Below are 56003 nucleotides of genomic sequence, written 5' to 3'. Positions count from 1 at the left end.
GGTCGTGGCGGTGGCGGCCGGGCTCGGGCTCGTGGTCGCGCTGCTGGGCATCGGGGTGATGTGGCGGCTGCGCACCAGGTCCATCGGGGTGATGATGGCCGTGGTCGTGGTGGTCGCCGTGGCGGCCACGCTGGTCGGGGTCGTGGCGATCATCATGAAGATGATCATCGAGGGTCCCGTCAAGGACTTCGTGCTGAGCGTGGTGGCCGTGGGTGGGCTGGTGGGGCTCGGGGTGGCGTTCGTGCTGGCCAGGCGGGTGGTCGCGGAGAGCCGGCGGCTGGTGGATGCCGTACGCGACGTGCCGTTCACCGCGCCCCGGGGGCTGCCGGCCGAGCTCCAGACCATCGCGAACACCCTGGAGGAGGCGTACGCGCGGGAACGGGCCCTCGAAGGGGCGCGGCGGGAACTCGTCGCGTGGGTGAGCCACGATCTCCGTACGCCGCTGGCCGGGATGCGGGCCATGGTCGAGGCGCTGGAGGACGGGGTGGTGTCCGACCCGCTCACGGTCGCGCGCTACCACGCCCAGATCAAACTGGAGGTGGAACGGCTCTCGGGGATGGTGGACGACCTGTTCGAGCTGTCGCGGATCCACGCGGGGGCGCTGCGGCTGTCGCGTTCGCGCATCGGCCTGGCCGACCTCGTGGCCGACACCGTCGCCGGGGCCGAGCCGCTGGCCAGGGCCAAGGGGGTGGTCCTGACGGCCGAGGCGTCGGCGTCCCTGCCGGTGGAGGCCGACGCGGGGGCGTTGGGGCGGGCCCTGCGGAACCTCGTGATCAACGCCATCCGGCACACGCCATCGGACCGGACCGTGGTGCTGCGGGCCGGGGTGGATGAGGAGGGGATGGCTTGTCTGTCGGTTGCGGACTGTTGCGGGGGGATTCCTGAGGAGGACCTGCCCCGGGTGTTCGAGGTCGCCTTCCGGGGGGAGGCCGCTCGTACCCCTACGGCCGACGGCGGGGCGGGGCTGGGGCTCGCCATCGCGCAAGGGATCGTGGAGGCGCACGACGGGGTGATCGGGGTGGTCAATGACGGGCCGGGGTGCCGGTTCGAGATCCGGCTCCCCCTGGTCGCCGGCTGACCGGCCCGCTCGTTCCTGACCGGGCTCCTCGGCAGCCTCCTGCTGTACGGCGGCTCGTGCGCCCCTGCCACCGGGCCGCTGCCACCGGGCCGCTGCCACCGGGCCGCTGCCACCGGGCCGCTGCCACCATGCTCCTGACGCCATGCTCCTGACGCCAGCCTCCTGGCGTCGGGCGCTGGGGCGCGTCTGGTATCGGCCTCCTGGTGCGGCCCTCAGACGCTCTCCGGGAGCTCCGGCTCGGCCGGATCCCTCGGGGCGCCGAACGACTCCGACATCGCTCGAAATGTCGGGCAGGGCCAGCGCCACATGCAGCTCCGGCATCGCAGGATCGGATGGGCGGCGTCGCTGGTGATGCCTCCCGCGTCCCTCGGCTGGTGAAGCTCGAGCAACCTCAGCCCGAGCTCCAAGAACCTGAGCAGATCAGCCCGGGCACCGCCCAGGAAGTCAAGGTCCTCGATCGCGAGCCGGGTGCGGATGGGGACGTAGCCTTCGCGGTTGACCAGGCTGCGGAGGCGCTCTGCTTCGTCATGCCATGAGGTGGCCTTCTCCGTGCGGATGAGGATGTTCTCCAGGCGCTCTCGGAGCCCTTGACGCTGAGGGTCTTCAGGTTTTTCTGCTTTCATCGTCGCGGGACCCGTCTGTCGTGCCCCAGCCCCTCCTTCGCCGTGAAGTCGTGCCGTGTCCGGTGTCACGCTGTCAAGCTTCGCGTACTCTCCGTTTCCATGGAGCCCAAACGGAGGACAAAAACCTGTGGTTGCCCTATCGGCGTGACAACGTGACCGGAAGCCTTCGCGCCGCTAGCCTGCCCATGTGGAGCTCAAGGTCTCGACTCGATCACATGCCGGGTGCGCACTGGTTGCCATCACCGGGGAAATCGACCTCTATACGGCGCCTCACCTGCAGTCCGAGTTCACTCGGCTGCTGCAGGAAGGGCCCAGCCGAGTGGTCATCGACATGTCCGCCGTGGATTTCTGCGACTCCACGGGGATGAACGTCCTGCTGTCTGCGCTCAAGCGGATGAAGGAGCAGGGAGGGGCGCTCGACGTGGCCGCCCCACGTCCTGCGGTCCGCAAGATCCTGCAGGTCACCGGGCTCGACTCGGTGTTCACCGTGTACGACGAGGTGCCGCAGGAGTTCCTCATAACCGAGGGCTCATGACGGGATCCGTGCTCGGATCCGAGGACGTACAGGGCGGGGTCGCCTCGACCCTGGCCGCAGGGGCGGCGCGCTGGACAGCGGCGCCGCTGCTCGCGCATGCAGCACACCGGGCACCTGCGGCGCGCTCTGAGAACGTGTTGCGTAGGACTCGGGCAATGCGACCTGGGGACATGCCGCGCAGGACCTCAGCAGCGCATCCGGCGGGCGCGTCGCCGTCGCGCGGGACATTAGCACCGCGACCTGCCGGGATGTCCTGCGTGACAGCAGCGCCCCGGCCCGCACACGGGACATGCAGGACAGCAGTGCCTCAGCCTGCGCATGGGACGACAAGCGTGGCAGCGCTCCCGCCTCTGCGTGAGGCCCTGCCTGAGGTCGTGCATGTGCTCCGGCACGAGGCCCTGCACGCGGCCTCGCAAACAGCCGCCCTGCACGAGATGGTGACGGCGACGGTGGCGGTGAATGCCACCATGCGCGGCACGTTGCAACCGCCTCACAACGTGCCGTGCTGCCGCTGCCGTACCGACCGTGGCTGGAACGTCGGCTACGGTGGCAATAACGGCCCGAGTCGGGTCGCGAGTCACGGCCCGGGTCGAGTCGCCGGCTACGGCCCGGACGTCGTTCCCGGCCCCGGCGCTCGGCTGAGGAGAAACGGAAGCGTCGTGTGCGGAGGTGGCGCTCGGTGAGCAGCGGCGACACAGCGGTCATCATCCCGGCCGCCAACGAAGCCGACCGCATCGCGGCCACCGTCACGGCTGCCGCTGCCCTGCCAGGCGTGGATCTGGTCGTGGTCGTGGACGACGGCTCGCGGGACCAGACCGGCAGGGTGGCCCGCGCGGCCGGCGCCAGGGTGGTGCGCCACAGCCGCAACAGGGGCAAGGCCGCCGCGATGGAGACCGGCGCAGAGGCCGTCCGTCTCCTCGACGAGGATGCCACCCCCCGCCACCTGCTCTTCCTCGACGCAGACCTGGGCGAGACGGCTCACGCCGCCGCACCCCTCATCGAGCCCGTACGCGCGGGCAAGGCCGACATGACCATCGCGGTCTTCACGACCAGGGTGAAGCTGGGCGGCCACGGCCTGGTCGTACGCCTGTCGAAGGAAGGCATCCGCCGCGCCACCGGCTTCGAACCCGCCCAGCCGCTCAACGGCCAGCGCTGCCTCACCAGAGCCGCTTTCGAGGCGGCCCGTCCGCTGGCGCGCGGGTTCGGGGTGGAGACGGCGCTGACGATCGACCTGCTCCACAAGGGGTACCGGATCGTGGAGGTCGAGGTCGACATGGCCCACCGTGCCACGGGGACGGACTGGCGAGCCCAGCTCCATCGAGCGATCCAACTCCGGGACGTGGCCCTTGCGCTAGCCACGCGAGAGCCGCTAATCGCCCAAAACCTCAACAAAGTCCGCCCCAATCGCTGACCATCTCCACACCTGGGGACGACCACAAAGCCGTTTTCCCTCCTCGGGCCAGGGCGGCGGCCTTCCCCTCCACAGGGACCCACAGCCTGATCCCAGTTATCCACAGGAAGGTCCCGTCCGGCCGAAGCCCCCTCGCGAGTGTGCTGGAATTTGCCGGTGACTTCGGAGAAGCGGCACGAAAAGGCACGGGGCCGGCTCGCAGGGCTGGCCACGGCGGCGATCGGCGCCTCGATCCTGCTGACGATCACCATAGGCCTCCTCGGCCCATCCCCGATGGTGCCCGCGCTGACCGGCCCCAGCTGGCAGCCGCCGTACTCTCTCGACGTCCACCCCAACCCTTACCTGGTGATCGCCTTCGCCGCCGCCGCGATCACCCTGGGCGGCCTCGGCCTTCTGACCGCCCTCACCCTGACCCGCCCCCCAAAGCTCCTCCACCCACCCACAGCCACCTCCGACACCCCAGCCACAGCCACCAGCCCGGACCACACCACCTCCCCACAGCAAACTCCGACGCAACCCGATGAGCCGCAGCCACCTGCGCCGGGAGCAGCCGGTCCTCGGACCGACATGACGGGGACCGACGTGCCGCAACCCCCTGCGCCGGGAGCAGCCGGGCTCGGGACCGACGCGACGGGGACAAATGCACCGCGTGGGGCACTGTTGGGCAAGCTTTGGAGGCTGCCGAACGCCCGCCTCCTCGTCCTGATCGGCTGCGCAGCCGCCGCAATCCTGGCGTTCCTACCGCCATCCGGCTCCGGCGACCACCTCAACTACGCCGCCTACGGCCGCATGGTGACACTGGGCCTCAGCCCGTACACCCATGGCGCGGTGGACCTGCCGGGCGACCCCATCGCGGACGCGGTCGAGGAACCCTGGCGCGAAGAGCCGAGCGTGTACGGCCCGGTGGCCACAGCCGCACAAGCGGTGGCGAGCTGGATCGGCGGCGACTCCCTCCGCCTGACGATATTCGTGCTGGCCCTGTTCAACGCCGCCGCGTTCATAGCGACGGGCCTGCTCATCGACCGTTTCACCAGAGACGACCCGACCAGACGCCTGCGCGCCGCACTCCTGTGGACGGCCAACCCCCTCCTGCTCTACCAACTGGTAGCAGGAATGCACGTGGACACCCTCGCCATCGCCTGTATGGTCGCCGCCCTCCTGGCCAGAAGCCGCCCCACAGGATCCGGGGCCCTGCTCGGGCTGGGAGTGGCGATCAAGGTAAATGCCGGCCTCGTAGCCCTCGGCCCCGCCTGGGAGCTACGACGCCGCCCCGCCCGCCTGGCCCTCATGGCGGCCTGCGCACTCGCGGTAGTGCTCATCGGGTACGCGATCGTCGGCCCGGAAGCGATCGCCCCGATGACGCGCACCAGCAAGTCGATCTCCCACGCCTCGTTCTGGAAGCTCGTCCAGGGCTGGCTCCAGTCCATCGTGGGCACAGGCAGCGCCTACCGAGGAGAGATCCAGATCGGCTCACTCCTGGTGCTCGCCCTCCTCGCCTGGTCCCTGCTCCGCCTGGCCTCCCGCTCCCGCCAACCCGGCCTCCCCCCAACACCCACCCCGAGCAACGAGGCAACCCCCCTCCCATCGAACGGACCTGGCCACCACACGACCTCCACAACGAGCTACCGGGCAGCCAGCGAGCCAAGCAGCGCCACATCGAGTGCAGTGACCCACCCACCGGCAGGTGGACCAGGCAATGCCACCTCGAGCGGAGTGAGCCACCACCCGACGAGCCGGGTGAGTGACGCCCCATGGAGCGGACCGAGTAACGACGCAGGAAGTGGACCGAGTACCGACCCAGGAAGTGGACCGAGTACCGACCCAGGAGCTGGGACAAGTAACGACCCAGGGAGTGGGACGAGTAACGGCGCAGGTCGCTGGTCGAACCGCTGGACAGCGCCGCACGGCAACGGCGGGCTTGAAGCACCGGTCGTGGCGGCCGGGCTGATGGTCGCCTACGTATTCGCCACGCCGTACATCCTGCCCTGGTACGACGGACTGGCCCTCGGATTGCTGGCGCTGGTGGCAGCCTCCACGGTGGACAGGTTCGTGGTCGCCCACCTGCTGGTCCTGTCGTTGGCATACCTCCCGGCCAGAGTGAACGGGCAGCCAGAGGATCTCGATTGGCTCAGGGAGGTGGTCCGGCCTCAACTCGCGTGGGTGCTGCTGGCCCTGACGGTGGCATTGGCCCTTTGGGCGTGGCGAGCTGCCAGACGTGAACGCCTCCCATCGGCGTCGGCTCGGACGCGGCGCGTCGCAGGGTGAGCGCTGATCGTTGCCGTCGGCCGGGTGGGGCTTGGGTGCTGGTGGTTGGCGTCTGCTGGACGCCGTTGCCTACCGGCTGACACTCGTTGCTGGCGTGTGTTGGGTGGGCGGACCGTAAGGCTGGCGCTGGTGCTGGTGGCCGCCGTGGTGATCGGCAGACGGGCCCAGGGGCACCCGGTCCGGCGTCGGACGCCACCGCCCCCTGCTCACCGGCAGCGATGGGCAGGGGCATCGGGCCGTCCAGACCGGACCGGACACCTGCGGGAGTGAGGGACCCGACCCCGCATCCCGGGCGCCGCATCCCGGACGCCGCATCCCGGACCACGGGCCCCGGACCACGGGCCCCGGACCACGGGCCCCGGACCACGGGCCATGGAGCCCGGGCCATGGAGCCCGGGCCCCGGATCACGGAGCCCGGATCACGGAGCCCGGATCACGGAGCCCGGATCACGGAGCCCGGGCCACGGAGCCCGGGCCACGGAGCCCGGGCCACGTACGCGATTTGTGCTGCCTGGGCGCGGTGCGTATGCGGGCGACCAGAACGCTCAGCACCGTTCGGAGCGTTCGGCTGAGCGTGTGCCACTCATGCTCACTCCATAGGAACGGTGGTGAGCTGGAGGGCGCGGACGCAGGCGGCCAGGGTCAGCGGAACGGCCACCGTCAGGGCCATGGCGGGGATGGCGATGCCGGAGTCGTTCATGAGGAAGCCGACGAAGGCGCACGTGAGGGCGCCGAACAGGCCGGCTCGGAGGGTGGGGGCCACGCGGTAGGCCTGGCCGAGGGCGGAGGCGCCCCATCGCGAGGGCCGGTCGAGTATCAGGAACAAGAAGGCCAGCGCGACCAGGGAGAGGAGGGTCAGTGACCAGTTCCCGACGGTTACGCCGATCATGGCGCTGAACTTGCGCCCGACGACGGTCCACGCCTGGCCGTCGATGACCTGCTGGACGAAGTTGCCCAGGTGGGTGCGCTGGGAGTCGGGGCGCAGCCAGTCGAACACCGAGAGGGCGCCCACGAACGCGGCCCCCACGAGGCCGACGAGCAGGAGTCTCAACAGCGATACGCGTTTGCCGGAAAGCAGAATGAGGAAGACCGCCAAGCCGATCACGAACGCCGGTACACCGCCGAAGTCAGCTCCCCACGAAGGCCATCCATCCGCGAAGACCGCAAGTCCCCCGTACAGGGCGCAGGCTGCAACGACCACGACCCTGGACACGCCTCTGCCGAGCAACCACTGCGCTACGCCTGCGAGTCCGAGGATGGTGCCTGTGGCGTAGACGGCGAAGGCGATGTTGCTGAAGCCGTAGAAGCGGCCTCCGGTCACGGGCTCGTAGCCGGTTACCGCGTTCACCTGGAGCTTGGAGCCGGTCATGACGTCGATGAGGAGCGCGAGGGAGGTGACGGCGGCGACCACGGTGAGCGGGCCCAGCACGTGCGCCCGCCACGGACCGGCGAAGGCCAGGGCGATGATCAGTCCGGCGATGGCCACGATCGTCACGATCACCGACAGCATCGGTACGGGCAGGGTCCACCAGGGCACCAGTTGGGCCAGGAATGTGGAGACGGGGATGGCTCCGCTGATCACCGCGACGATCTGGACGGATTTGAGGAGCTTGGAGCTGCTCGCGAAATCGCTGCCTGGGGTGCCGGGGGCTGAGGTGCCTTCCTGCGTAGTGGGCGAGGGCTTGATGGGCGAGGGCTCGCTGGATGGGTGTTCCACGTACGAGGGCCCGGTGGGCGGGAGGTTGGTGGCGGAGGGTGACGTGGATGGGTGTTCGGCGGCGGCTGGGGATTCCGCGGATGGAGGTTCGGTGGCTGAGGGATCGGTGATTGAGGAGGCGCTGGGCGAGGGTTCGGTAAGTGGGGGGCTGGTGGATAGGGCTTCGGTGGGTGGGAGGTTGGTGGAGGGGGGCCTGGTGCGGGGAGGGGTGGGGGAAGTGGTGTCTCGGCGGCGGCGCAGGGCCAGGGCGGCGAAGGCGTAGAAGAGGAGCTGGACCGTCACGAGGACGGCGAAGAACGGGCCGCGTACTTCCCGGAGCACCTGGCTCGCCAGGTCCCCGTCCGCCAGTTCCGCCACCGTTTCGGCCGGTGTGGCGGCGGTCGGGCCGTTGGGTTGCCAGGGGCGGCCGACCACTTGGCGTGGGGCGGGGAGGCCCAGGAGTTGGATGGCGGTGGCGGTGAGGTCGGTGATGGTGACCAGGGCGTCCTGGCGGGTGGAGGTGGCCGTGAGGTAGCCGTGGTCGTATGGTCGGCCGTTCGGCGAAGGGCCCTTGGCGATCGCCACGTGGAGGTGGGCGATGGGGGACACGTCCGAGATGCCGGCCACGAGGGTGGTGGTGTTGGGGGGCAGTTTGGCGATCAGGGCGCCGATCTGCTGGTCCGCCTTGGTCGCGGCCGCCTGGCGGGCCGCGGCCGGCAGCGGGGTGGGGACGCCGTACTCGTCCAATGGCTGCGCGGTCCAGGCGGTTGCCAGGTCGGCGGCTTCCATGATGATCAGGTTGTACGGGGTCAGGTCGCCGGCGGCGCCAAGGGTGGGGGCGTATTTGGCGATATTTCCGGACTTGTCGGCTCCGGCCAGTGCAGCGCCTGGGCCGATGGCGGCGACCTTGCCTCCGTTGTCCGTCACCAGCTGGCCCAGCGTGCCGAGTTGGGCGTCGAACCCGGTTTCGGACTGGTACGCGCTCAGGGCGGGCCAGTCCGGGATCTTGGCCGCTTCCCCGGTGAGCTGGGGGGTGGGGGGTTGGAGGCAGCCCTTGCCTGCCGTACCGGCTCGCTGGCCTGCTGAGATGGTCAGCCAGCCCGCTGTGGGGCAGGTGATGCCGCGGTCCGGGGGTGGTACGGCTCGTGTGGAGAGAGAGGCGGAGGCGCCCTGGCTGAGGAGGGACCACAGGTGGGGCGTCCGGGATGGGTTGAGGTCGCTCCATTCGAGGCCAGGCACGCCGATGAGGGCTACGTGGGCTTGATCGAGCCCTTGGGCGGACTGCTGGTGCTGCCGTGCCGCGGTGGTGGATGGGTTTGCGGACGTGCCGGGGGATGTCGCGGCGGCGGCCGGAAATGGGGCCAGCGAGAGGCAGGTTGCGGTGGCCAGGCCGAGGGTGAGGACGAGGGTGCCGAGAGTGCGCCTGCTCGCATGGGCGCGCTTGGGTGCTCTTGCCTTGGAGGCGGGCTGGAGCACCGACCTGGCGGAGGCGTGCGCGGGCGTGGGCCTGGTAGCGGCGTGGGTGGCCGGGGTCTGATGTGGTGCCGCGGTGGGGTGTTCTGATCCGGGCTGGGGGGCGGTGCCATCGGCTGAGCGCGTGGGCGTCAGTCCGGTGGTGCTTGGGGCAGGGGTGGGGTCGGCGCCGTCCCAATTGGGCGTGGCGTGTGGCATGTACGGACCCCCATTGTTTGCCCTCGATCAACAACAGCCACGGTAACGTGCCACATCGTGACAAGTGGCGAGGTGCGAGTGGTACGGCGGCAGTGGTGGGCGTGGGCGGTCGTGGTGCTCGTGGTCGCGGCGGCCGTGGCGCCCCTGGTGGTCGTGTGGCTCACCAATCCGGATGACCAGCGGCTGGTCGACCTGGACGTTTACCGTACCGGGGGCCAGATGCTGCTCGAGGGCCGGCCGGTGTACGACTATGTCACACCCGCCCCGCAGCTGTTGCCGTTCACGTATCCGCCCGTCGCGGCGATGCTGGCGGTGGCGCTGGCCGAGATGTCGTGGGGGACGGCCCAGTGGGTCTGGACGGCCGGGATATTCGCGGCGCTGGCCGTGACCGTGTGGCTGTCGTTCAGGCAGGCGCTCACGAAGTACGTGCCCTGGGTGTTCGCGCTGCTCATGGTGGCCTGCACGTACCTGATGCCGATCAGGGACCAGGTGCGGTTCGGGCAGGTGGACATTCTGCTGGTCGCGTTGTGCCTGGCCGACTGCGTGGTCAAGCGGCCCTGGTGGCCGCGGGGGTTCCTGATCGGGCTGGCCACGGCCGTGAAGCTCACGCCGGGCGTCTTCCTGATCTACCTGCTGGTCACGCGGCAGTGGCGGACGTTCTTCATGGCGGCGTTCACGACGGCGGTGCTCACGCTGCTGCCGTTCGCGGTGATCCCGCGGGACGCGTCGCAGTTCTGGTTCTGGGCGCTGCTCAACCCCGACCGCCTCGGCTCGCCCGCGGGCACCACCAACCAGTCGATCCGCGGCATGCTGATCCGGCTCTACCTGCCCGAGACGGCGACGGCCGCGATCTGGCTGGTGATCGTGGCCGTGGTCGGGTGGTACGGGTTCCGCGGCGCGCGGGCGGCGTACCGGGCGAATGACCAGCTCACCGCGGTCGCCCTAGTCGGGCTCATGGCCGTGCTGCTCTCGCCCGTCGCCTGGATCCACCACCTCGCGTGGGTGGTCGTGGTGCTCGGCGCGATCGTGGGCGACGGGCGCGATCCGGTCAGGCTGCGGGTGGCGGCGGGCGTGTGGCTCTATTACGTGCTGCCGATCCCCTGGTGGGGCGTCTCGCTGAAGGCGGCCGACATTCCGGGGGTCAGCCTGGTGCTGGGGAAGATCGTCCAGAACGGGTTCGGGCTGGGCGCGCTGGTCCTCGTGTGGTTGTTGGTGTCCTGGTTGCCGAAACGGCGTCAGATCGCATGACCGAGCCATTACCCTCTGTGCCGTGCTCGTTACCACATGGGTCATCGTGGGCGTCGTCGCCGGGGTCAGCGGCGTGTTCGTCGGGTATCTGTCGCTCCGGCAGGCCAGAGCGGCGGTGGAGGACTGCCAGCGGATGCTCGCCCGGCAGACCAGCGAGGGCATGGGCGATCTCAGGGCCATCAGGGATGTGGCCGTCTGCCGGTACGACGCGCTCTCCGAGATGACCGGGCGGCTGTCGTTCTCGGTGGCGATGATCAACGGGCTGGGTGACGGCATCGTGCTGACCTCGATCAACGGGCGCAGCGAGACCCGTACGTACGTGCGGCCCGTGGTCGGCGGGAAAGGGCGGGAGCCGCTGTCGCCCGAAGAGGAGGAGGCGGTGCGGGCGGCCAGGCTGGGGCTCGGGCCGATGATCCTGTCCCGGGCGTCGGGCCCGCTGTAGGCCGAGGACGACATCGTGCTGGTGGGCTCAGTCGGGGCCGCTGTAGGCGGGCAGTTCCCTGGGTGAAAGAGGGGCGCGGCGCGCTCACCTGCGGATACTCTGGATGCATGCCCAGACTCGCCTATCTCGGACCGGAGGGCACCTTCACCGAAGAGGCCCTGCGGCTCCTCGACCCCACGGCCGAGCGCCTGCCCTGCGCCAACGTGCCAGCCGCGCTCAACGCCGCCCGCAGCGGCGAGGCCGACGGCGCCGTCGTGCCGCTGGAGAACTCCATCGAGGGTGCGATCACCACGACGCTCGACGAGTTCGCGTGGGGCGAGCCGTTGCTGATCACGGCCGAGCTGCTGCTGCCGGTGCAGTTCTCGCTGCTGGCCCGGCCCGGCACCGAGATCCCCCACATCAAGCGGGTCTACACGCATCCCGCGGCCATCACCCAGTGCCGCGCCTTCATCGCGCGCGAGCTGCCCGACGCCGTCGTGGTGGCCGCGCCGTCGACCGCGGCGGCGGCCCAGGAGGTCTCGCTGCCCGGCTCGCCGTACGACGCCGCCATCGCCGCCCGCATCGCCGGCGAGCACTACGGGCTGGTGGAGCTGGCCACGGACATCGGCGACAGGTCCGACACCGTGACCAGGTTCGTGCGGGTGGCCCGGCCCGGTCAGCTGCCCGAGCCGACCGGCTCCGACCGCACCACGCTGGTCGTCTTCCTCGCCGACGACCACCCGGGCGCGCTGCTGGAGATGCTGACGGAGTTCTCCGTACGCGGGGTCAACCTGACGCGCATCGAGTCGCGGCCGACCGGTGACGGCATCGGGCGCTACTTCTTCCACTTCGACTTCGAGGGGCACGTGGCCGACGCCCGGGTCGGGGAGGCCCTCGCCGGGCTCCACCGCATCTGCGGCGAGGTGCGTTTCCTCGGCAGCTACCCGCGCGCCGACGGCATCGCGCCGCAGATCAAGCGCGGCACGTCGGATCCCGAGTTCGCCGAGGCGGGCGGCTGGCTCGCCCGGGTCCGCGCGGGTCAGGTCTGAGGCCACGGCGGGCCGAGTCGGCGTGTACGCGCGGGTCAGGTCTGAGGCGACGACCGATCGAGTCCGCGTGTACGCGGTAATACGGGGGCGGGCTGCTGCCGCGCGCCGGTAGCCTTTGGCTTGTGATTGACCTGCGTACCCTTCGTGAGGATCCCGACCGGCTACGGGCGTCGCAGCGTGCCCGCGGTGAGGACGACTCCGTCGTCGACACGCTGCTCGACCTGGACGAGCGCCGCCGATCCGCGCTGACCTCGTTCGAGTCTCTGCGCGCCGAGCAGAAGAGCATGGGCAAGTCGGTCTCCAAGGCGCAGGGCGAGGAGAAGGCAGCGCTGCTCCAGCGGGCCAAGGACCTCGCGAGCCAGGTCAAGGCCGCCGAGGCCGGGGCGGAGAAGCTGACGGGCGAGCTCGACGAGCTCGTCCAGGCGGTGCCCAACATCGTCGAGGAGGGCGCGCCTGAGGGCGGCGAGGACGACTACGTGGTCCTCGAGACCCATGGCGAGCCGCGCCAGTTCGACTTCGAGCCCAAGGACCATCTGGAGCTCGGCGAGGCGCTCGGCGCCATCGACATGGAGCGGGGCGCCAAGGTGTCCGGCTCGCGGTTCTTCTTCCTCAAGGGCGTCGGCGCCCGCCTGCAGCTCGGCCTGCTCAACATGGCCATGCAGCAGGCCATCGAGGCCGGGTTCACCCCGATGATCACGCCGGTGCTCGTCAAGCCGGAGACCATGCAGGGCACCGGCTTCCACGTGGCCCACGACAAGGAGATCTACCGCCTCCCCGAGGACGACCTCTACCTGGTCGGCACCTCGGAGGTCGCGCTGGCCGGCTACCACGCCCAGGAGATCCTCGACGGCGGCGACCTGCCGCTGCGCTACGCGGGCTGGTCGTCGTGCTTCCGCCGCGAGGCCGGGTCGTACGGCAAGGACACCAGGGGCATCATCCGCGTCCACCAGTTCGACAAGGTCGAGATGTTCTCGTACGTGCGCCCTGAGGACGCCCACGAGGAGCACCTTCGCCTGCTCGCCTGGGAGAAGGAGATGATGGCCAAGATCGAGGTTCCGTACCGGATCATCGACACGGCGGCGGGGGACCTCGGCATGTCGGCGGCCCGCAAGTTCGACTGCGAGGCGTGGATCCCGACCCAGGGCCGCTACCGCGAGCTGACCTCGACCTCCAACTGCACGGAGTTCCAGGCCCGCCGGCTCGCCGTCCGCTACCGCGACAAGGACGGCAAGCCGCGGCACCTGGCCACGCTCAACGGCACGCTGGCCACGACCCGGTGGATCGTGGCCATCCTGGAGAACCACCAGCAGGCCGACGGCTCCGTGGTGGTTCCCGAGGCGCTGCGGCCCTACGTGGGCCTCGACGTGCTGGAGCCGTCCAAGTAAGCGCGGCGGGCGTCGTTCCTGATGAGGACGGCGCCCGCGAGCGCGACCAGGCCGGTCAGCAGCACGGCCAGGGCGACGGCGACCCAGTACGGGCCCGGGGTGCCCTCCGACCAGCCGTAGAAGGGCGTGTAGACGGTCAGGTAGACGAGCGGGGCCGCCAGCACCCCTACGGCCGCGGGAGTGGGCCGGGCGCGGCCGGCCCCGGCCAGCGCGAGACACACCACCGCGCCCACCAGGGTCGCGAGCATGCCGAACAGGATCAGGCCCGCCGCGTACTCGCCGGCGAAGAACGGATCGGGGCTGCTGAGCGCGGTGAAGAGACCGAGGCTGGCAGCCGCGGCGAATCCGATGTACGCGCGCTGGTAGCGCTGCAGCCCCGCTGCGGCGCCGCCGAACAGCATGCACACCGCCAGGAAGATCGCCACGTTGCGCTCCGGCGACAGGTCGACCGCGGTGGGTTCCGGCGAGCCGGGCAAGCCGACGTGTCGCCACTCGCCGGACACGTCGCGGACCAGGATCCCGTCCAGGCCGTTCGCGACGACCACGACGTGCCCGCCCGGACGGGCCTGCACGGCCAGCGCCATCGAGTGCCGGCCGGCCCAGGACGGGTACCGCCGGGCGAGCCGCTCGCGGTCGTCCGCGGTGAGCGCCCATGAGGGACCCCAGGTCTTGCCGCCGTCGTCGGACTGCTCGACGGCCACCCGGTCGGGCACCACCCGGTAGCACCGGGTCGGCTGCCGGGGCACGCAGGCGGCGCTCTGCAGCGGCCTGCTCTCCCGCGCACCGCCGTACTCCTCCCAGGTGACCCCGCCGTCGTCGGAGATCTGGGTGAGGCCGTCCCGCACGTGGACGACGATCGAGTCCCCGTCCACATTGACAGAGCTGGCGCGGGGCACGGGTGCGGCTGATGTGGCCGTCACCGCCAGTACGGCCAGCGGCATCGTGACGATCACGCGCCAGCGCGCGGAGTACGACTCCAGGCTGCGGCGGCGTACCCACCAGGCCAGGGCGAGCGCGGGCAGGGCGAGGAGGTCCGTGGGATCGGCCAGGACGCGCGATGGGCCCGCCACAAGGGTCCAGGCATGGGAAGCCAGCTCAGCGCCCGTCTCCGTGGTTTTCACGAGCGTGAAGAGCACCCCGGTCAGCACGGTGGCCGCCAGATCGGCCCGCCGCCAGAAGAGCAGGGCCACCAGCGCGGGGGCGACGACCAGCCCCGCCACGTCGCTGAGCTTGCCCGTGAGCGGCCCGGGCCAGGCCTGCTTGAGCAGGTGGTCGTTGATAAAGAGCACGAACACCCCGGCAACGGTCACGGGGTGACATAACCAGGCGTACCTCATGTAGGGGTGGATGGCCGCGAAGCCCAGAAGGTTCGCGGCCGTGACCAACCCGGAACAAGCAAAAGACCGAGGCCCGCTGGAAGCGAACCCCGGCCTGTCTCGCCGCTACAAGGTCAGATGGCGCGGACCTGGGAGGCCTGCGGCCCCTTCTGGCCCTGCGTGATCTCGAACTCGACCCGCTGACCGTCTTCAAGGCTGCGGTAGCCACTGCCTTGAATCTCGGAGAAGTGCACGAACACGTCCGGCGCACCGCCGTCCGGGGCGATGAAGCCGAAGCCCTTCTCGGCGTTGAACCACTTGACGGTTCCCTGAGCCATAAAAGCTCTCCCTCAGGATGTGAATCTATGGGACCCACACCTCGTGGGTCCCGGTGTGTCGTACAGCAAGCACCCGGGGTGGCTCAGACAAAGTCATGCTGGTTTTCACTACGGGATCAGCTAATACAACGCCATCACATCTAACACCATTCTGGCGCGTTGGTGTTCCCGTACCAACGAAGATTTCTGTCAGGCGGCATCACCCGGCAAACTGGAACCTGTTATGCAGAGCCTTCCCGCGCCCCGTCTTGTGGCCACCGACCTCGATGGCACCGCGTTGCGTACTGACGGAACCGTGTCTCCCCGCACAGTGGCAGCCTTCGGCAAAGTCGAGGAATCCGGTGCTGTGCTCGTGTTCGTGACGGGGCGTCCGCCCCGGTGGATGGGCGGGGTCGCGGGTGCCGTACGTCACCGTGGGCTCGCAATCTGTGCGAACGGGGCACTGATCTACGACCTCCATACCGAACAGATAGTGGAATCTCACCTGATCACGGTCGATGTACTTGAGGAAGTCGTGGATCAGCTAAGAGCGAACGTGTCCGATCTCGTATTTTCGGTCGAGTATGAAGCGGGTTTTGCGCATGAGTCAGAATTCCTCCTGGGTGGCCTGGACAGGGGGGCCCTAACGGCACGCGTCGACTCGGTAACGGCACGTCCGTGCGCCAAGCTGCTGGCCCTGCACCCCGGAATGGACGCGGACGAGCTGCAGGCCACCGTGGAGGGGTTGGTGGGGCATCTGGTGACCGCGACCCACTCCAGCCGCAGGGGCCTGATCGAGATGAGCGCCCAGGGTGTGACGAAGGCCACGGCCCTGGCGGCGCTGGCCGGGCAGCACGAGATCAAGCCCTCGGAGGTGATCGCGTTCGGTGACATGCCGAACGACCTGCCCATGCTGGGCTGGGCAGGCACGTCGTACGCGGTCGCGAACGCACATCCGGACGTGCTCGCGGCCGTCGACCACGTGACCGCGGCCAACGACGACGACGGCGTCGCTCAGGTGATCGAGCGGCTCTACGGATAGCCGGCGGCTGCCCGGAGCAGGCGCTCGCGCCCGTTACAGGTAGGGGCCGGAGCCGCCGGGCGGGCGGTGCTGGTCGTCCCCCTGCGGCACGCCGGGCAGCGCCCTGCGCATCTGCTCCAGCTGGGCACGCGCGGCCATCTGCTGCGCGAACAGCGTGGTCTGGATGCCGTGGAACAACCCTTCGAGCCAGCCGACCAACTGGGCGTGCGCGATGCGCAGCTCCGCCTCGCTCGGCGGCGCGCCGTTCTCCTCCGTGAACGGAAGGGACAGCCGCTCCAACTCGTCGACCAGCTCAGGAGCCAGGCCGTCCTCGAGCTCCTTGATCGAGGACGCGTGGATGTCCTTCAGCCGCTTGCGGCTGGCCTCGTCGAGGGGCGCGGCCCGGACCTCGTCGAGGAGCTGCCGGATCATGCTGCCGATGCGCATCACCTTGGCGGGCTGCTCGACCAGGTTGGTGACCGATCGATCCTCTTCGCCACTATCGCCCTGACCTTGGAAGTCAGGGCCCACCACCACGATGTGAGGGGTGTTGTTGTCCTCAGCATTCATAACACTCACCGTACTAGCAGGATCTTGCCGACGTGCTCCCCCGAATCCAACAATCGGTGGGCTTCGGCGGCCTCGGACATCGGTAGTTTCGCGTGCACCACAGGACGCACGGCCCCGGCGCTGACCAGGGGCCAGACGTTGTCCACAACACTACGGACGATTGCCCCCTTCTCGTCCACCGGACGCGAGCGGAGCGCGGTCGCGTGCACGGAGGCGCGCTTGGCGAGCAGGGCCCCCAGGTCGATCTCGCCCTTGAGGCCGCCCTGCAGCCCGATGATCACCAGCCGACCGCCGGTGCGGAGCGCCCGGACGTTTCCGGCAAGGTATTTGGCGCCCATGATGTCGAGGATGACGTCCGCGCGTACTTTGTCGGCGAAGTCTTCCTCGCGGTAGTTGATGACCTCGTCCGCGCCCAGCTCCCTGACCCGCTCGCCCTTGGCCGCCGAGCCGACCGTCGCGACGACCTGCGAGCCGAGCGCCTTGGCGAGCTGCACGGCGAACGTGCCGATCCCGCTGGCCCCGCCGTGCACCAGCAGCGTCTCGCCCCTGCGCAGCCGCCCGACCATGAAGACGTTGGACCACACCGTGCACGCCACCTCCGGCAGCCCGGCGGCCTCCACCGGTGGCACGCCGTCCGGCACCGGCATGACCTGCTCCCACGGAACGGCTACGCGCTCAGCGTAACCGCCGCCCGCGAGCAGCGCGCACACCTGGTCACCAGGCTTGAACTGCTCGACGTCCGCGCCGACCTCGGCCACCACGCCGGAGACCTCCAGCCCCGGGTACGGCGACGCACCGGGCGGAGGTGCGTAGAACCCCTGCCGCTGCAGGACATCGGCCCGATTGACCGCCGAAGCGGTCACGTCGATGAGGACCTCTCCCCGCTCGACCCGGGGATCCGGCACCTCACGCCACTGAAGTACCTCTGGTCCGCCCGGCTCGGCGATCTCAATGGCTCGCATGCGAACTACGGTAGCCGGGCAAAGAAGTTGTGGGTTGCCGAGCTGTGTGGTTGCCCATGGCGTTAATCTGCAAGGTATTTGCTGCCCCTTTAGACCCACCCGAGGGGGAACACGGTGGCAAGACACGATCGAGAGGAATCGCTCGAGGAGCAGCTGGCGTGGCTCGACGCGATCAAGGAGACGGAGGAGGCCCCCGTCTCTGTGAGCGCATCGACCGCGGCTGCCGACGAGTCGGTCGCCTCGCCGTACCCCCAGGACCCGTGGCGGATGGTCCCCACGCAGCCCGACACGCCGACGCCGCCGCTGTTCCGCGCGGCCGTCGACTCCGTGTACGGCGCCGCGGCGGCCGAGGACCTGCCCGACGGTGAGATGGAGGCCGCGGAGTGGCTCGGCACGGCCAGCGCGGCCACGAAGGAGCCCCCGGCCGCCCCACCGAGCGCCCCGCGCGAAGAGGATCCGTTCCACGCTCCGTTGAAGCCGCTGCCGCGGCCCGACGACACCGACACGTACGCGCTGTCGTTCACCCCGCCCGAGCCGTCGGGGCCGCCGGAGCCATCGGATCAGGAGACACAGGACACGTCCTGGTCGTCCGTGCCCGAGTGGGCTCGGGCGCCTGAGCCGCCCCGCGAGGAGCCGGAGAAGGAGAGCGCCCGAGCGGAAGCCGAGCCTGCCGCGGAGAAGGACGACGAGTCCGTCTCCGAGGAAACCTCTCCGAAGACCGAGCGCCCGCAGTGGTCGGAGCCGTTCGACACCCTCCCGACGATCCAGCCGCCCAAGTGGGCGGAGCCGGCCGCCACGCAGGAAGCCGAGCCCCAGGAGCGGGCGGCGGACGAGCGCGCCGAGCCCGCGTGGCCGAAGGACGAACCCGCGGAGCCGTCGTGGCCCAAGGGCGAGCACACGGAGCCGCCGTGGGTGAAGAACGCGGAGCCGTCGTGGTCGACGGACGCCGAGCTGTCATGGCCGAAGGACGCGGAGCCGTCGTGGCCGAAGGCCGAGCCCGCGGAGCCTGAGGAGCGGCGTGAGGAGCGGCCTTCGTGGTCGGAGCCGACTCCGCAGGAACGGTCCTCGTGGTCCGAGCCGGCCCAGCAGGAACGGTCCTCGTGGTCCGAGCCGGCCCAGCAGGAACGGTCCGAGCCGGCCCCGCAGGAGCGGCCCTCCTGGTCGGAGCCTGCTCAGCAGGAGGAGCCCACGCAGTGGACCGAGCAGCACGAGTGGCGTCCCGCGGAGCGCGAGATCCCTCCGCCCGCGGAGCGGCGGCGCCGCCCTGCCCCGATCCCCGTGTTCACCGCATCGCCCAGGCCGCCGATCACCGGCCGGCCGACCGCCGACAGCCTCGACCCGGAGTCCCTGCTACGCGGACGGCGTAACGCCCCCTCCAAGGGCTGGCGCCGCCTGATCTACAAGGCGTCGGGAGGCTGGATCAAGCCGGGCGAACCCCCGGAGGTCCGTCGTCGCCGCCAGCTGGTGAGCAGGGCCCGCACCCCGGTCACCGCCGGCCACCACCGCGTGGCCGTGTTGAGCCTGAAGGGCGGCGTGGGCAAGACCACGACCACGGTCGGTCTCGGCGCCACCCTGGCCCAGGTCCGCGGCGACCGGGTCATCGCCGTGGACGCCAACCCCGACCGCGGCACCCTGTCCGACAAGCTCGTCCTGGAGACCTCGGCCACCGTGCGTGACCTGCTCAACGAGCGTGACCAGGTCAAGCGCTACGTGGACATCAGGGCGTTCACGTCGCAGGCGCCCTCACGGCTGGAGGTGCTCGCCTCCGACCGCGACCCGTCGGTGTCCGAGGCGTTCAGCGGCGCCGACTACCAGGCCGTCTCCCAGGTGCTGGAGAACTTCTACTCGATCTGCATCACCGACTGCGGCACCGGCCTGCTCCATTCCGCGATGGGCGGCGTGCTCGGGCTGGCCGACCAGATCGTGCTGGTCAGCTCCCCGTCCGTGGACGGCGCCAGGGCGGCCTCCGCGACGCTCGACTGGCTGGAGGCCCACCACTACGGCGACCTGGTGAAGAACGCGACCGTGGTGCTGTGCAGCGTGCGGCCGCGCTCGAAGTCGGCGGTGGACATCAAGAAGCTGGAGGCCCACTTCGCCGCCAGATGCCGCGCGGTGGTCCGGGTGCCGTACGACCCGCATCTGGAGGAGGGCGCGGAGATCGACCTCGACCGGCTGCAGGAGCCGACCAGGGACGCCTACCTGCAGCTCGCCGCCTGCGTGGGCGACGGGTTCGCGGGCATCCGCGAATGAGGGGAGTGAGCGGAGGGTGTGGGATTCGAACCCACGAGGCCATCGCTGACCTGGCCGCTTTCAAGGCGGCTGCACTCGTCCACTATGCGAACCCTCCTGTGCGGAAACCACGATAGCGGCTGCGGTGACAGGGGTGTACGTTCAGGAGGTGGCGGATCTCAACGTCGAGGTGGAGCGCGGCCGATCGGCAGCGCTCGTCCGCCTCGACGGAGATCTGGACAAGCTCACCGCGCCGCAGCTCAAGGAGTGTCTGGGCAAGCTCCTCGCCGAAGGGCTCGTGCGGGTCGACATCGACGCGAAGGCGCTGGAGTTCTGCGACTCCAGCGGCCTGTGGGTGCTCGTGGAGCACCAGCGCCGGGTTACCGCCCAAGCCGGCACTTTACGCCTGGTCGGAGTCCACGGCGTGCTTCAGCGCGTGCTCGACGTGACGGGCCTGAAGGCCGCCTTCGACGCCGTGCTCGCCGTGGAACGCTGAGAGCAGGTCAGTCGCTGAGGACCTGAGGGCAGGTCAGTCGGCCAGCTGCGAGAGCAGCCACTTCGGGCCCACGGTCTCGGCGCCCAGCTCGTGCACGCGTTCCTTCAGCCCCCGGTCCGCGGTGACGACGAGCACCCGTTCCCACGGCTTGGCCAGGCGCACCACGTCGACGATCGCGTCGTCGCCGCTCCCGGTGGCCGCGACCACCTGAACCCCCGGCAGCTCCGGCGCGCTCCTGGCGGCGCCCTCCACGACCGCCACGACGCGCGGATACCACTGCGCCAGCACCGGATGCGTCAGTCTGAGCCGCGACACGGCCTCCAGCAGCCGGTTCGCCGCGCCGAGCCGGTCGCGCCACCAGCCGTGCTCGGCCCGCGCGCCCACGATGTTGGCCACGTCGAGCACGAGGGTCTCCGGCCTGATCTCCCCCTGGATCTCGTCCCAGGTGGCGGCGAAGCCGGGATGCAGCTTCCGGTCGGTCACCTTCGGCAGCGGGAGCCAGCGCATCTCGCTGCTCTCCGCGTTGGCGGGTGCGGCGGCCAGCAGCTCGGACGACGCGGCGATCACCGTCTCGAACGCCCACCCGCCGTGATCGTCGCGGTAGACGCCCTGCACCCGCGGCCCGTCGCCGGCCAGCGCCGCCTCCTCGCGGGCCTCCCGCAGCGCGGAGGCGACGGCGTCCTCGTGGCTGTCGCGGGCCCCGCCCGGCAGTCCCCAGGTACCGCCGTGGTGGCTCCACCAGGAGCGTTTCTGCATGAGCACGTACGGCGTGCCGAGCTCGTCATGGTGGACGACGAGCAGCCCCGAGGCGCCGTGCAGCCCCCAGTGCCTGTGGCCTTGGGAGCATTCGATCCAGCCGTCGCCGTCCTTAGCCGCCATGGGGGATTCTCTCAGCCTCCGCCCTTGCTGAAATGCTGCAGGTCCTTGGCTCCTGACCAGTAGCCGCCCCACTCCCAACCAACCTGGTCAAAGGCCTTAACTACCTTGTCGCCGGGATTTATTACGCCCTTTCCCTTCATGGGGCGTTTTGTGAACTTTTTGGATGCTTGGTGCGCTGTGCTACCACTTGCGGTGACATATGGGTTCTGGATGGGATTGACGTCTATCGCTTGCCCGTAGGCGTGCTTGGACCAATGAGTGGACCCGGTCGCTTGGCGGCAATTGAAGGCCGAGGTGTTGTTGGCCTCGATCGAGTCGAAGTCGTCACCCTTGTACGCGTCCACCAGCTTCATCCGCTCGATCGGCCAGCGCCAGCCGTACAGCTTCTTGAAGACCGTCACGATGTCGTCGGTGACCGCCTTGTTCACCACCAGCTGGCCGGTGTGCGGCTTGTCGTCGAAGCCCCAGAACGTCATCGTGACCAGCCGCAGGTCGCGATAGTGGACCGGGCAGCCGGGCCGCCACGAGTACGGGAGCTGCTCGCGGGAGAGCCGCGAGATCTTGGCGCTGAAGGCCGGCGGGGCGGTCGAGCCGGGCGCGCCCGTGGTGGGCGACGGCGAGGGCGTGGGCGAGTCGAGGCTCTCGAAAGCGGGAGCGGTCTCCTGAGGGACGGAACCGGTGGCGGCAGGCTTGCTCGTCCCGCACGAAACGGACGCGAGCACCACGAACGCCATGGCGGCAGCACGTTTCATCTCGCCACCATATGCGACATCCCGCCAGCTCAGGGCACTATCAGCACAGTACGGCGAGCCCGTTTCGCCAGCCCGACCGCCACCGAGCCGTGCCAGGAGGAACGCGAGCGCCCCACCACGATGGCGTCGGCCATATATGAGCTGGCCAGCGTCTCCAGCTCGCGCGCCGCGTCACCGCGCATGCTGACGAACTGCCACGGAACGCCCGCGCCTCTCAGCTCGTCCCGCAGATCCTCGGTCAGGTCGGCCGCCGCGTCGGGAATGATCGGCGACCCGGCGAAGAACCACAGCGCGGCGCTGTTGAGGGATTCCACGAAGGCGATGAGCAGCGCGGCGTTGTCCCGCCGGGCGAGCCCGGCCGCGTACGCGAGCGCGTTGCGGCTCGGGCCCGATCCGTCGAAGCCCACCACGAGCAGGCCGGCACCGTCCTTGCCGATCTCGAACTGCCCGGCCGGGAGCCTGCCGGTCAGTGGCTCCCGTCCGGGGTCTGTGTCACCGCCGAACACGGCACGTCTCGCGTTATGAGTCGGCGTGCTTGCCGCGGAGGGCCAGCTCGCGCAGGGCGTCGGCTGCGTAGATCACCAGGGCCACGAACGCGACCGCGGCGATCGAACCCCCGAGCCACAGATCGTTGACCGTCGCGTCGACGTAGGCCGCGCCCCTGCCCTGGTAGCCGACCGCGAACGGCGCGGCGACCAGCCACAGGCCACCGAGGAACAGCAGGACGAGGGCGGAGACGCCCAGCTTGGCCTTCATCGGTTGTCCTCCGCTCCGACCAGGGAAGCCTTGCCGTTACGGCGGTGCTCACCCGAGTTGTTCATGTCCTCGCGCAGCGCCTCGACGAGGGGGGCCAGCAGGCCCGCCAGCTCGGCGGACGACGCCTGGGGCGCGACCGGCACGGGCTCCGGCTCCGGCTCGGGCTGCCGCTGCCGGACGGCCACGAGGCCCCGTACGACGAGCTCCTCGTGGATGGCCAGCACGAAGCAGATCACGCCGATGAGCCCCACGACGGCCACGCCGAGGCCGGTGAAGAACTCCGACTGGGTGGTGTTCGTCCAGTCGGCGTCCTCCGGCTGGGAGCCCAGGGCGAAGGGGGCGATCATCAGCCACAGCCCGGCCAGGACGGCCAGGGCGGCCGCGACGGCGCCCACGAACTTGCGAATCACTGTGAGATTCCTCCTGATACGAGGTCTTTCTGCGGGGGTGCGGCCTGCGCGATGAGGGCTCGCGAGGTCGGCCGCAGCACGTTCTTGGCGACGGACCGGGCCCGCTCGCGTTCCGGGCGGTCGTCCGGTGGCGCCATCCTGGCGACCGCGGTGAGCAGGGCGGACGGTTGGCCGTTGGCCCGCTCGACGCGCTGGGCGATCAGCTCGAGCAGCAGCCCGGCCAGGACCAGGTCGTCCTTGCTCAGCGGCGTCGGCGCCGGGGCGGCCGGCGTCGAGGAGCCGCGCAGCGGCAGCTCCTTGAGGAAGATCGTCGCCACGAACCCGAGCAGCGCGATGGGCACGCCCACCATGAACACCGTCTCCAGGCCCCTGGTGAACGCCTCCAGCACGATGTTCTTGATCGGCGTGGGCAGCTGCTGGATGGCGCTCGGGCTGCCGAGCTTGACGTTCGAGCCGCCGGGCAGCGCGATGTGCGCGGCCCTGAGCATGTCGGCTATCTCGTCCTTCAGGCGGTTCGTCAGGATCGCGCCGAAGGCCGCCACGCCGACGGCGCCGCCCAGCGAGCGGAAGAACGACACGCCGGACGTGGTGGAGGCCATGTCACGCAGTTCGGAGCCGTTCTGGGCGGCCAGGATGAGCATCTGCATGGACAGGCCGAGCCCGGTGCCCAGCACCGCCACGTCGAAGCCGATGAGCCATTCGCTGGAGTCCACGTGCAGCCGGGACAGCAGGAACAGCCCGACCGCCACGACCAGCAGGCCCACGACCGGGAAGATCTTCCACCGGCCGGTCTGGGTGACGATCTTCCCGGAGATCACGCCGGCCAGGAACAGCGCCACCACCATGGGCAGCGTCATCAGGCCGGACTCGGTCGGGCTGAGGCCCTTGACGATCTGCAGGTACTGCGGCAGGTAGATCATCGCGCCGAACATCGCCATGCCGACGAACAGCGAGGCGAGGCCGGTGAGCACGAACGTACGGTTGCGGAACAGCCGCGGCGGCAGGATCGGGTTGCGCGCGGTCCGCTCCGACAGCACCGCCAGGGCCAGCATCAGCAGGCTGAGCGCCGCCAGGAGGTACGTCCAGACCGAGTTCCACTCGAACTCGACGCCGCCCAGCGTCAGCAGCAGCATGAGCGCGCTCGCGCTGGCCGTGATCGTCGTCGCGCCCCAGATGTCGATCGAGGTGCTCCGCTTGATCTTCGGCAGCTTCAGCACCTTCTGGATCACGATGAAGGACACCAGGGCGAACGGCACCACGACGTAGAAGCACCAGCGCCAGCCGAGCCAGTCGGTGTCCACCAGGAACCCGCCGAGCAGCGGCCCCGCGACCGTGGAGATCCCGAAGACCGCCCCCATGTAGCCGGAGTAGCGGCCACGCTCGCGGGGGGACACGATGTCGCCCAGGATCACCTGCGCGAGTGCCGACAGACCACCCACACCAAGGCCCTGTACGGCCCGTGCCGCGATGAGCTGCCCCATGTTCTGCGACAGACCGGCCACCAGCGAGGCCGCGACGAACAGCCCGAGCGCGGTCTGGAAGAGCAACTTGCGCCCGAACACGTCGGACAGCTTGCCCCACAACGGCGTGGACACCGTCATGGTCAGCATGGTCGCGGAGGCGACCCATGAGTACTGGTCCTGACCGCCCAGCTCACCCACGATCGTCGGCAGCGCCGTGCCCACCACCGAGGTCGAGATCATCGACGTGAGCATGGCGAGCATCAGCCCGGACATGACCTCGAGGATTTCGCGGTGGGTGTACTGCCGCCTCGCGGGGGCTGCGGCCTGAGCATGCGCCACCAAGGCTTCATCATCCCCTTACTACAGTTTTGCGAACTTGAGTATACGCCCGTTTACTAGCCGCGCGGCAAGTGGGGGTGCGTTCAGTAGAGTTCGGGGTGTGGATGCTCAGCTGTCTGAGGCCAGGCCCCGCGACCGCGAGGCCACTCGCGAGCGGATCCTTCGTGCGGCCCGCACGCTCTTCGGCGAGCAGGGGTACGAACGCGTGACCGTTCGCATGATCGCCGCTGCCGCGGACGCCAACATCGCCCTGGTCGGCCGCTACTTCGGCTCCAAGGCCGGCCTCTTCGGCGCGGTCCTGGACGGGGAGCCGACCATAAGAGACCTGTTCGGCGGCGACCGCGGGAGCCTGCCGCGCCGCCTGGCGGAATATGCGGCCGAGCGCATGGAGCACCCGCCGGAGAGCCCGATCCTGCGCACCCTCGAACGCTCCGCCGGCGATCCGGATATCCAGGCCGTGGCCCGCGAGCGCCTGATCACGGCGCTGCTCGACCCGCTCGAGGAGCAACTGGGCGGCCCGGACGCCCACGCCAGGGCCCGCATGGCCACGGCGGTCTTCCTCGGCATCGGCGCCATGCGCCGCCGCCTCGGCCCCGAGGCGCCCAGCCCGGCCGACGTCGACCGCCTGACCGCGGTCTTCGAGGCCTGTCTGCGCTGAAAGTTTCACCCCCTGTCAAGGGTCTGGCCTGGGAAGACGTGGATGGCAGCGATCGGATGTCTTTGAGCGGGCACTGACGGTTACCTACGATCCGGGGAGCTGGTGGGAGCGCTCCCACATGACGGACGGAGTGAATTTCATGTCTCGCAGAAGGCCCGTCCTGGCGGTGCTCCTCTCGGCGGCCGCCATGGCCGCGGCGGGTGCGATCGTCCTGTCCTCGTCCACCGCCGAGGCCGCCGACTCCGCTTTCTACGTGGATCCGCAGACGAACGCGGCCAAATGGGTCGCCGCGAACCCCAACGACAGCCGCACCCAGGTGATCAGGGACCGGATCGCCGCCGTGCCCCAGGGCCGGTGGTTCGCCACGTACAACCCCGCCACCGTGCGCAGCCAGGTCGACGCGTACGTCGGCGCCGCCGCCTCGGCGGGCAAGATCCCGATCATGGTCGTGTACGACATGCCGAACCGCGACTGCGGCGGCGCGAGCGCGGGCGGCGCGCCGGACCACGCGTCGTACCGGGCCTGGATCGACCAGATCGCGGCCGGTCTCGGCGGCCGGCCCGCCACGATCGTGCTGGAGCCGGACGCGCTGGCGATCATGACGAACTGCATGAACGCCTCGCAGCAGGCCGAGGTCAAGGCGTCCATGGCGTACGCCGGGAAGAAGTTCAAGGGGACGTCGTCGCAGGTCAAGGTCTATTTCGACATCGGACACGATGCCTGGCTGTCCGCCTCGGAGGCCGCGTCCAGGCTGACCGGCGCGGACGTGGCCAACAGCGCCGACGGCATCGCCGTCAACACCTCCAACTACCGCGCCACCTCGGGCCTGGTGTCGTACGCGAAAAGCATCATCGCGGCGACCGGCGTGTCCAGGCTGAAGGCGGTCGTCGACACCAGCCGCAACGGCAACGGGCCGCAGGGCAGCGAGTGGTGCGACCCGGCGGGCCGCGCCACCGGCATCTGGAGCACCACGAACACGGGTGACTCGGCCGTCGACGCCTACCTCTGGGTCAAGCCGCCCGGCGAGGCGGACGGGTGCATCGCGAGCGCGGGACAGTTCGTGCCGCAGCGGGCCTACGACCTGGCCGTCGCCGCCCCGCCGCCCACCGTCGGCCCGACCGTCACCCCGACCGTGACGCCCACGGTCACCCCCACCGTGACGCCGACCGTGACGCCGACCACCGGCCCCGCGGGCTGCGCGGCGACGTACAAGGTGACGAGCCAGTGGCAGGGCAGCTTCCAGGGTGAGGTCACCGTGAAGAACACGGGCTCGGCCGCCATCGCCGGCTGGAAGGTCGGCTGGACGTTCCCGAACGGGCAGACGATCACGCAGCTCTGGAACGGCAACCTCTCGGGCAGCGGCACCGTCACCGTGACGAACCTCAACTGGAACGGCGCCCTCGGGGCCGGAGCGAGCACCACGTTCGGCTTCGTCGCCAACTGGAACGGGCAGAACGGCGTCCCGTCACCGGTGACCTGTACGGCCTCATGAGACTCGATGGGCCCCTGTGCCCGCCAGGGGCCCATCGGTGAAATAACGGCGCCTTCGCGGCTGTTGTCCACAGCCAGGTCGAACCGCTCTGCGAAAGGCGCGTACTCATGACTCTGCCGCTGTCCATCCTTGATCTGGCGATCATCGGCGAGGGCGAGACGGCGGCGGACAGCTTCGCCGCCAGCGTGGCCCTGGCCCAGCGGGCCGAGGACCTGGGCTACCGGCGGATCTGGTACGCCGAGCACCACAACATGGCCAGCATCGCCTCCTCGGCGACCAGCGTGCTCATCGCCCACGTCGCCGCCCACACCCGGACGATCCGCCTCGGGGCGGGCGGCGTCATGCTCCCGAACCACGCCCCGCTGACCATCGCCGAACAGTTCGGCACCCTCGAAACCCTGCATCCGGGACGCATCGACCTGGGCCTCGGCCGCGCGCCGGGCAGCGACCAGCAGACCATGCGAGCCCTGCGCCGCACGCCGTCGGCCGCCGACACGTTCCCGCAGGACGTCCTGGAGTTGCAGGGTTACCTGTCGGGTGAGTCCCGGATCCCGGGCGTGGACGCCACGCCGGGCAAGGGCACGAACGTCCCGCTCTACGTCCTCGGCTCGTCGCTGTTCGGGGCCCAGCTCGCCGCCGCGCTGGGGCTCCCGTACGCGTTCGCCTCGCACTTCGCCCCGGCCGCCCTGGAGGAGGCCGTGGCGCTCTACCGGCGTGACTTCCAGCCGTCGGCGCAGCTCGACCGGCCCCATGTCATCGCCGCGCTCAACGTGATCGCGGCGGACACGTCGGAGGAGGCGCAGGAGGAGTTCCTGGCCTCGAAGCGGCTGAGGGTGAGCAGGTTCCTGGGGCGGGGGCGCACGTTCACGACCGAGGAGGCGGACATGATCCTCGGGTCGCCGGCCGGGCAGCAGATCGTGCAGATGGCCAAGTATTCGGCGGTCGGGGACGCGGCGGAGGTCAAGGAGTATGTCGACCGGTTCGCCAAGCTCGCCGACGCCGATGAGCTGATCGTCGCCTTCTCGGCCGCCGACAGGAAGGTCTGGCTGCGCTCGGCGGAACTGCTGGCCGAGGCACACGGGCTCTGATCAACAGGGGCGGCGGAGGAAGCGGGCGGGCGTGGCGGTGGAAGCGGGCGGGGGGAGCCCGATCGTTCGGCCCTGAGATGGTCGGCGGTCAGCGCCGAGGGCCGGACTTCTATCCTTCGCCGAGCAGGCGTCTGCGCAAGTAGGGGCCGGTGGCCTCGGACGTGGGCACGGGAGCCATCCCCGCGGCGATGAGCTGGGCGCGCAGGGCGACGACGGTGCGTTCGAGCGCGCGGATCTGGGCCTGGAGCTGGCCGATCTGGTCGCGCATCGCCGTGGTCGTGCTCTGCTCGCCGATCAGGTCGGTGCCGAGCTGGGAGGCTTGATTCTGCACCCTGCTCAGCTGTTTCTCCATCTGGCTGAGCGCGTCCTCGTAGATCGTCTTCGCTCTGAGGAAGGCCTCGGCATCCACCTTGGAGCGTTCTAACTCGGCTTGGCGCTCGGCCTGGAGGATGGCGGTCTGCTGGGTCTTCTTGTTGGCGTCGGTGGCGGAGCGGAAGGCCAGATACGCCACGCCGAGCGGGACGATCCCGACGGCGACCTGGATGAGGATGTCAGTCAGCGTGGCCTCCTTCCACTGGGCGTATCACGCCGGTGTACGTGATCCCGTCGTCGCTGTGCCAGGCGTTGACGGTCAGCGCGATGGCGAACTCCGTGCCGTCGCGGCGCAGGCCGACCAGCGGAATGATCCGACCGGCCAGCTCGGAGTGGCCGTTGACGCGGACCTTGGTCAGCCCCATGTCGTGCCTGTCGCGGAAACGCGCCGGCATGAGCATCGTCAACGGCCGCCCGACCGCCTCGTCGGTGCTCCAGCCGAACATGGTGGCGGCCTGCGGATTCCAGGACTGGATGATCCCGGCGGCGTTGGCGACGATCACCGCCGAGCCGGAGCCCGGGAGCCGGTCGAGCGTGACGGCCTCCGGCCAGGTCGCGATCAGCGTGATCCAGCCGCCGAACGCCAGCCACACCGCACCCCCGACCCAGCCTCGCGGATTGTCTCCGGTGAACGTCGAGGCCAGGAACACCAGGCCGTACAGGAGGACCAGCGCGGTGGCGGCGGCGAAGGCCATCCGGTCGGAGCGCAGGAACATCTGCACCAGGCACAGCACGCCGGTGGCGAGCCAGAGCACCGCCCAGACGTCAAGCGGCGCGATGGAGGCCAGCACGGCATAGGAGGGGGTGGCACGCTGGCTCGCCGGCGCGAAGGCCAGCGAGGCGGCGATGGCCAGAGATAACAGGCCGACGAACGCCAGGGACGCGCCGCGCCGCCCGATCCGCCGGAGGACTCTGTTACTCACGGTGGCAAGACTAATGCAGCCGGTTAATGTTTCGGGGGATTGTCAGCCGAGAGCCGAAGCGCAGGCACCGTCACCGCCGACCTCGGCCGCACCCACGACGACACCGAGGCCCTCCTCCAGAGCAGGTCCCTCGACGAGGACTACTGGCGCAAACCCCTCGGCGAGCTGGGCCTGCTCTGAGGCTCATGCCGGGGGCCGGCAGACGGTGCCCCGCGCGGGGAGGCGCAGGCTGGTCAGATAGCGGTTGACGTGGGCGATGATGCAGGAATCGCCGCTGTTGTACAGGCCGTGGCCGTTCCCCTCGTAGCGGACCGCGGCCGAGCCGGGCACCCGCCGTACGATGTCCGCGGCCCCGTCGAAGTCCGTCCAGGAGCCGACGCCCAGGTAGGGCGGCAACCCCTCGGCAGGCAGCGGCGCGGGCGGGTTGGTGACGGGGGCCGGCCAGCCGACGCACGAGAGCGGGTGCCAGAGCTCGGTCCCGGCGAGGTTCGGCAGCAGGCGCTCACCCAAGCGGCGCTTCTTCCGGTACTCCTCGTAGTCGCGGAATCCCATGCCGTCGAGGCAGTGGGTCATGTTCACCCCGGTGTACGAGGGGACCTTCCGGCTTTTCGTGCTCTGCCGGACATAGTCGGCGAACCCTGAGGCGTCACCGGCGGCGGCCCGCTTGATCGCTTCGGCGAGCTCCTTCCACCGGGAGTACTCGGGCTTCGGACCCGGCGAGATGACGCTGGGGGCGGCGGCCTCCTTGATGTCGAACCCGCTGTAGGCGGTCCGCTCTCCCCTGACCGGCACAGGGGAGCGGTCGGCCCGCGTCACCAGCGCCCGCCAGACCTCGCCGACGTCCTGGCCATGCAGCGCGCAGGCGGTGGTCGCCGCGCACCAGGCCGCGAAGCGGGCGAAGGATTCCTCATGTGGGAGCCTGCCCTGCGCGCGGTCCTCATAGGGGTTCGCCGGGCCGTCGAACACCATCGCGCGCACCCGGCCGGGGAACAGCCGGGAGTAGGCGATCGCGGGGACGCCGCCGTAGGAGTTGGCGATGAAGCTCAGCTTCTCCTCGCCCAGCGCGACGCGGATCGCCTCCATGTCCCGCGCCACGGAGGCCGAATCCATGTGGTCGAAGAACTCGGGATCGGCGGCGCGGCACCGCTCAGCCGCCGCCCGGTTGCGCCTGCCCAGATCGGCGTACTCGGCGCGGGTCTCGGGCCAGGTGATCCACGGGCCGGAGGCGAGGCAGTCGTACGGCAGCACGCCCTTGTCGATGGTGTTGCGGGGCTCGACGCTGACCACGTCGAAACGGTCCCGCAGCTCGGCGAAGCTGCCCGCGGCAGTGCTCAGGTCCTTGACGCCCGAGCCGCCGGGGCCGCCGGGGATCGCGAACACCGTGCCGATCCGGCGTTCGGCCCCGGTCGCGGGCAGCATGCCGACGGTCAGCCGGATCTTCCGCCCGGACGGCCTGGCCCAGTCCACCGGCACCTCGATCGAGGCGCACCGCATGTCCTTGGTGCTGTCCTTGCAGGCTGCCCAGGCCAGTGACGACGGGCCGGAACCCGGCGAACCGGCCGCGGCGGCGGGAACCGCCGACACCAGGACGGCGGCGGCCGTTCCCACCACCAGTGCCTTGATCCTGCGCCCCTTCAACGCGATGGTCACCGCGCCCGCCGTCAGCGCGGCGACCACGTAAGCGACCAGCAGTCCCGCCGCCGCGGCAGGCGGCAGGATCCCGCCGCCGACCCCCGCGATCTGGAGCGGCAGGTTCTCGATCATGAACGACGCGGCCTGGGCGCGCAGCGGCATGGGCAGCGTCCTGGCCACCACCGGCAGCACCACGATGATCACGATCAGCGCGACCAGGGCGCCGGGGGTGGAGCGGACGGCCGCCCCGACGCCGAGCCCGATCAGCGCGACCGCCGCCATCGACAGCCCGGCGAGCACCACCGAGGCGAGCACGCCCGGCTCCGACAGCGGCGTGCCCAGCGTCTGCCCGTCGCGGAGCAGCTGCCCGGCCCGGTCGCCGAGCACCATCATGGCCCCCGCGTGCATGCCGAACGCCAGGACCTGCCCCGCCACCAGCGCGACCGCGGCCAGCCCCGGGACCTTGGCCAGCAGCAGCGCCTGCCGGCGCGGCACGGCCACCAGGCTCGTCTGGATCATCCCGGTGCTGTACTCCGAGGTGATCGCGAGGGCGCCCAGCGTCGCGAACACGAAATAGGCGACCGCGATCCCGTTGCCGAGGCCGTCCCCATTGCCGGTGAAGGCCATCCGCTCATGGAGCGACAGGTTGTCGAACCCGCGCCCGATCATGAACGCCACCCCGGCGCAGGCCAGGACGGCCGCCACCGAGCAGGCGAGCAGGTAGAGGTTCGAGCGGAGGGACCGGAGCTTCTGCCACTCCGAGGCGATCACGTCGATCATCGGCCACCCGCCCTGTACTCGGCGCTGTCCTCGGTGAGCCGCACGAACGCCTCCTCCAGGGACGCGCCACGCGGCGACAGCTCCGCGAGCGCGATCCCCTCGGAGAGCGCGAGCACGCCGATCCGGGCCGCGTCCAGGTCGTTCACCGACAGGGCGCCGTCGTCCTCGAAGGTCACCGCTGCCCCGTCCGCTCGCAGGACGCCGGCGAGCCGCTCCGGGTGCGGCGTACGCACCAGCACGTCGCGCTGGAAGTGCCCGGCCAGGGCCTCCATGTCGGTGTCGGCGATCAGCCGTCCCCGCCCGATGACGACGACGTGGTCGGCGGTGAGCGCCATCTCGTTCATCAGGTGGCTGGACAGCAGCACGGTGCGGCCCTCGGCCGCCAGGGAGCGCAGCAGGTCGCGGAGCCAGCGGATGCCCTCCGGGTCCAGCCCGTTCAGCGGCTCGTCGAGCATCAGCACTCCAGGGTCCCCGAGGAGCGCCGCGCCTATCCCCAGGCGCTGCCGCATGCCGAGCGAGAAGCCGCTGATCCGCTTGCCGGCGACGGCGTTCAGGCCGACCTGGTCGAGGACGGTGCTCACCCGGCGGCGGCCGATGCCGTTGCTGCGGGCCAGGCAGGCGAGGTGCGCGTACGCGCTGCGGCCCCCGTGCACCGCCCCGGCGTCGAGCAGCGCCCCCATCGAGCGCATCGGCCGGCGCAGCGACGCGTACGGGTGGCCGTTCACCAGCGCCTTGCCGGCGGTGGGGACCTCCAGGCCGAGGACGGCGCGCATGGTGGTGGACTTGCCCGCGCCGTTCGGGCCGAGGAAGCCGGTCACCAGCCCCGGTTTCACGGTGAACGTCAGGTCGTCGACGGCGACCTTGTCCCCGTATCTCATGGTCAGTCCGCTCACTTCGATCATGGTCTCCCCCCGGTCGTCCGGCTGACGGCCGCCAGCCTGCCGGTCCGGCGGGCGGATCTCGATGGGGGTGCGCCCACCACGGAGGTAGGTCTGGGCCTACCGCCCGCGCGCCGCGCGTCGGGCAGACTGCAGGCGTGACCGGGATCCGCCGAGCGTTCGCCGCCGGTGGCGGGCTGTTGCTGAACGCCGCCACGGGCGTGGCCGCGCCGGCGCTGATCGGCATGCTGCTGGTGAGCGTCGTGCTGGTCCCGGTGGCCGGGCTCGGCGTGCCGTTGCTGCGCCGCGTGCTCGCGCTCGTCCGGTCCCTGGCCGGGGTGCAGCGGGCCTGGGCGGGACGCGTGCTCGACCCGGGTCCGCGGCCCGCTCCGCACGAGGACGGCACCTGGCGGGAGCTGTCCTGGCTGGCCGTGCACGCCGTCACGTGGCCGGTCCCCGCGCTCGTCGTCTGGGGGCTGCTGGCCGCCTTCGACTACATGTTCTTCCGGGTACGCGTGATCGAGACGAGCACGCTGAACACGTTCTCCCTCAGCGTCTCCATCGCGGCCATCGCGGCCGTCATCCTGATGGCCCTGCCCCTGCTCATAACCGGACAGGCGCGGCTGTCGGCGCTGCTGCTCCTCCCGGAGGCGACCCCGGCCGCGCGGATCAGGCAGCTGACCGAGTCGCGGGCCGTGGTGGTCGACGCGCAGGCGGCCGAGCTGCGCCGGATCGAACGCGACCTGCACGACGGCGCGCAGGCCAAGCTGATCGCGATCCGGATGAACCTGGGGCTGGCCCGCGACCTCCGCGATCCGGCCCAGGTCCGGATGATGATCGACGAGGCCCGGGAGGTCGCCGGCCAGGCCCTGACCGACCTGCGCGACCTGGTGCGCGGCGTCCACCCTCCGGTGCTGGCCGACCGCGGCCTGGCCGGCGCGGTCGAGGCCGCCGCGCTGCTGTGTCCGGTGCCGGTCGAGGTCGAGATCGACCTGCCGGGCCGCCTGGAGGCGCCGGTCGAGTCCGCGGTCTACTTCGCCACCGCCGAGGCGCTGACCAACGTGGCCAAGCACAGCGGCGCGTCCCGTGCGTGGCTGCGGGTGTCCCACACGGGCGGCCTGCTCCGCGTGGTGGTACGCGACGACGGGCGCGGCGGGGCCGACCGGGCCGCCGGCACCGGCCTGCGCGGCATCGACAGACGCCTGTCCGCCTTCGACGGCCGGCTCGTCCTGCGCAGCCCGTCCGGCGGCCCGACCGAACTCACCATGGAGCTCCCGTGCGCGTTGTCATAGCCGAAGACCTCGCCCTCCTCCGCGACGGCCTGATCCGCCTGCTGACGGCGAACGGCTTCGAGGTCGCCGCGGCGGTCGACAACGGCCCGATGCTGCTGGACGCGCTGACCCGCGGCCGCCCGGACGTGGCCGTGGTCGACGTACGGCTGCCGCCCGGCTACTCCGACGAGGGGCTGCGCACCGCGCTGGAGGCCCGCCGCCTGGTGCCGGGGCTGCCGGTGCTGATCCTCTCCCAGTACGTGGAGCAGCTGTACGCCCGCGAGCTGCTCTCCGACCGGTCCGGCGGCGTGGGCTACCTGCTCAAGGACCGGGTCGGCGACGTCGACCGGTTCGTGGACGCGGTACGCCAGGTCGCCGCGGGCGGCACCGTCATGGACCCCGAGGTGGTCTCGCAGCTGCTGACCCGCCGCAGCCGGGACGAGCCGCTGGGCGGGCTCACGCCACGGGAGCGGGAGGTGCTGGCGCTGATGGCGGAGGGCCTGTCCAACCTCGCGATCGCCGCCCGTTTCCAGGTCACGGACAAGGCGGTCGGCAAGCACACGAACAACATCTTCGCCAAGCTGGGCCTCCCGCCGGACGACGACCACAACCGCCGGGTGATGGCGGTCCTCACCTACCTGCAGCATGTGACGTAATGGGGGCCCTGCCACACCCCGGAACAGCTCGCCCTCCCATGCGGCGTCCGGCGACGGCACAGTGAGTGTCGACGACCGGAAAGGAGCCATTCATGGAGTACCGACGTCTGGGACGCACCGGCGTCTCGGTCAGCAAGCTGTGCCTCGGGGCCATGATGTTCGGCGACTGGGGCACCAAGGATCACGACGAGAGCATCCGGATCATCCACCGTGCCCTGGATGCCGGGATCAACTTCATCGACACCGCCGACATCTACTCCGACGGCGAGTCCGAGATCATCGTGGGCAAGGCCCTCGCCGGCGGCCGGCGCGACGACGTCGTGCTCGCGAGCAAGGCCCACATGCCCATGGGGGAGGACCCCAACCAGCGCGGCAACTCCCGCCGCTGGATCGTCCGCGAGGTCGAGAACTCGCTGCGGCGGCTGGGCACCGACTGGATCGACCTGTACCAGATCCACCGGTACGACACCGAGACGGACATCGACGAGACCCTCGGCGCGCTCACCGACCTGGTCCGGGCCGGCAAGGTCCGCTACGTCGGCCACTCGACCTGGCCGGTCTCGGCGATCGTGGAGGCCCAGTGGACCGCACGCGAGCGCGGCCGTGAGCGGTTCGTGTGCGAGCAGCCGCCGTACTCGATCCTCACCCGCGGGATCGAGGCCGACACGCTGCCGACGCTCGCGCGCTACGGCATGGGCGTGCTTTCGTACAGCCCGCTGGCCGGCGGCTGGCTCACCGGCCGCTACCGCGCGGGCGCGGACGCGGAGGCGCCGTTCTCCGCAGCTCGCCGGCGCCTGGCCAACCGGTTCGACCTGTCGCTGCCGGAGAACCAGCGCAAGCTGCAGGCCGCCGAACAGCTCGCCGAGCTGGCCGACAAGGCGGGGATGACGCTGGTGGAGCTGGCGATCGCGTTCGTCCTGCGCCACCCCGCCATCACCTCGGCGATCATCGGTCCCCGGACGATGGAGCACCTCGAGTCCCAGCTGCCGGCCGCCGACATCGAGCTGCCCGACGACGTGCTGGACCGCATCGACGAGATCGTGGCGCCCGGGGTGACCATCAACCCCGCCGACAACGGATGGGTCAGCCCGGCGCTCCTGCCCGCGGCACGGCGCCGGCCCTGATCCGGTGCCGGCGCGCGTCGAGGCCCAGGCGGGGTGAGCGATACTGAGCTGATGGCCATCCTCACCGTTGGCCGGGCGGCCGCGCTCGTCGGGGTCAGCGTGAAGACGCTGCACCACTGGGACACGATCGGCCTCGTACGCCCGAGCGGGCGCACCTGGGCCGGATACCGGGTTTACTCCGACGACGACGTCGCCCGGATCCACCGAGTCCTCGTCTACCGGGAGCTGGGATTCCCGCTCGCCGAGATCGGCCGGGTCCTCGACGACCCGGACGTCGACGCGCGCGACCACCTGCGCCGGCAGCGGTCAGAGCTCGTGGAGCGCATCTCCCGGCTGCAGAAGATGGTCAGCGCGGTCGACCGCATGCTGGAGGCGTCGAAGAAGGGGATCCGGTTGACCCCGGAGCAGCAGGTGGAGATCTTCGGCGACGACTGGCAGCCCGCCTGGGTCGAGGAGGCGGAGGACCGCTGGGGTGACACCGTGCAGTGGGCACAGTACGCCGAGCGGGCCGCCGCGATGACACCGGAGGACTGGAAGGGCATCGCGGCCACGACCGAAGCTCTGAACGCCGACCTCGCCGCCGCGATGCGCGCCGGCGTCGTGCCCGGCTCCGACGACGCCGACGCCTTGGCCGAGCGCCACCGCGCGCTGATCTCGACGTACTTCGACTGCACGCACTCGATGCAGGCGTGCATAGGGCGGATGTACGCCGCCGATCCCGGGTTCGCGGCGCACTTCGAGGCGGTCGCACCGGGTCTGGCCGCCTGGCTGCGCGACGTGATCTTCGCGAACGCGAAGGTGCACGGCGTCGACCCCGAGTCCGCGGTCTGGGAGTGACCTCGCCGCGGCGTCAGCCGCGGGGGCTGTCGGTGGGCGGCTTGATCCGGACCCGCTCCTCGGGGCGGCTGTCGATGTCGTCGAGCTGCTCGCGGATCGTCCTGCGCAGGTCGTCGTAGTCCTCGAAGCGGTAGTCGTTGAACAGCGTGTAGCCGGTCCACATCAGGTTGGCGCACACCTTCGGCGGCACCTGGCCCGTCGCCGCGCCCATGCCGACCAGCGCGACCGACGTGATGCTGCCCGGCTCCTTCTCGTTCTGCATGTGGATGGCCTGGAACGCGGCGGCGCACGCCATGGCCACGTTCAGCGTCTCGCTCACGTCCTGCGCCGACTGCACCATCGTCGGCGTCGAGATCAGGAATTTCGGGTTGGTCGCCCCGGACGGCACGCACACGGCACTGCCCACCGGCAGCGACCCGTCGAACCGGTCGCGGATCGCCCGCTGGACGCGTAGCTGGATCCCGGCCCCGAGGTGCCGCTTGATGACCGCGTCGACCCCGCCGTCCATCCGCCCGCGGGAGTTGGTCGGGCTGACCCAGGCGTCGGCCTGCTCGGAGACGATCGAGCCCTTGTGGATCTCGACCTCAGGGGTGTCGGCGAACGCGGCCAGCCACTCTTGCACCACCTTCGCGTTGACATCCACCAGGACCACCTTGAGCGGCGGCTGCACGGGATCGACGGTCATGGCTCACTCCAGGCGAGGGGGAGGGACGTTTCCAGCGGACACGAACATACAGCTCCACAACGACAAAACTGGATCTTGCCTGGGATGTGTGAATGATCTCCGCGTATGCGAACGCATCACATTCGGGATCTTCACGCGGCACAATGCCTCCACCTCAGTCCCCTGTGCCGCCACCGGCACGCCTCGCCGACCCGGGAGCCCATCGATGCGCGACGCCGACACCCCCTCGTCACCTGACGCCAACCCCACGTCGCCCGGACCGGATGACGCGAACAGTCCGGATGACCCGCTGGCCTTGGCCGACCTCTTCAAGGGCGGCGGCGAGCCGTGGCTGCCGCTCCTGAAGCCGGTCATCGAGGCACAACCGGCCGCCGCCACCTTCATCGGCCCGAACCGCAGCCCCCAGGTCGTACCCGTCCGCGAACTGACCTTCCAGGCGCTCAAGCCCAACCCGCCGCACAAGTGGAAGGTCGTCGTCTTCGGCCAGAACCCGTACCCGCGGGCCGAGAGCGCGACCGGCATCGCGATGTTCGACAACACCTTCCACGACTGGGCCGACAGCCAGTTCGGCAAGGTCATCACCATCCGCTGCATCATCAAGGCGGCGGCGATGTGGAAGCACGGGATCCCCAAGAAGACGCCGATCGCCAACATCCGCGCGCTGCTGAAGCAGCATGACACCGTGCAGCCGCCCGAGTGGTTCCAGGCGATGCTCACGCAGGGCGTGCTGCTGCTGAACGCGGCACTCACCGCCAGCGGCGACGGGGCCATGGGGACCGACCAGCACACCGCGTTCTGGCGGCCGGTCGTCGAGAAGCTCGTCGAGGAGATCCTCAGGGCCAAGCAGAACGCCGACGAGGCGGACCGGGGCGTGGTGTTCGCGTGGTGGGGGGCGCACGCGCGCAGCCTGAAGGAGGTCGTACTCCGGCTCCAGAGGAAGTACCCCGAGGTCGAGGTCCGGCACATCGACCACCCCAACCCCGCGGCACAGGGCGACATCTTCTGCGACGGGAACCACTTCGCCGACGTGAACGCGGCACTCGCGGCGCTCGGCGCCGACGAGATCGACTGGCTGCCCAGCAAGGGGTGGAACAAGCTCGCGGCGCAGGGCGGCGGCGGGGCGGACGCGGACACCGCCGACCGGATGGGGGCGTTCATCGCGTCCACGATGGAGCTGCACAAGCTCTACCTGGAACGGCTCGCCAGCGTCAAGGACGAGGGCCTGGACCTGCCGGCGATCACCGGCGTGTTCGACACCCCGCTCATGGACTTCCGCGAGGCCGTCTCCCCGGTGGCCAAGCTGCTGTCGGGGCTCGACTGGCACACGGAGCAGTCGTACCGGTTCGGCGAGAAGCAGTCGGCCGGTGCTGTGGATGGCCTGTCCGCCGACGAGATCGCGGCCCTCTACCTCTACACCTGCGAGTCGGCGTTCTACCGGCAGATCAACGCCACCCTGCGCAATCCGGACCGCACCCGCATCGTTCCGTACCTCCCTTACCTGCGACTCCTGTTCTCGGCCGTGTCGCGCCTCCCGGCCCGCAAGGAACCGCTGTGGCGCGGGGTGTCGCTGGACCTGCGGGCGCAGTACCCGCTCGGCCGGACCGTGACGTGGTGGGGCGTGTCCTCGTGCACGTCGGAACTCGGCGTGGCCCAGGCGTTCCTCGGCCGCCGCGGCAAGCGCACCCTCTTCGAGGTGCACCCCGCCCGGGCCGTCGGCATTCGCAGTTTCTCCGCGTTCACCGGCGAGGAGGAGTTCATCCTGGCGCCGGGAACGCAGCTCAAGGTGACCGACGTCAAGGCGGAGCGCGGCGGCCTGTGCACCGTGACGCTCACCGAACTGGCCGAGCAGCACCTGGTGGCCTGAGCGACTCCGACCATCGATCGCCCGGCACGCCGCGCCGCCTGCCGGGCCCTCAGCTTTTACGTATGAGAGAGCCACCCGGTGGTCCCGGGTGGCTCGGGGAACGGATGGACCGGTCAGAACACCGTTTCGGCGTTGGCGGAGCGTACGGTCCACGGCGGCCCGCACGTGCCGCGTCCGGTGAACCGGTTCCCGGCGAAGATGATCGGGCTGGCGAACTGGTAACCGTCGGAGCAGGTCACCAGGATCCTGATCGCCCCGGTGAACACCGAGCAGTCGATGTCGATGTAGTACGCCGGGATCGGGACACTCCGGGAACATGAGTAGGTGGCGGTCAGCGCGGCCCCGCCGTCCTTGCCCTGGGCGTCCTTGAGCGTCGTGGTCGACTGGTCGGTGAACCCGCGTTCGGGCGCCGCGGCGGCCGAACCCGTGTGAAGCGCGACAGAGAACAGCAGCGCCGTGATCGCGGCCAGCACGCCGACGAGCATTCTTCTCGCATGTACTGCCATGTGATCGAACCTTTCGCTGGATTTCCCTTTCGGCCCGGCCGAGCCTTACCAGTGATACTTTCGCCAAGCCAGGAGCGCCGGTCATCGTCACTTCGGGAGAATCTCCGCCATGGCGCCGGGGAGGCGTTCATCACTAATGTCAAAATGGCGGTCAGACAAAGCCGTGCTCGTTCCACGCGCCGGCCAGCAGCCGGGTGACGGTGGTGCTCAGCACCCGGACGCCGTGCGTGGAGCCCGGCTCGATCCCCACCAGCTCCCGCACCCGCCGCAGCCGATAGTCGAGCGTGCGCGGGTGGATGTGCAGCGACTCGGCCGTACGCAGCCGGTTCATGTCGTTGCGGTAGTAGGCGTCCAGCGTGGGCACCAGGTCGGGCCCGTCGCCGAGCCGCCGCGCCGTCTCCCGCAACCACTGGTCCACCTGCGGCGTCTCCACCGCCCCCAGCTCCGCGAACACGTCGGCCACCCCGTACGGCCGGCGCGGCACCCGCTCGATCGGCGCCACCCGGCTGACCTTCCGCGCCAGCGCGGCCGCCTGGACCAGCGCGCGGCGGCGCCCGTGGGCGGTGCCGACCGAGCACGGCCGCCCCACGACCTCGGCGACCGCCCGCGCCAGCGCCAGCCCGGACCCCTCGGCCGCCGCCCGGTGCTCCGGTCGCGTCCCGTGGTAGGGCACCAGCGCCACGAACTCGTCCGGTTCCTGCCACCCGAACGGCATCCGGTGCCGCTGCAACAGGGTGCCCACGACCTCCTCCCGGCACTGCTCCGGCGGCTCCGTGGCCACCCGTACCACCGTGACCAGATAGTGCTCGGTCATCGGCACTCCGAGGCTCCCGGCCAGCTCGCCGACCATCGGGTCGTCGTGCAGCACCATGGTGGCCAGCAGGTGGACGCGTGAGGCCGTCGGCAGGAACCGCTCGTACCCCCGGAAGTAGCCGCGGGTGTAGACCGCCTGCGCCGCCGTGCCCTGCTCGGCCAGCCAGTCGATCATGCGCATCGTGTCGGTCAGATCGCCGGGCCCGGCCGCCTCGGAGATCTCGCGCAGCGTGAAGGCGGCATGCAGTGCGAGCGCGCCGCGCTGACAGCCCGGTGCCACGCCCTGTGCGCCGCGCTGCTCGCCGACCGACTCGATGAAGGCCAGGTCGCTTTCCAGCAGCGGCTCGCCGGAGGCGGCCAGTTCGGCCGTCCGACGCCGTACGACGACCGCGAACTCCATCATCGACGCCCGCGATCCGGACTCGATCGCCTGGAAACCGGCGATCTCGCCGGCGCAGGCGTCCACCACTCTCCTCGCGTTGTCGTCGGCCCTGCGTTTGAGCATGCCGAAGAGGTCCCCCATGTCGAATTCTCCCCGTGACGTCGCCGTCGTTCATGTCTCTTCTGGAACGCGCAGTGCGATATTCGTCGATGGGGTGGTTTCGTATCAGTGGGCTTTTCCGGCGTTTTCGGTCACCCAGCAGAAACGGGAGTGTGGTCAGGTATGAAAGGAGCACTCCTGGATTTCGGACCGCCGAGGGCCGGTGAAAGTTTCATGACGACGGACTATCCCGCGGTCCAGCGGGATCCGGAGCTCAGGATGCGGTCCAGAGTGCGTCGGCCCATCCGGCTCATGGGCGGGTTGGTCTCGAGGTAGTACCAGACGACGCCCATCGCCTGCTGGAAGGCCCACGTTTTGCCTCGCTCCCATTCCAGGTCGTCGCACCCGAGGTCCAGGCGGAGCACCTGCCGCGGCCCGGCCTCAAGCAGATGCCAGGCACTCACAAGATCCAGAGCGGGGTCGGCCGGTCCGAAGCCGCCGACGTCGAGGACCCCGGCCAGCCGGCCGGCGGACACGAGCACGTTGCCCGGAATGAGATCGCTGTGGGTCATCACGTCGGCGTCCTTGCGCGGCAGACTCCGAAACTCCTTCCACAGTCCGCGAAGCCGGGGGACGTCGAGGAGTTGTTCGCTCTGCTCGAAACAGGTCTCCATCCACCCGTCATGGGCTTGCAGGTCGCCTCCCCGGCCTTGGCCGGCGAACGTGCGGCCACGCGTGTCGATCGCGCGCAGGTCATTGATGAGATCGGCCAGGTCGTGGGCGAACGCGACCGATTCGCCCGGGTCCTCATCGGTGGCCACGGCGCCGGGCAGCCAGGTCTGCACCGACCACGGGAGGGGGTATCCCGCGCCGGGCTCACCGAGCGCGACGGGCTCGGGCGTGGGAAACCGCGTGCGGCCTGCCAACTCCCGGGCGGCTTCCGCTTCGGACTCCAGCCAACTGCGAATCGAGTCGACGTGCCCGTCCTGCAGAGGGAACCGAGCCGCGAAGCGGTCGCCGATGCGAAAGATGGCGTTGACCGTCCCGTGGGCCGCGATGCCGGTGATCGGCAGGCTCCGCCACTTGGGGAACTGTTCATCCACCAAGGCGCGTACTGTCTCCGGTGACACCGTCAGCTGGTTGGCGTGCATATCCACGCCGGAAGCGTTCCGCGTCGCGGCCCTCGCGCGCAACGGTTTTTCGGCCGCCACGAGTGGGCGAATGCGTCGTACGAACTGGGCATGGAGACGGAGGGTGACCTGGTCAAGGCCGCCGAGCTCGCCCAGATCGTCACCGGCCTGGAGCTGCGCGGCGATGACGCCGATCCCACCTTGATCGGCATCATGCCGGACTACTGACGGGACCTCGCCGCTAACGGTGCCGGGAAGACCACGACGGTGAACGTGCTGACCACGCTGCTGACCCCCGACGCCGGCAAGGTGGTCGTCGCCGGGCACGACGTGGTCACGGAGACCAAGGCGGTGCGGGCGGCGATCGGGGTCACCGGGCAGTTCGCCTCGGTGGACGACCTGCTCACCGGCGAGGAGAACCTGCTGCTGATGGCGGACCTCCTGCACCTGCCCAAGGGCAGACGAATCGCCGGCCGGCTGCTCGACCGGTTCGACCTGGTCGAAGCGGCGAGCAAACCGGCGGCGTCCTACTCCGGCGGCATGCGCCGCAAGCTGGACCTCGCCATGACGCTGGTCGGCAACCCGCAGATCATCTTCCTGGACGAGCCCACGACGGGACTCGATCCGCGCAGCCGCCGCACCCTGTGGGAGATCATCCGGGAACTGGTCACCCAGTATCTCGAGGAGGCCGATCAGCTCGCCGACCGTATCGCCGTACTCGACCAGGGCAGGCTGGTCGCCGAGGGCACCGCCGACGAGCTCAAGCGCCAGGTTCCCGGCAGCCATGTCCGGCTGCGGTTCACCGGTCGGCACGGGCTCGACGCCGCGGCACAGGTGTTACACGTGTCCACAAGGGACGACGAGGAGCTGACCTTGCGGGTACCCGGCGACGGCGGGGTGAGGTCGTTGCGCGCGCTGCTCGATCGGCTCGACGCGCATTCCATAGAAGTCGAGGAATTGTCGGTGCATACCCCGGACCTGGACGACGTCTTCCTCGCCCTCACCGGTCACGGGAACAAGGAGGTCAGCGCACACGGCGACCGCCTGGTGTGTGGGGATCATGTTGATCGGCTACCTGTGGGCGCGCGCGTCGTTCACGAAGCGAGCGTGATCTCGGCCAGCTCGCGCCAGTCCCTCCGCGCACCGTCATGGGTCGCCTCGGTGAACAGGGTTTCGCCGAGGCGATTCCGCGTGTCCGCGGCGATCCTGGAAGCGTCCGGCAGCGAACGATCCGGCGTGCCGCGCACGCTGTCGCTCGCCCCGAGCAGTCGCGCGGCCTGCTCGTACTGTCCCTGGCGCAGCGCGAGATCCGCGATCCCGATCAACAGCTCGGCGACCGCCGGTAGATACGCATGCTCCACAGTCATGCGGAACGCCTCGGTCCGGTGCGCGCGGGCCGTCTCGAGATCCTCGGTGAGGTAGCCGTACAGGTCCATGGTCTTGGCAAAGATGGAGCCGACCCTGTCCGAGTCGCCCAGCACCGCTTGCACCGTGGTCAGGTGCTCGTGTGCCTGTTCCTGCTCGCCGCGCCAGCGCGCCAGCACCGCCTTCGACAGCGCCAGCTCGGCAAGCGCGTCCGGCCACGCGATCCCGCCCGCGCACCGCTGCGCTTCTGCCATGGCGGACGTGCTGGATCGCTCATCGCCGAGCAGCCAGTACAGCTGAGCCTGCCGCGCCCGCAGGCCGATCACGTCCTCGGTCGCGCCTATCTCGGTCAGCGCCACGGCCGCCTCTTCGTAGTGCTCACACGCGCGCGTGAACTCGCCGCGCATGGCGAGCCGTTCGGCCAGGAAGGTCAGCGCCAACGAGATCCCCCACCGGTCACCCAGCGTGCGGAACTCGGCAAGGGCGATCTTGGCGTCGACGTCCACGTCGGTCTCGTCGCCGCCGAGCGTGAGCCGGAACCGGCCACGAGTGAGCCTGGCCTGCGCGCGCACCCATGGATCATCGTCGGTGATGAGCGGCTCCAACGCGGGCAGGAAGTCCGTCGGACCCTCCAGAATCCGCTCCAGCAGCCCGACGAACCCGAGCAGCGGGTGGTGATACCCGCTGCGCTGGGACAACCGGTACGCCTCCTGGATCCACTCCCGCGCCTGATACTGATCGCCGCCGACCCCGGAGCTCACGAAGATGGTCACGAGCAGGCACGCCAACGCCCGCACCTCATCGGGCACCTCACCGGGCAGCGAGACCGCCGCGATGCTCAACTCGGCGCCCTCGACCCTGTGCCTGCTGAAGTAGTACCAGCCCGCGGCCCCGACCAGCCGCGTCGCCTCCTCGGCCCATCCCTCGGCGATCGCCCCGCGCAGGGCCGCGCTGATGTTGTCGTGCTCGGGCTCGAGCGTGGACAGCCATTCCAGTTGCTCGGCCCGACGCAGGTGCGGATCGGCCGTCTCGGCCAGCTCGGTGAAGTACGCAAGGTGCGCCCGGCGCGCCTGCTCGGTCTCCCCGGCTTCGGCGAGCCGGTGCGCCGCGTACTCCCTGATGGTGTTGAGCATCCGGTAGCGCGGCGTGTCCTCGCCGTCGGCGAGCAGCAGCGACTTCTCCATCAACGCGGTGAGCACGTCGAACACCTGCTCCCCGGCGAACGCCTCGCCCCCGCACACCCGTTCGGCCGCCTCCAGGCTCGCCCCGCCGGAGAACACCGACAGCCGCCGCAGCACGCCACGTTCGGCCTCGGTCAACAGGTCCCAGCTGTAGTCCACGACCGCGCGCAGCGTCTTGTGCCGGGAAAGCGCCGTACGGCTGCCGCCGGTCAACAGACGGAAACGGTCATCGAGCCCGCGTGCCAGCTGATCGACGGACATGGTGCGCAGCCGTGCCGCGGCCAGCTCGATCGCCAGCGGCATCCCGTCGAGCGCCCGGCAGATCCGCGCCATGGTCGCCAAGGTGTGCGCGTCGGAGCCGATGTCCTTGCGCACCAGACCCGCGCGGTCCCGCAGCAGCCGCACCGCGGACGAGGACGCGACCTCGGAGGGGTCGGCTCCCTCGGCGGGCAGCGCGAGTGGCTCGACCCCCCACAGGACTTCCCCGAAGATACCGAGCGGTTCCCTGCTCGTGGCCAGGATCCGCAGCCTGCGGCACTCTCCCAGGAGCCGATCCGCGAAGGCCGCGGCCGCCTCGATCACGTGCTCGCAGTTGTCCAGGATCAGCAGGATCGTGCGCTCCCGGACCGCGGTGATGAGCCGATCCATCGGGTCCCCGGCCCGAGCGCCACCGAGCAATGCCTGGTCACGCAGGCCGATCGCGGTGAGAACGGCCTGCGCCAGCTCACCGCCTGCCCCCACCGAGGCCAGTTCGACCAGCCACGCCCCATCCGGCAGCTCGGCGAGCATCGTTCGCGCGGTCTCCGTGGCCAGCCGGGTCTTGCCCGAGCCGCCCGCCCCCGTCAAGGTGACCAGCCGGTGCTTGACGGCCAGTTCGGCGACCGCGGAGACGTCGTCATCCTTGCCGACGAAACTCGTCAGCTCGGCGCGCAGGTTCGTCCTGTGGTTCTCCGTTCGCCGGCCCAGCTCGCCGCGGAGCAACGCGGTGTGCAGCGCGGAGAGCTCGGCCGACGGATCGGCGCCCAGCTCCTCGGCGAGCCGCTCGCGCGTCCGCTGGTACAGGGTCAACGCCTCGTTCTCACGTCCCGCCTCGGCGAGCGCTCGCATCAAGGCCGCCACGAACCCCTCCCGCAGCGGGTACGTGGCAACCAGGTCGGTCAGCTCGGAGACCAACTCCGAGCCGTGGCCGAGGCGGATGTCGGCATCCACCCGGTCCCCGAGCGCGGCGACGTAGAGCTCGTTCAGACGCGCGACCGCGGAGTCGAACGCGTCGCTGCCTTGCAGCGCGATGTCCGCCATGGCCGTACCACGCCACAACGCCAAGGCCGGGCGCAGCAGATCCGCCCGCGCCGCAGGCTCGGCGGCACGGGCCTGACCGACCAGCTGCTCGAACCGGGACACGTCCACGGCATCAGCAGCCAGGGCCAGCCGGTACCCGCCGGAATCCGCCTCGATCACACCGGCCGGCAACACCCTGCGCAGCCTGGACACCAGCGCCTGCAAGGCGTTCACTTCGTCCGCGGGCGGCTCTTCCCCCCAGATCCAGTCCACCAGCCTCGCACGCGTGACGATCCGGCCGGGTTCGAGGGCGAGCGCCGCCAGCAGTGCGCGCAGCCGAATCCCGGGAACCTCCACCACGGCCCCGTCATGGTTCCGAACCTCGAACGGTCCGAGCAATCCGACTCGCATATCGGTAATTGTGCCGAACCGCGGCGACGACTACCGCCACCGCATGCAATCCGAAGGCGTTGTCGCAGGTCAGGCGAGCGTTTTGGGTCTTCGGCGACCCCTGCGGCAGCGGCGGATGCCCGCGGCCTGAGCCGCCGGCACCCGGGACCGGCCCGTAGTCTGCCTGCCGGACTGGTCGGTCAGCAGGTCAAACCTGGGCGCCTTGATCCCCGCTGCCGCAGCACTACGTCGTGCCGGTGCTGAACCTCCTGCGCTTCGGCCTCTTCGTGGGCCACCCGCTTGTGACGTTCTGAGCCGTCAGCCCCGGTGGGTGGACCAGGCTCAGGAGGACGCCGATCTGGGTGGGCGACAGCGGCATGCCGCTGAGCAGCTCTTTCATGGGGATCATGGGTCCACCCTGACGGAGATCACGACGCCGGGTCCAACACCGGAAAGGCCGGGATTAACGCGGATCTGTTGTTAATGTTGCCGCGTGGACCTGCATCCCCGGCTGCTCAGGGTGTTCGTGACCGTCGCCGAGGAGCTGCACTTCGGCCGCGCCGCCGCCCGCCTGTACGTGGCCCAGCAGGCGCTCAGCCGCGACGTGCGGCGGCTGGAGGAGCAACTCGGGCAGGCGCTGTTCACCAGGACCACCCGGCGGGTGGAGCTGACCCCTGCGGGAGCGCGGCTGCTGTCCGGGGCCAGGCGGCTGCTCGCGCTGCATGACGAGCTGGTCGCGGAGGTCTCCAGCGCCCGAGGGCCGCTGCTCGTGGACGTCAACATGCAGGGGCACGAACCGCCGCGGCCGCTGGTCAGGGCCAGGGAGCTGGCGCCGGGAGTGGAGATCCTCGCCCGCTTCCACGGCGGGCTGGCCTCCGGGGCCGCCGCCATGCGGGAGGGGCGTCTCGACGTGTCGTTCGGCCGCTTCGCCGGACTGCCCGCTTCCGTGCGCAAGGGGCTGGCCCAGGTGCCCGTACAGCTGGATCCGCTCGCCGTGCTGGTGTCCGAGGATCATCCGCTGGCCGCGCTGGAGGAGGTGCCGCTCGGCGTGCTGGCCGATTTCCCGCTGGACGCCATGGCGGGCAATCCCGCGACCACCGAGTGGACCGACCTGGGCGAGCGCCTGGCGGAGGAGTTCGGGCTCACCCTGGCCACGCCACACGCGCCACCGGTCGGATCCCACGAGATGGGCCTCTACCTGCAACGGCACCGAGAACCCGTGCTGGCCACGGCGAAGGTCGGCGGAATCCCCGGCGCCGTGGTGCGGCCGCTGGTCGATCCCGTGCCGCTCGCCCTGGAGAACCTCGTCTTCCCTGAGGGCCTGCGGCATCCAGGTCTGGACGCGCTGCTCCAGGCCGTGACGGAGATCCGAGGCGTGGAACTCTGGCTGCGTCGGCCTCCGCACTCCTGGCTGCCCGAGGCCGACGAGACGCTGCTGAAGCGGTCGAGACATGGTCGCGGGGATGGCGTCTCCGAGGCGGGCCCAGGTTCGGGACGGCGGTCGGCATGACCGAGGCGACCCGCAACGACGTGGACGGGCAGCGCGCCCGTCGATCACGCACCGCGTAGATCGTCCTGAAAAGCACGAAGGCCCGCTCCAGGTTTTCCCTGGTGGCGGGCCCTTTCCGGGGTGCCTAAGGTCAGTCCGCAGGGGCCAGCTCGACATGATGATCGTTGTAGGGGAAGAGGTCATCACCGTGATCGACGACGGTGCTGCACCGGTACCGGACAATCCCGATCTTCGACGCCGGGTCGAGGTCCTCGTCCGCCCACTGCTCGTTGTGCGAATCCAGGGCCTCGTCCACGTTGTAGTGCAATCGGCCGTCGACCAGGTAGTCGCGGCGGAAGTCAGTTCTCCACTGTGAGTTGCTCCCCCAACCGTGCGAGAGGTCGTGGGTGAATCGTGACCGGCGCCAGAAGGTCCAATACAGGCTGGAGCGATCGGCAACCCCCGCAACCAGATGCTGCGCCCCGGCGGTGGCAACCACCCCGGCCCGCGTCAGCAGCATCGATCCCATCATGTAACCGGGCCAGCGCTCCTCGGTGATCGAGGGTGGCTCATCGGGATCGTCGACCGGCCGTACCTCGACGACCTCGTGGAAGAACGGATGGAAGCCCCGCCTACCGATCCGGTCCGCACCCAGCGCCTCACAGAAGGCGGGATAGACGCCGACCGGTGGGTAAACCTCGTTCGGGCTCGCTGCCGGATCGTCCGGGGGATCCTGGTAGTTCAAGATGAGCAGGTCGAGGATGCGGTTCACGGCATACAACCGCACCAGTGGGCTGTATCCCCTCCTGGGCAGCTTCCCCAGAGGGATCAGGTGACTTTCGGGCTGGCCTGCCTCCCTCACCTCCGCCACGTGCCCCGGATGCTCATCCAGCCACCGCAGCAGCATGTCGCCCAGTCCGTCGCCCTCGTGGTCAAAGACGCCCTCGTACAGGGAACGCCAGTGGTGACCCGAATAGACATCGTCGTTCATGTGTCTCAGGGTCCCGTACGACGGCACTGTGCGGCACTCGCCGGGAGGATCGGCCCAGACGGCGGATTCAAGGGCCGCGCTTCCACTACCCGAACCATGCGCCCCAGTACTCCTAGCCACCCGATCCGGGCGCTCGACCGGTTGAATAGGCGTCTGACTACCGAATCAGATGGTTAACCTCGGGGGCGTTGCTGTAAAACGCTGCTGTATGACCACGAAAAAGGCCCTTCGGACTGAAGCCGAAGGGCCTTTGAGCTGGAGCGCGGCCGACAGGAGTCGAACCCGTAACCTTCTGATCCGTAGCCAGTTCGAGATCGTCCACCAGCGTCTACCGGTGTCAGAAAATGCCTGCTCACCGATGCCCTCGACATGATCGCTTTCTACGAACGTCCATCGGTATCCAGGGACGTTGTTAGCAACGTCGTTAGCAAGACCGGCCACCATCGGCGTCATCGTGATGCGCTCTCTCCAGCAGAGCGCGCAGGCGATGGACCTCGTTCCAGCAAACGCAGGACATCGGACCGCGCGCGCGATGAACGCCGCGTTCTCGTCCCAGCGATCGTCAGGATCTGCAATGTAGGGCTTCGGGAACTGCACCAAGGTGGCCGCCACCATCTCACTGTTATCCCACGCCGGCCAACGCTCACCTCGTCCAGTGTGTTATCCGTCGCTCGCCATGAGCACGAGACGTCACTGGAGTTGAGCATGTCGGGGACCGAAACAATGCACGGTCCAGCGACACGATCGTGAGTACGACATGACGTTTGTCTCACGAATCTTGGGTGCCCGCAGTCCGCCGTGTGCAGGGTTCGGACCCGTGCTGTCGTCCTCTTCTGCCGATGAGCGTGTGCCATATATGTCGCGGCGATGACGTCGGAAGGGCGGAGCGAGGCAAACGCACAGTCCTGGGCTAATCAGTAGCCGGGTTCGCCCCCAGAGGCCAGCCGGGCCGCTGCCTCGGCGGGAGCGTCGTCGTAGCCCGGCCGGGCCACGAGCACCGATTGGAAGAAGTGCCCCTGCGCCTCATCTGGGTCGTCATCGGCTGCGAACGGTCGCCACAACGCGAGGTATAACGCTCGCGCGGTGAACCCGTCATCGTCTTCGTTCGGCATGAGGTCGATGTGGCTTCGGAGCCGCTCCACGACCTCCAGCGCGGGCAAGCCAAAGATGTCGACGTCGCGGTATCGCACCACGTCGCGCTCGTGCGGACGCCACACCTCGATCGCATTGACCCGGTCCCGCGTCGGCCCCGCCCCGAAGCCCACACTGAACCCAAGCCCGCTCGTCAGGTGCACGGCCAGCTCACCGTAGGCGGTCGACTCCAGCGGACCTAACGTTTCGAGCGCCGCTCGTGCCTCGTCCGGCGTCATCCCGAGCCGCAGCGGACCGATCCCGTGCGGCGGGTCGAGCACTAACTCCATCCGCTGATCATTGCAGGCTCCCATCCGTGGAGAGAAACCGAACGAAGGTAGTGTCCATGCCCTGAAAGCGGCCCCTCTCAGCCGATGGTCATCCACTACCCTGACCCCGATTGATCGTTTCCGGGGGAAGGTGCCGTGATACAGGATCCTGCGGCGTATGTGCCCTCCCCGAAGGCGGTGTTGCTGCGCTTCGGTGCGGTTGTGGCCGCGTCCGGACCGGTGATCCTGACCACCTTCGGGGTAGGTAGGCAGAGCGTCGGCTGGTTCTGTTCCTCGGCGGCCCCCGCTTTCTCTTCGAGGGAAGGTCCGTATGCGCTGGCTGGTCCGTACGGGCTGGGTGTTTACGCGCCGGACGACCTGCCGGGAGAGCTGCTGTTCTGGGCCGTTCTCTTGCTGCCGATCGCCGTGGCCGTCCTTGTCCTGTACGGCTCACGCCGAGCCACGTTCACGGCCGTCGCCGCGATCGCCACAGTGCTCGCGTACGGGCTCGTCGTCGCGTTTCTCCTGCCGGGCCCCGATCCATGCACCGGGCGCGAACATGCGGTCGCACCGCCCTGGCTTCTGATCATCTCGTATCCGATGGCCGCAGGGGCGCTGCTTCTGGCGGCCCGATCACCCCTGCCCCGCAGGAAGTACGGGATGATCTTTTGGGCAGGCGCCGCCGTCGCGGCAGCATGGGCGGCCATGTTCCACCGCCTTCCGGCCACATACGACGTGTTCCTGAGCGCCGTCTACGTGGCCGAGGCGTCCTCCTGGGACGGCCTCACGTGGTGGTCCAGTGACGCTGACACGATCGGTCTGCCGGTCGTCATCGTTGCACTGGCGGCGGCCGCGACAGCCACCGCTCCAACCCTGTGGAAACGCACAACCGGCACCGCGGCCGCAGCGGCTCTTCTTCTCTTCGTACTGCTCGACATCGTGACGTACACCAGCCTGACGAGTGACCCCTTCGGGCTGCTTTTCGCCGATTCGGTGCGCTGGCGCCTGCTTCTCGCGGCCGTCCTCGTCGCCTCGGCCGCTTGGCACCCCCAGGTACGGCTCTCCTGGGCCGGCACCGTTCACCTGGCACGAAGCATAATCCGCGGACAGCTGAAAGGCCTGATCTCCAGCCGGACGAGGGATGTCGCCGTCGCGATCATGATCGTGGCCGGCGCCATCTGGCTGATCGTCTCGTCCTTCACGCCGAGCCGGTAGGAGCGCAACGACGCAGGTCCCGCGGCCCCGGAAGGGTATCTACGCCCAGAGCACTTCATTACGAGTGAGAACACGATCGTTCAAGGCTGTCTCGCGACCTGGATAGAGGTGTGTGCCGCAGCCTGGCGACATCATCGATAGACCGACAAGCGTCCGGATCTGCCGCCGACAGCGCGCTATGGGGTGACATGGTGAGCGGATCGAATCGGCGCCCGGACGTGCCGGTACGTTCGTTACGTCACAGAACCGTGCTGGTGAGATCAGAACCGGCGACCGTCATCAAACCACTGACTGGCCTGCTGGGCGGGGACATGGGTGCGTTCGGCCAGGTTGCGGAACACATCCCAAGCTTGTTCGCGATAGTTCGTATCGATCAAGCCGTACTCGGATTCGATCGCGTTGAGGTCGGCGACGAATCGACGCAGGACCCGTTCGGCGGCCTCCCTACCTTCGGGTGCCTCAGGCGCGATCGCCTCGGCTGCGCGCAGTGCGCGGGTGTAGGCCTCGCATGCGGCCGTTGCGAATGTCTCGGAGTCCTCCACCCAGTCCCGGAACGGGTTATCCATGTGGCCCGCCAGCCACGCCTCTGACTTGGCACCGCTGATCGTTACTTCGATCCCACTGTCTTCGAACCGCGTCTTGACCGCGGCTGCGGTTTTACGCCTGGTCCCTTGAAGCTCGATGCGGCGCAGCGACGGCGGTTCCGGCAGCTCGTCCGGATCCAGGCCGTAGGCATCGTCGAGCTGCAGTGACCGGAGGAGGTGGAGTGCGTGCAGCTCGTCCAGATCGGTGAAGGCACCGGGCGGATCGCCGAACGTGATCGTCAGCTCCTCCAGGTCGTTCAACCCGGCCAGGACTCTGGCGGACACCGTCCTCCCGACCCAGAGCCACAGTTTGGATATACCTCGCAGACCGTCCGGGATCACGACGTCTGGTCCGTACTGAAAGAGCCGCAGGTCCAGCCGATGGCCCGAATCGGGCGCGTCAACCTGCAGCGTTGCTGGCGGCCTCCGCAGGAGCAACGAGGTGACCGACGTTGGAAGGCGGACACTGCGTAGCCGGGCACCGTCCAGCCGCACCGTGCCAAGGCGGGTGGTGGTGAGGTCGATATCGCCGGAAGCCTCGTTCCAGTACAGGAATCGGATATTGGAGTGCGTGGCGAGCGCGTCGACGATGCCGCGCTCGGTGCCCGACCACTCAACGGTGATACACGCCGGAAGCTTGTCCAACTGCGACCAGTCGACAGGGCCCTCGGCGGGGGCGAGACTGCTGTCGCCTCCACCGAGGTTGAGCACACGTGTCGAGCTTGCGATCCGCCTCGGTCCGGCACCGAAATCCACTTCGACCTCTGGCACGCAACACACCGTACAGGGCGGCCTTGTCAGCTGAGTCCCGATTCGGATGACCCTCGCGTGTTCCAGGACGTCGACGTACTCGGCCAACATCCGCTCATGCCGCCGACCGTGCGCTATGGGGTGTCATGGTGAGCGGATCGAGTTGGCGCCCGGATGTGTCGATGTGCGTGCGAGTCAGGTCGATGAGGTCCCGGTATGCTCCGCCCATGGGGTCAGACGAGATCACGCCGCAGCTGTTTCCCAACCGTTTTGCGGATGCGGTCGGACCCAGTGCGGGCGGGCCTGCCCGCGATCGTTGCCAGTGCGTCGGCCACTCGGCCGCGACCCGGCCTGCGACCGTCTCCTTCCACGGGGACCGGCAGGACACCGAGGCGGCGGGCTGGCAGTATCTGCTTGCGCTGATCGACGAGGCGGTTGCGGATGGACGGACGGTATTCAAGCCGTTCGTGGATCTGAGCGCTCCCGAGCGGCGGCAGATTGTCACGCTACCGCCAGCGATCGCGAAGCTGACCGCCGTCAAACATCTGGTGCTCTACGGCACAAATCTGGTTCGCATCCCGCCCGAGATCGGGGCCATGACGAGCCTTGAGGTCTTCGAGCCCTACACCTCCCACAGACTGCATTGGTATCCGTACGAGCTGACCAGATGCGCCAAGTTGGCCGACAGCACGGTGAGCACGCGCGTCCTCTACGGCAATTTCAAGTTCCGGCCGCCGTTTCCGAAGCTGCGGCCGGTGACCGGCGTAGGAGAGGCAGACTTCGCAGCGCTCGACCCGGGCGTGTGGGGCGCCGACGCGGTGCGGACCTGCAGCATCTGCGACGGGCCGGTCCAAGGTGAGCTTCACCAGGTCTGGATCTCTCGCCCGGTCGGTACCGACGTGCTGCCTTTCCTGGTGAATGCATGTTCTGCGGCGTGTGCGGCGGCGCTGCCGAAGCCGCACCCCGCGTACTTTCCAACGCCGCACACCGGCGGTCCGGACATCGTGCAGCCGGCGGCCAGACGATGAGGTAGCGGGCGCATCGTCAGTCTCGACGACGGCACGATCCAGGTACTCCGTAACCAGCACAAGATGCAGGCCGCCGGCAAGCTGAAGGTCGGACCTGAGTGGCGAGGGGGAGGCGACTACGTATTCACCACTGGCCGGGACGAGCCAGTGCACCCAGACACCGTCAGCTCGCTCTTCCCGATTCTGATCAAGCGCCACAACGCGGCCCACCTGAACGCCCAGCTGCCGCACGCTCGGCTGCACGACCTCCGCCACATCCACGCGACCACGCTTCTCCTGGCTGGCGTGCCCGTCCACGTCGTCGCGGCCCGCCTCGGCCACGCCGACCCGTCGATCACGCTTCGCGTGTACGCGCACGTGATCCGTGCGGCGGAAGCGTCGGCGGCGGACGTCTTCGCCCAGGCGATCGGGGAGTAGTGGGAGCCACCCGGGAGCCACGCTGTTAGTAAGGGTGTTAGCAAGATCCCGAGATTGTCCTGACAAACACGAAGGCCCGCTCCAGGATTTCCCTGGTGGCGGGCCTTTCGACTGTGCGCGGCCGATAGGAGTCGAACCCGTAACCTTCTGATCCGTAGGGAAGGGCGGACGTCTCGTCAGCGCTCTTACGCCCAGGTGAAGTGGTGGATGCGGGCCGGTGCGGCGTGATCGCGTAAGACGGTGTTGCTGTACACAACTGCTGTACACCACTTCCATGGACGTGACCTCAGTCCTCGGAGATGATCTCCAAGGAATCGATCTCCAGGACCTTCGTGAACCTGACCCAGCCGTCATCCGCCGACCACCGGAACCCGCCACCAGAGTTCCACGTGCTCATGGCCCACACATCTGTCACCTCGGCGGGAAGACTTGGCGAGGCAGTCGGAAGCGGTGCGGAATCTCGCATCAGCAAGTCGGCCACCTTGAAGGGGCAGTGGTAAAGCCGGGGAACAGAACGAAGGCATGGCGGCGTGGCGCGCCGGACTTGGCGAGCTTGCGGAGGACATCCGCCTGTCCGGCCTCCCACAGCCAGTCGCCCACCCACTGAGCCAAGGTATCTCCAGTATCGGCGACGAACCCGCCCGCTTTGTCGGGTGGCAGCTCGATGGTGAAGTACACGCTCCCAGGGAAATCGGTGCCGCTCTGGCCAGCACCAACGATGCCCAGCTTGAAGGCTTGCGCGAAGGTCGGGTCGCTGCTGTCCCACCGCGAGAATTCCCGGATCCCCCGCTGTTCCCAGTCGGCAAGCAGCGCGGGAAGCGCCTGGAGAAGAGGCTTCACACGTGTCAACGGCTGGAGTCTCAGGAACCATCCGCCAGCAAGACTGGAGTAGATACGGCGCCCCTGACCATTCACGAGCTTCCACAGCTCGATGGAGTCGCCGTCAGCTGCCGCGCTGACCTCCACCGCTCCCCGGAGAGCTCCGTCCTGAGAGAACAGATTGAGGTCGTGCATGCCCGATTCTGAACCATCGTCATGTTGACGCACATTAATCCCAGGCAGCGCCGCCTGGATACATGCGAAAACCCATCTTTCCTCGGGGCGAAGCTTTCCCATGACGGCCATTATCAAGCATGAAGGCATCTATTATCGCTGATATTCGCCCGCACAGGCACACTACGTAACCGAGCTAGGCTTCTGGCGTGATCTCACGGTGATCTTCGACGTCGACAAAATGATCCGACTTTTGATCGGTGAGGGCAATATTTCTGAGGGTGCCGCTACGCCACTCCTAGTTCCTTGCGTACATACTGCAGGTACACGTCGAAGGCTGCGTCGACGAGTGCAGGATCTGCCACGCCATCACTTGCAATCCATTCTTTCAGCTGATCCATTGCCTTACAGGCTGCCTGATAGGTAGCTTGCTGGGCAAAGACCTGAACAACCGTCAGGAGATTGGGCAGGTCCCCGTAGATGCGGTAGTCATGATCGGATGGCCGCTCACCGTGATAGTCGGAGTCTGCCACTCGCTCTCGAAGTCGATCGAAGGCTTGTGCAAAGTCGATGTGTGCCACCTTCCGTTGATCGAAGTATCGTGCTTGCTTTTCTCGGCTGCGCTGCAGGAAATGAACAAGGATGGTCCCGACAATGCTTCCGACGATCGCCAGTGCCCCGCCCAGCACGACGTTTTGCACGATTGCCTCGCTTCGTGATCGGTGATGTTCCGGAAACTTCTCCTCTAGACGAGTAAGTCCGATCTCCGGTCAGTGGTCGTAGGCGGTCAGTGACCGGGTGATCGGGGCGTTGGTTGCGTGGTTGTGCCAGATCGCGGCG

52 protein-coding genes, 1 tRNA gene and 1 pseudogene (1 of these 54 running past the window's edge) are annotated in these 56003 nt (G+C 69.4%); 25 read left to right on the top strand and 29 right to left on the bottom strand.

The genetic code is table 11. From position 1 onward, the window contains the following. Positions 1–1078, top strand: partial view of a sensor histidine kinase gene (locus ACWDRB_RS51440; RefSeq protein WP_449907571.1) — the 3' portion only. 26 nt of this gene lie to the left of the window's left edge; 1078 of the gene's 1104 nt are visible here — the last part of the coding sequence; the start codon falls outside the window, past its left edge; the stop codon is at positions 1076–1078. Positions 1079–1290: 212 nt separating this feature from the next. Here ACWDRB_RS51440 and ACWDRB_RS51435 read toward each other — a convergent pair whose 3' ends face one another. After that, positions 1291–1701, bottom strand: a complete 411-nt coding sequence (locus ACWDRB_RS51435) for a hypothetical protein (protein ID WP_449907569.1) — start codon at positions 1699–1701, stop codon at positions 1291–1293. Between the two features lie 187 nt (positions 1702–1888). On the opposite strand from ACWDRB_RS51435, the gene ACWDRB_RS51430 reads away from it, so the two are divergent. The 3 genes from ACWDRB_RS51430 to mptB all read left to right on the top strand — a co-directional run bounded on the left by ACWDRB_RS51430 (position 1889) and on the right by mptB (position 5912). Continuing rightward, entirely contained in the window at positions 1889–2236 is a 348-nt protein-coding gene (locus ACWDRB_RS51430) for an STAS domain-containing protein (RefSeq protein ID WP_185069723.1), read from the top strand. A 679-nt stretch (positions 2237–2915) separates the two neighbouring features. Next, positions 2916–3647, top strand: a complete 732-nt coding sequence (locus ACWDRB_RS51425) for a glycosyltransferase family 2 protein (protein WP_449907567.1) — start codon at positions 2916–2918, stop codon at positions 3645–3647. 156 nt (positions 3648–3803) lie between these two features. Next, complete coding sequence (mptB, locus tag ACWDRB_RS51420) at positions 3804–5912, top strand: polyprenol phosphomannose-dependent alpha 1,6 mannosyltransferase MptB (RefSeq protein WP_449907565.1); 2109 nt, start codon at positions 3804–3806, stop codon at positions 5910–5912. 589 nt (positions 5913–6501) lie between these two features. Here the strand turns inward: mptB and ACWDRB_RS51415 are convergent. Beyond that, a complete protein-coding gene (locus tag ACWDRB_RS51415; protein WP_449907563.1) occupies positions 6502–8847 on the bottom strand; it encodes a hypothetical protein in 2346 nt (781 codons plus the stop codon). Between the two features lie 489 nt (positions 8848–9336). Between ACWDRB_RS51415 and ACWDRB_RS51410 the strand changes: the two genes are divergently transcribed. The 4 genes from ACWDRB_RS51410 to serS all read left to right on the top strand — a co-directional run bounded on the left by ACWDRB_RS51410 (position 9337) and on the right by serS (position 13382). Next, positions 9337–10527 carry a glycosyltransferase 87 family protein gene (locus ACWDRB_RS51410; protein ID WP_449907561.1) on the top strand — a complete coding sequence of 397 codons (1191 nt, stop codon included), beginning with the start codon at positions 9337–9339 and terminating at the stop codon, positions 10525–10527. Positions 10528–10549: 22 nt separating this feature from the next. Further along, positions 10550–10969 carry a DUF4446 family protein gene (locus ACWDRB_RS51405; RefSeq protein WP_449907559.1) on the top strand — a complete coding sequence of 140 codons (420 nt, stop codon included), beginning with the start codon at positions 10550–10552 and terminating at the stop codon, positions 10967–10969. 107 nt (positions 10970–11076) lie between these two features. Continuing rightward, positions 11077–11997, top strand: a complete 921-nt coding sequence (gene pheA, locus ACWDRB_RS51400) for a prephenate dehydratase (protein ID WP_350732429.1) — start codon at positions 11077–11079, stop codon at positions 11995–11997. Positions 11998–12119: 122 nt separating this feature from the next. Then, on the top strand, positions 12120–13382 hold the full coding sequence (gene serS, locus ACWDRB_RS51395; protein ID WP_449907557.1) for a serine--tRNA ligase: 1263 nt from the start codon (positions 12120–12122) through the stop codon (positions 13380–13382). Here the strand turns inward: serS and ACWDRB_RS51390 are convergent. Together ACWDRB_RS51390 and ACWDRB_RS51385 are read right to left on the bottom strand one after the other, a co-directional pair. Continuing rightward, positions 13346–14677, bottom strand: coding sequence for a hypothetical protein (locus ACWDRB_RS51390; protein ID WP_449907556.1), 1332 nt, complete (start codon positions 14675–14677; stop codon positions 13346–13348). The two genes, serS and ACWDRB_RS51390, sit on opposite strands and share 37 nt — an antisense overlap. Positions 14678–14832: 155 nt before the next feature. Next, positions 14833–15036 carry a cold-shock protein gene (locus ACWDRB_RS51385; RefSeq protein ID WP_093173019.1) on the bottom strand — a complete coding sequence of 68 codons (204 nt, stop codon included), beginning with the start codon at positions 15034–15036 and terminating at the stop codon, positions 14833–14835. A gap of 223 nt (positions 15037–15259) precedes the next feature. Between ACWDRB_RS51385 and ACWDRB_RS51380 the strand changes: the two genes are divergently transcribed. Continuing rightward, positions 15260–16057, top strand: a complete 798-nt coding sequence (locus tag ACWDRB_RS51380; protein WP_350732433.1) for an HAD family hydrolase — start codon at positions 15260–15262, stop codon at positions 16055–16057. A 33-nt stretch (positions 16058–16090) separates the two neighbouring features. On the opposite strand, the gene ACWDRB_RS51375 is transcribed toward ACWDRB_RS51380, so the two are convergent. After that, complete coding sequence (locus ACWDRB_RS51375; protein ID WP_192789222.1) at positions 16091–16606, bottom strand: bacterial proteasome activator family protein; 516 nt, start codon at positions 16604–16606, stop codon at positions 16091–16093. 5 nt (positions 16607–16611) lie between these two features. Next, a complete protein-coding gene (locus ACWDRB_RS51370) occupies positions 16612–17568 on the bottom strand; it encodes an NAD(P)H-quinone oxidoreductase (protein WP_449907553.1) in 957 nt (318 codons plus the stop codon). Positions 17569–17682: 114 nt separating this feature from the next. On the opposite strand from ACWDRB_RS51370, the gene ACWDRB_RS51365 reads away from it, so the two are divergent. Further along, on the top strand, positions 17683–19818 hold the full coding sequence (locus tag ACWDRB_RS51365) for a nucleotide-binding protein (RefSeq protein ID WP_449907551.1): 2136 nt from the start codon (positions 17683–17685) through the stop codon (positions 19816–19818). 10 nt (positions 19819–19828) lie between these two features. Here ACWDRB_RS51365 and ACWDRB_RS51360 read toward each other — a convergent pair. Then, positions 19829–19915 (bottom strand) — tRNA-Ser (locus tag ACWDRB_RS51360). Positions 19916–19966: 51 nt separating this feature from the next. Between ACWDRB_RS51360 and ACWDRB_RS51355 the strand changes: the two genes are divergently transcribed. Continuing rightward, complete coding sequence (locus ACWDRB_RS51355) at positions 19967–20293, top strand: STAS domain-containing protein (protein WP_449907549.1); 327 nt, start codon at positions 19967–19969, stop codon at positions 20291–20293. A 33-nt stretch (positions 20294–20326) separates the two neighbouring features. On the opposite strand, the gene ACWDRB_RS51350 is transcribed toward ACWDRB_RS51355, so the two are convergent. From ACWDRB_RS51350 to ACWDRB_RS51325, 6 genes are read right to left on the bottom strand one after another with little or no spacing between them, the layout of a single operon-like run. Beyond that, positions 20327–21172, bottom strand: a complete 846-nt coding sequence (locus ACWDRB_RS51350; protein WP_449907548.1) for an NUDIX domain-containing protein — start codon at positions 21170–21172, stop codon at positions 20327–20329. Positions 21173–21183: 11 nt separating this feature from the next. Further along, entirely contained in the window at positions 21184–21924 is a 741-nt protein-coding gene (locus ACWDRB_RS51345) for a M15 family metallopeptidase (RefSeq protein ID WP_449907546.1), read from the bottom strand. Positions 21925–21953: 29 nt separating this feature from the next. Then, positions 21954–22430, bottom strand: coding sequence for a universal stress protein (locus ACWDRB_RS51340; protein WP_355203098.1), 477 nt, complete (start codon positions 22428–22430; stop codon positions 21954–21956). A gap of 13 nt (positions 22431–22443) precedes the next feature. Continuing rightward, positions 22444–22680 carry a hypothetical protein gene (locus ACWDRB_RS51335; RefSeq protein WP_449907544.1) on the bottom strand — a complete coding sequence of 79 codons (237 nt, stop codon included), beginning with the start codon at positions 22678–22680 and terminating at the stop codon, positions 22444–22446. Continuing rightward, the gene (locus ACWDRB_RS51330; protein ID WP_449907542.1) at positions 22677–23090 is read right to left on the bottom strand and encodes a hypothetical protein; all 414 of its coding nucleotides are present in this window, start codon (positions 23088–23090) and stop codon (positions 22677–22679) included. Before ACWDRB_RS51330 ends, ACWDRB_RS51335 begins: the two co-directional genes overlap by 4 nt. Then, positions 23087–24895 carry an MDR family MFS transporter gene (locus tag ACWDRB_RS51325; protein WP_449907540.1) on the bottom strand — a complete coding sequence of 603 codons (1809 nt, stop codon included), beginning with the start codon at positions 24893–24895 and terminating at the stop codon, positions 23087–23089. The genes ACWDRB_RS51330 and ACWDRB_RS51325 overlap by 4 nt, the downstream gene beginning before the upstream one ends. 97 nt (positions 24896–24992) lie before the next feature. Here ACWDRB_RS51325 and ACWDRB_RS51320 point away from each other — a divergent pair, with 97 nt between their 5' ends. From ACWDRB_RS51320 to ACWDRB_RS51310, 3 genes are all read left to right on the top strand, one after another. Beyond that, the gene (locus ACWDRB_RS51320) at positions 24993–25550 is read left to right on the top strand and encodes a TetR/AcrR family transcriptional regulator (protein ID WP_350732453.1); all 558 of its coding nucleotides are present in this window, start codon (positions 24993–24995) and stop codon (positions 25548–25550) included. Positions 25551–25689: 139 nt separating this feature from the next. Further along, on the top strand, positions 25690–27042 hold the full coding sequence (locus ACWDRB_RS51315; RefSeq protein WP_449907538.1) for a glycoside hydrolase family 6 protein: 1353 nt from the start codon (positions 25690–25692) through the stop codon (positions 27040–27042). 107 nt (positions 27043–27149) lie between these two features. After that, a complete protein-coding gene (locus ACWDRB_RS51310; RefSeq protein ID WP_363977376.1) occupies positions 27150–28130 on the top strand; it encodes an LLM class flavin-dependent oxidoreductase in 981 nt (326 codons plus the stop codon). A 109-nt stretch (positions 28131–28239) separates the two neighbouring features. Here the strand turns inward: ACWDRB_RS51310 and ACWDRB_RS51305 are convergent, their stop codons facing one another. Together ACWDRB_RS51305 and ACWDRB_RS51300 are read right to left on the bottom strand one after the other, a co-directional pair. Beyond that, a complete protein-coding gene (locus ACWDRB_RS51305; RefSeq protein WP_449907536.1) occupies positions 28240–28641 on the bottom strand; it encodes a hypothetical protein in 402 nt (133 codons plus the stop codon). 40 nt (positions 28642–28681) lie between these two features. Next, complete coding sequence (locus tag ACWDRB_RS51300) at positions 28682–29425, bottom strand: PAS domain S-box protein (RefSeq protein ID WP_363977370.1); 744 nt, start codon at positions 29423–29425, stop codon at positions 28682–28684. A gap of 39 nt (positions 29426–29464) precedes the next feature. Between ACWDRB_RS51300 and ACWDRB_RS51295 the strand changes: the two genes are divergently transcribed. After that, a complete protein-coding gene (locus ACWDRB_RS51295; RefSeq protein ID WP_449907534.1) occupies positions 29465–29605 on the top strand; it encodes a hypothetical protein in 141 nt (46 codons plus the stop codon). 3 nt (positions 29606–29608) lie between these two features. Here ACWDRB_RS51295 and ACWDRB_RS51290 read toward each other — a convergent pair whose 3' ends face one another. Further along, positions 29609–31837 (bottom strand): alpha/beta fold hydrolase, encoded by a 2229-nt coding sequence (locus ACWDRB_RS51290; protein WP_449907532.1) that lies wholly within the window; start codon positions 31835–31837, stop codon positions 29609–29611. Then, the gene (locus tag ACWDRB_RS51285) at positions 31834–32739 is read right to left on the bottom strand and encodes an ABC transporter ATP-binding protein (protein ID WP_449907530.1); all 906 of its coding nucleotides are present in this window, start codon (positions 32737–32739) and stop codon (positions 31834–31836) included. The genes ACWDRB_RS51290 and ACWDRB_RS51285 overlap by 4 nt, the downstream gene beginning before the upstream one ends. Positions 32740–32873: 134 nt before the next feature. On the opposite strand from ACWDRB_RS51285, the gene ACWDRB_RS51280 reads away from it, so the two are divergent. The 4 genes from ACWDRB_RS51280 to ACWDRB_RS51265 all read left to right on the top strand — a co-directional run bounded on the left by ACWDRB_RS51280 (position 32874) and on the right by ACWDRB_RS51265 (position 36603). Next, the gene (locus ACWDRB_RS51280) at positions 32874–34007 is read left to right on the top strand and encodes a histidine kinase (protein ID WP_449907528.1); all 1134 of its coding nucleotides are present in this window, start codon (positions 32874–32876) and stop codon (positions 34005–34007) included. Continuing rightward, positions 33992–34642, top strand: a complete 651-nt coding sequence (locus tag ACWDRB_RS51275) for a response regulator transcription factor (RefSeq protein ID WP_350732470.1) — start codon at positions 33992–33994, stop codon at positions 34640–34642. Before ACWDRB_RS51280 ends, ACWDRB_RS51275 begins: the two co-directional genes overlap by 16 nt. A gap of 92 nt (positions 34643–34734) precedes the next feature. Beyond that, complete coding sequence (locus ACWDRB_RS51270) at positions 34735–35766, top strand: aldo/keto reductase (protein WP_363977352.1); 1032 nt, start codon at positions 34735–34737, stop codon at positions 35764–35766. A gap of 51 nt (positions 35767–35817) precedes the next feature. Beyond that, positions 35818–36603, top strand: coding sequence for a MerR family transcriptional regulator (locus ACWDRB_RS51265; protein WP_449907525.1), 786 nt, complete (start codon positions 35818–35820; stop codon positions 36601–36603). Positions 36604–36616: 13 nt separating this feature from the next. On the opposite strand, the gene ACWDRB_RS51260 is transcribed toward ACWDRB_RS51265, so the two are convergent. Next, on the bottom strand, positions 36617–37288 hold the full coding sequence (locus ACWDRB_RS51260; protein ID WP_397368939.1) for a macro domain-containing protein: 672 nt from the start codon (positions 37286–37288) through the stop codon (positions 36617–36619). Between the two features lie 205 nt (positions 37289–37493). Here ACWDRB_RS51260 and ACWDRB_RS51255 point away from each other — a divergent pair, with 205 nt between their 5' ends. After that, positions 37494–39152, top strand: coding sequence for an ADP-ribosyltransferase domain-containing protein (locus ACWDRB_RS51255; protein WP_449907522.1), 1659 nt, complete (start codon positions 37494–37496; stop codon positions 39150–39152). A gap of 113 nt (positions 39153–39265) precedes the next feature. On the opposite strand, the gene ACWDRB_RS51250 is transcribed toward ACWDRB_RS51255, so the two are convergent. The 3 genes from ACWDRB_RS51250 to ACWDRB_RS51240 all read right to left on the bottom strand — a co-directional run bounded on the left by ACWDRB_RS51250 (position 39266) and on the right by ACWDRB_RS51240 (position 42103). Beyond that, positions 39266–39658, bottom strand: a complete 393-nt coding sequence (locus ACWDRB_RS51250; RefSeq protein WP_350732479.1) for a hypothetical protein — start codon at positions 39656–39658, stop codon at positions 39266–39268. Between the two features lie 151 nt (positions 39659–39809). Next, positions 39810–40994, bottom strand: coding sequence for a PucR family transcriptional regulator (locus ACWDRB_RS51245; protein ID WP_449907520.1), 1185 nt, complete (start codon positions 40992–40994; stop codon positions 39810–39812). 203 nt (positions 40995–41197) lie between these two features. Further along, the gene (locus ACWDRB_RS51240; protein ID WP_449907718.1) at positions 41198–42103 is read right to left on the bottom strand and encodes an aminoglycoside phosphotransferase family protein; all 906 of its coding nucleotides are present in this window, start codon (positions 42101–42103) and stop codon (positions 41198–41200) included. 213 nt (positions 42104–42316) lie between these two features. Between ACWDRB_RS51240 and ACWDRB_RS51235 the strand changes: the two are divergent. After that, a pseudogene (locus tag ACWDRB_RS51235) lies at positions 42317–43114 on the top strand (ATP-binding cassette domain-containing protein); the annotation flags it as partial. Positions 43115–43176: 62 nt separating this feature from the next. On the opposite strand, the gene ACWDRB_RS51230 reads toward ACWDRB_RS51235, so the two are convergent. Both ACWDRB_RS51230 and ACWDRB_RS51225 read right to left on the bottom strand, forming a co-directional pair. After that, positions 43177–46317, bottom strand: coding sequence for a BTAD domain-containing putative transcriptional regulator (locus ACWDRB_RS51230; RefSeq protein ID WP_449907518.1), 3141 nt, complete (start codon positions 46315–46317; stop codon positions 43177–43179). Positions 46318–46540: 223 nt separating this feature from the next. Then, entirely contained in the window at positions 46541–46705 is a 165-nt protein-coding gene (locus tag ACWDRB_RS51225; RefSeq protein ID WP_449907516.1) for a hypothetical protein, read from the bottom strand. An 84-nt stretch (positions 46706–46789) separates the two neighbouring features. On the opposite strand from ACWDRB_RS51225, the gene ACWDRB_RS51220 reads away from it, so the two are divergent. After that, positions 46790–47806 (top strand): LysR family transcriptional regulator, encoded by a 1017-nt coding sequence (locus ACWDRB_RS51220; RefSeq protein WP_449907514.1) that lies wholly within the window; start codon positions 46790–46792, stop codon positions 47804–47806. 130 nt (positions 47807–47936) lie between these two features. On the opposite strand, the gene ACWDRB_RS51215 is transcribed toward ACWDRB_RS51220, so the two are convergent. The 3 genes from ACWDRB_RS51215 to ACWDRB_RS51205 form a co-directional block, all read right to left on the bottom strand. Beyond that, the gene (locus ACWDRB_RS51215) at positions 47937–48776 is read right to left on the bottom strand and encodes a hypothetical protein (RefSeq protein ID WP_449907512.1); all 840 of its coding nucleotides are present in this window, start codon (positions 48774–48776) and stop codon (positions 47937–47939) included. A 165-nt stretch (positions 48777–48941) separates the two neighbouring features. Continuing rightward, positions 48942–49391, bottom strand: coding sequence for a hypothetical protein (locus ACWDRB_RS51210; protein ID WP_449907510.1), 450 nt, complete (start codon positions 49389–49391; stop codon positions 48942–48944). 299 nt (positions 49392–49690) lie between these two features. Next, positions 49691–50197 carry a hypothetical protein gene (locus ACWDRB_RS51205; protein ID WP_449907508.1) on the bottom strand — a complete coding sequence of 169 codons (507 nt, stop codon included), beginning with the start codon at positions 50195–50197 and terminating at the stop codon, positions 49691–49693. A 135-nt stretch (positions 50198–50332) separates the two neighbouring features. Here ACWDRB_RS51205 and ACWDRB_RS51200 point away from each other — a divergent pair, with 135 nt between their 5' ends. Then, entirely contained in the window at positions 50333–51391 is a 1059-nt protein-coding gene (locus tag ACWDRB_RS51200) for a hypothetical protein (protein WP_449907506.1), read from the top strand. Between the two features lie 260 nt (positions 51392–51651). On the opposite strand, the gene ACWDRB_RS51195 is transcribed toward ACWDRB_RS51200, so the two are convergent. Then, entirely contained in the window at positions 51652–52746 is a 1095-nt protein-coding gene (locus tag ACWDRB_RS51195; protein WP_449907504.1) for a hypothetical protein, read from the bottom strand. A gap of 206 nt (positions 52747–52952) precedes the next feature. Here ACWDRB_RS51195 and ACWDRB_RS51190 point away from each other — a divergent pair, with 206 nt between their 5' ends. Then, positions 52953–53753, top strand: a complete 801-nt coding sequence (locus ACWDRB_RS51190; RefSeq protein ID WP_449907502.1) for a hypothetical protein — start codon at positions 52953–52955, stop codon at positions 53751–53753. Between the two features lie 63 nt (positions 53754–53816). Next, a complete protein-coding gene (locus ACWDRB_RS51185; protein ID WP_449907500.1) occupies positions 53817–54170 on the top strand; it encodes a tyrosine-type recombinase/integrase in 354 nt (117 codons plus the stop codon). A 465-nt stretch (positions 54171–54635) separates the two neighbouring features. Here ACWDRB_RS51185 and ACWDRB_RS51180 read toward each other — a convergent pair whose 3' ends face one another. Together ACWDRB_RS51180 and ACWDRB_RS51175 are read right to left on the bottom strand one after the other, a co-directional pair. Beyond that, the gene (locus tag ACWDRB_RS51180; RefSeq protein WP_449907498.1) at positions 54636–55286 is read right to left on the bottom strand and encodes a hypothetical protein; all 651 of its coding nucleotides are present in this window, start codon (positions 55284–55286) and stop codon (positions 54636–54638) included. A 164-nt stretch (positions 55287–55450) separates the two neighbouring features. Beyond that, complete coding sequence (locus ACWDRB_RS51175) at positions 55451–55864, bottom strand: hypothetical protein (RefSeq protein ID WP_449907497.1); 414 nt, start codon at positions 55862–55864, stop codon at positions 55451–55453. Positions 55865–56003 lie beyond the last annotated feature (139 nt).

This window comes from Nonomuraea sp. NPDC003707, from assembly GCF_053587055.1.
Note: the sequence above shows the minus strand (reverse complement) of the source record. Positions and strands in the feature narration are given on the sequence as shown.

What these genes read in the sequence shown, in the direction of transcription:
- ACWDRB_RS51260 (WP_397368939.1), bottom strand. Translation starts at nt 37,288, where the DNA reads ATGACCGTCGATCCCGTGCAGCCGCCGCTCAAGGTGGTCCTGGTGGAT.
- ACWDRB_RS51255 (WP_449907522.1), top strand. Translation starts at nt 37,494, where the DNA reads ATGCGCGACGCCGACACCCCCTCGTCACCTGACGCCAACCCCACGTCG.
- ACWDRB_RS51270 (WP_363977352.1), top strand. Translation starts at nt 34,735, where the DNA reads ATGGAGTACCGACGTCTGGGACGCACCGGCGTCTCGGTCAGCAAGCTG.
- ACWDRB_RS51315 (WP_449907538.1), top strand. Translation starts at nt 25,690, where the DNA reads ATGTCTCGCAGAAGGCCCGTCCTGGCGGTGCTCCTCTCGGCGGCCGCC.
- ACWDRB_RS51385 (WP_093173019.1), bottom strand. Translation starts at nt 15,036, where the DNA reads ATGGCTCAGGGAACCGTCAAGTGGTTCAACGCCGAGAAGGGCTTCGGC.
- ACWDRB_RS51435 (WP_449907569.1), bottom strand. Translation starts at nt 1,701, where the DNA reads ATGAAAGCAGAAAAACCTGAAGACCCTCAGCGTCAAGGGCTCCGAGAG.
- pheA (WP_350732429.1), top strand. Translation starts at nt 11,077, where the DNA reads ATGCCCAGACTCGCCTATCTCGGACCGGAGGGCACCTTCACCGAAGAG.
- ACWDRB_RS51345 (WP_449907546.1), bottom strand. Translation starts at nt 21,924, where the DNA reads ATGAAACGTGCTGCCGCCATGGCGTTCGTGGTGCTCGCGTCCGTTTCG.
- ACWDRB_RS51285 (WP_449907530.1), bottom strand. Translation starts at nt 32,739, where the DNA reads ATGATCGAAGTGAGCGGACTGACCATGAGATACGGGGACAAGGTCGCC.
- ACWDRB_RS51210 (WP_449907510.1), bottom strand. Translation starts at nt 49,391, where the DNA reads ATGGTGGCGGCCACCTTGGTGCAGTTCCCGAAGCCCTACATTGCAGAT.
- ACWDRB_RS51215 (WP_449907512.1), bottom strand. Translation starts at nt 48,776, where the DNA reads ATGAACGACGATGTCTATTCGGGTCACCACTGGCGTTCCCTGTACGAG.
- ACWDRB_RS51205 (WP_449907508.1), bottom strand. Translation starts at nt 50,197, where the DNA reads ATGGAGTTAGTGCTCGACCCGCCGCACGGGATCGGTCCGCTGCGGCTC.
- ACWDRB_RS51350 (WP_449907548.1), bottom strand. Translation starts at nt 21,172, where the DNA reads ATGGCGGCTAAGGACGGCGACGGCTGGATCGAATGCTCCCAAGGCCAC.
- ACWDRB_RS51180 (WP_449907498.1), bottom strand. Translation starts at nt 55,286, where the DNA reads ATGGGAAAGCTTCGCCCCGAGGAAAGATGGGTTTTCGCATGTATCCAG.
- ACWDRB_RS51250 (WP_350732479.1), bottom strand. Translation starts at nt 39,658, where the DNA reads ATGGCAGTACATGCGAGAAGAATGCTCGTCGGCGTGCTGGCCGCGATC.
- ACWDRB_RS51380 (WP_350732433.1), top strand. Translation starts at nt 15,260, where the DNA reads ATGCAGAGCCTTCCCGCGCCCCGTCTTGTGGCCACCGACCTCGATGGC.
- ACWDRB_RS51245 (WP_449907520.1), bottom strand. Translation starts at nt 40,994, where the DNA reads ATGGGGGACCTCTTCGGCATGCTCAAACGCAGGGCCGACGACAACGCG.
- ACWDRB_RS51230 (WP_449907518.1), bottom strand. Translation starts at nt 46,317, where the DNA reads ATGCGAGTCGGATTGCTCGGACCGTTCGAGGTTCGGAACCATGACGGG.
- ACWDRB_RS51240 (WP_449907718.1), bottom strand. Translation starts at nt 42,103, where the DNA reads ATGCACGCCAACCAGCTGACGGTGTCACCGGAGACAGTACGCGCCTTG.
- ACWDRB_RS51265 (WP_449907525.1), top strand. Translation starts at nt 35,818, where the DNA reads ATGGCCATCCTCACCGTTGGCCGGGCGGCCGCGCTCGTCGGGGTCAGC.
- ACWDRB_RS51185 (WP_449907500.1), top strand. Translation starts at nt 53,817, where the DNA reads ATGCAGGCCGCCGGCAAGCTGAAGGTCGGACCTGAGTGGCGAGGGGGA.
- ACWDRB_RS51375 (WP_192789222.1), bottom strand. Translation starts at nt 16,606, where the DNA reads ATGAATGCTGAGGACAACAACACCCCTCACATCGTGGTGGTGGGCCCT.
- ACWDRB_RS51370 (WP_449907553.1), bottom strand. Translation starts at nt 17,568, where the DNA reads ATGCGAGCCATTGAGATCGCCGAGCCGGGCGGACCAGAGGTACTTCAG.
- ACWDRB_RS51290 (WP_449907532.1), bottom strand. Translation starts at nt 31,837, where the DNA reads ATGATCGACGTGATCGCCTCGGAGTGGCAGAAGCTCCGGTCCCTCCGC.
- ACWDRB_RS51190 (WP_449907502.1), top strand. Translation starts at nt 52,953, where the DNA reads ATGGGGTCAGACGAGATCACGCCGCAGCTGTTTCCCAACCGTTTTGCG.
- ACWDRB_RS51310 (WP_363977376.1), top strand. Translation starts at nt 27,150, where the DNA reads ATGACTCTGCCGCTGTCCATCCTTGATCTGGCGATCATCGGCGAGGGC.
- ACWDRB_RS51225 (WP_449907516.1), bottom strand. Translation starts at nt 46,705, where the DNA reads ATGATCCCCATGAAAGAGCTGCTCAGCGGCATGCCGCTGTCGCCCACC.
- ACWDRB_RS51335 (WP_449907544.1), bottom strand. Translation starts at nt 22,680, where the DNA reads ATGAAGGCCAAGCTGGGCGTCTCCGCCCTCGTCCTGCTGTTCCTCGGT.